The sequence below is a fragment of the Acinetobacter sp. BEC1-S18-ESBL-01 genome (assembly GCF_014169935.1).
Taxonomy (GTDB): domain Bacteria; phylum Pseudomonadota; class Gammaproteobacteria; order Pseudomonadales; family Moraxellaceae; genus Acinetobacter; species Acinetobacter pittii.
Map to the genome: position 1 here is coordinate 402,523 of NZ_AP022302.1, position 56,328 is coordinate 458,850.

Annotated in this window: 65 protein-coding genes and 3 pseudogenes (2 of these 68 cut by a window edge); 49 read left to right on the forward strand and 19 right to left on the reverse strand. The window is 40.5% G+C overall.

Features of this window, described 5'->3' with window-relative positions; translation table 11 throughout:
• The 3 genes from glyS to H7R46_RS01920 all read right to left on the reverse strand — a co-directional run.
• Nucleotides 1-1,913, reverse strand: partial view of a glycine--tRNA ligase subunit beta gene (gene glyS / locus H7R46_RS01910; protein ID WP_005067211.1) — the 5' portion only. The gene continues 157 nt to the left of window position 1, outside the view; 1,913 of the gene's 2,070 nt are visible here — the first part of the coding sequence; it begins with the start codon at nt 1,911-1,913; its stop codon lies off the left edge, out of view.
• The gene (gene glyQ, locus H7R46_RS01915) at nt 1,913-2,890 is read right to left on the reverse strand and encodes a glycine--tRNA ligase subunit alpha (protein ID WP_002044989.1); all 978 of its coding nucleotides are present in this window, start codon (nt 2,888-2,890) and stop codon (nt 1,913-1,915) included. Before glyQ ends, glyS begins: the two co-directional genes overlap by 1 nt.
• A gap of 89 nt (nt 2,891-2,979) precedes the next feature.
• Nucleotides 2,980-3,405 (reverse strand): hypothetical protein, encoded by a 426-nt coding sequence (locus H7R46_RS01920; protein ID WP_005067215.1) that lies wholly within the window; start codon nt 3,403-3,405, stop codon nt 2,980-2,982.
• 29 nt (nt 3,406-3,434) lie between these two features.
• Here H7R46_RS01920 and H7R46_RS01925 point away from each other — a divergent pair.
• From H7R46_RS01925 to H7R46_RS01940, 4 genes and pseudogenes are all read left to right on the forward strand, one after another.
• Nucleotides 3,435-3,850 (forward strand): annotated as a pseudogene (locus H7R46_RS01925) (lysozyme inhibitor LprI family protein).
• Nucleotides 3,851-3,959: 109 nt separating this feature from the next.
• Nucleotides 3,960-5,222: a putative DNA modification/repair radical SAM protein gene (locus tag H7R46_RS01930; RefSeq protein ID WP_005067218.1), complete on the forward strand. Its 1,263-nt coding sequence runs from the start codon at nt 3,960-3,962 to the stop codon at nt 5,220-5,222.
• A gap of 2 nt (nt 5,223-5,224) precedes the next feature.
• Nucleotides 5,225-6,022 carry a TIGR03915 family putative DNA repair protein gene (locus tag H7R46_RS01935; RefSeq protein ID WP_005067221.1) on the forward strand — a complete coding sequence of 266 codons (798 nt, stop codon included), beginning with the start codon at nt 5,225-5,227 and terminating at the stop codon, nt 6,020-6,022.
• Nucleotides 6,023-6,154: 132 nt separating this feature from the next.
• On the forward strand, nt 6,155-7,255 hold the full coding sequence (locus H7R46_RS01940) for an HPP family protein (RefSeq protein WP_005067223.1): 1,101 nt from the start codon (nt 6,155-6,157) through the stop codon (nt 7,253-7,255).
• Nucleotides 7,256-7,318: 63 nt separating this feature from the next.
• Here the strand turns inward: H7R46_RS01940 and H7R46_RS01945 are convergent, their stop codons facing one another.
• On the reverse strand, nt 7,319-7,573 hold the full coding sequence (locus tag H7R46_RS01945; RefSeq protein WP_002116779.1) for a PspC domain-containing protein: 255 nt from the start codon (nt 7,571-7,573) through the stop codon (nt 7,319-7,321).
• Between the two features lie 248 nt (nt 7,574-7,821).
• Between H7R46_RS01945 and H7R46_RS01950 the strand changes: the two genes are divergently transcribed.
• Nucleotides 7,822-8,469 carry a hypothetical protein gene (locus tag H7R46_RS01950; protein WP_025469784.1) on the forward strand — a complete coding sequence of 216 codons (648 nt, stop codon included), beginning with the start codon at nt 7,822-7,824 and terminating at the stop codon, nt 8,467-8,469.
• Nucleotides 8,470-8,537: 68 nt separating this feature from the next.
• Here H7R46_RS01950 and H7R46_RS01955 read toward each other — a convergent pair whose 3' ends face one another.
• A complete protein-coding gene (locus tag H7R46_RS01955) occupies nt 8,538-10,361 on the reverse strand; it encodes an acyl-CoA dehydrogenase C-terminal domain-containing protein (RefSeq protein ID WP_002116803.1) in 1,824 nt (607 codons plus the stop codon).
• Nucleotides 10,362-10,618: 257 nt separating this feature from the next.
• Here H7R46_RS01955 and H7R46_RS01960 point away from each other — a divergent pair, with 257 nt between their 5' ends.
• Nucleotides 10,619-12,961, forward strand: coding sequence for a hypothetical protein (locus H7R46_RS01960; protein ID WP_005067228.1), 2,343 nt, complete (start codon nt 10,619-10,621; stop codon nt 12,959-12,961).
• Nucleotides 12,962-13,008: 47 nt separating this feature from the next.
• Here the strand turns inward: H7R46_RS01960 and aroE are convergent, their stop codons facing one another.
• The 3 genes from aroE to ribA form a co-directional block, all read right to left on the reverse strand.
• Entirely contained in the window at nt 13,009-13,797 is a 789-nt protein-coding gene (aroE, locus tag H7R46_RS01965; RefSeq protein WP_005067230.1) for a shikimate dehydrogenase, read from the reverse strand.
• A 179-nt stretch (nt 13,798-13,976) separates the two neighbouring features.
• Nucleotides 13,977-14,927 (reverse strand): oxygen-dependent coproporphyrinogen oxidase, encoded by a 951-nt coding sequence (gene hemF, locus H7R46_RS01970; RefSeq protein ID WP_005067232.1) that lies wholly within the window; start codon nt 14,925-14,927, stop codon nt 13,977-13,979.
• Between the two features lie 128 nt (nt 14,928-15,055).
• Nucleotides 15,056-15,658, reverse strand: a complete 603-nt coding sequence (gene ribA / locus H7R46_RS01975; RefSeq protein WP_002116908.1) for a GTP cyclohydrolase II — start codon at nt 15,656-15,658, stop codon at nt 15,056-15,058.
• A gap of 303 nt (nt 15,659-15,961) precedes the next feature.
• On the opposite strand from ribA, the gene dxs reads away from it, so the two are divergent.
• The 9 genes from dxs to H7R46_RS02020 all read left to right on the forward strand — a co-directional run bounded on the left by dxs (nt 15,962) and on the right by H7R46_RS02020 (nt 24,731).
• Nucleotides 15,962-17,866 (forward strand): 1-deoxy-D-xylulose-5-phosphate synthase, encoded by a 1,905-nt coding sequence (gene dxs, locus H7R46_RS01980; protein WP_005067234.1) that lies wholly within the window; start codon nt 15,962-15,964, stop codon nt 17,864-17,866.
• A gap of 121 nt (nt 17,867-17,987) precedes the next feature.
• Nucleotides 17,988-18,818 (forward strand): inositol monophosphatase family protein, encoded by an 831-nt coding sequence (locus H7R46_RS01985; protein WP_002117045.1) that lies wholly within the window; start codon nt 17,988-17,990, stop codon nt 18,816-18,818.
• A 405-nt stretch (nt 18,819-19,223) separates the two neighbouring features.
• Nucleotides 19,224-21,086 carry a DEAD/DEAH box helicase gene (locus tag H7R46_RS01990; RefSeq protein WP_002116866.1) on the forward strand — a complete coding sequence of 621 codons (1,863 nt, stop codon included), beginning with the start codon at nt 19,224-19,226 and terminating at the stop codon, nt 21,084-21,086.
• Nucleotides 21,087-21,192: 106 nt separating this feature from the next.
• Nucleotides 21,193-21,402, forward strand: a complete 210-nt coding sequence (locus H7R46_RS01995; protein WP_005067237.1) for a hypothetical protein — start codon at nt 21,193-21,195, stop codon at nt 21,400-21,402.
• Nucleotides 21,403-21,492: 90 nt separating this feature from the next.
• Nucleotides 21,493-22,311, forward strand: a complete 819-nt coding sequence (locus H7R46_RS02000; RefSeq protein ID WP_002116999.1) for an ABC transporter ATP-binding protein — start codon at nt 21,493-21,495, stop codon at nt 22,309-22,311.
• Nucleotides 22,308-23,084, forward strand: a complete 777-nt coding sequence (gene mlaE, locus H7R46_RS02005) for a lipid asymmetry maintenance ABC transporter permease subunit MlaE (protein ID WP_002117010.1) — start codon at nt 22,308-22,310, stop codon at nt 23,082-23,084. The genes H7R46_RS02000 and mlaE overlap by 4 nt, the downstream gene beginning before the upstream one ends.
• Nucleotides 23,084-23,764, forward strand: a complete 681-nt coding sequence (locus tag H7R46_RS02010; RefSeq protein ID WP_005067241.1) for an outer membrane lipid asymmetry maintenance protein MlaD — start codon at nt 23,084-23,086, stop codon at nt 23,762-23,764. Before mlaE ends, H7R46_RS02010 begins: the two co-directional genes overlap by 1 nt.
• Before the next feature lie 26 nt (nt 23,765-23,790).
• A complete protein-coding gene (locus tag H7R46_RS02015) occupies nt 23,791-24,432 on the forward strand; it encodes a phospholipid-binding protein MlaC (protein ID WP_002116826.1) in 642 nt (213 codons plus the stop codon).
• An 11-nt stretch (nt 24,433-24,443) separates the two neighbouring features.
• Nucleotides 24,444-24,731, forward strand: coding sequence for a lipid asymmetry maintenance protein MlaB (locus H7R46_RS02020; protein ID WP_005067244.1), 288 nt, complete (start codon nt 24,444-24,446; stop codon nt 24,729-24,731).
• Nucleotides 24,732-24,803: 72 nt separating this feature from the next.
• On the opposite strand, the gene H7R46_RS02025 is transcribed toward H7R46_RS02020, so the two are convergent.
• Nucleotides 24,804-25,817, reverse strand: a complete 1,014-nt coding sequence (locus tag H7R46_RS02025) for a magnesium and cobalt transport protein CorA (RefSeq protein WP_002116978.1) — start codon at nt 25,815-25,817, stop codon at nt 24,804-24,806.
• 158 nt (nt 25,818-25,975) lie between these two features.
• Between H7R46_RS02025 and H7R46_RS02030 the strand changes: the two genes are divergently transcribed.
• Entirely contained in the window at nt 25,976-26,557 is a 582-nt protein-coding gene (locus H7R46_RS02030) for a TIGR00730 family Rossman fold protein (protein WP_005067248.1), read from the forward strand.
• 14 nt (nt 26,558-26,571) lie between these two features.
• Nucleotides 26,572-26,973 carry an NUDIX hydrolase gene (locus H7R46_RS02035; protein ID WP_002116701.1) on the forward strand — a complete coding sequence of 134 codons (402 nt, stop codon included), beginning with the start codon at nt 26,572-26,574 and terminating at the stop codon, nt 26,971-26,973.
• 1 nt (nt 26,974) lies between these two features.
• On the opposite strand, the gene H7R46_RS02040 is transcribed toward H7R46_RS02035, so the two are convergent.
• Both H7R46_RS02040 and recG read right to left on the reverse strand, forming a co-directional pair.
• Entirely contained in the window at nt 26,975-27,604 is a 630-nt protein-coding gene (locus H7R46_RS02040) for a ComF family protein (RefSeq protein ID WP_005067250.1), read from the reverse strand.
• Nucleotides 27,597-29,642 (reverse strand): ATP-dependent DNA helicase RecG, encoded by a 2,046-nt coding sequence (recG, locus tag H7R46_RS02045; RefSeq protein ID WP_005067253.1) that lies wholly within the window; start codon nt 29,640-29,642, stop codon nt 27,597-27,599. Before recG ends, H7R46_RS02040 begins: the two co-directional genes overlap by 8 nt.
• A 20-nt stretch (nt 29,643-29,662) precedes the next feature.
• Between recG and H7R46_RS02050 the strand changes: the two genes are divergently transcribed.
• A complete protein-coding gene (locus tag H7R46_RS02050) occupies nt 29,663-30,478 on the forward strand; it encodes an NAD(P)H-binding protein (protein WP_005067256.1) in 816 nt (271 codons plus the stop codon).
• Between the two features lie 79 nt (nt 30,479-30,557).
• Nucleotides 30,558-31,541 carry a putative solute-binding protein gene (locus H7R46_RS02055; protein ID WP_002117028.1) on the forward strand — a complete coding sequence of 328 codons (984 nt, stop codon included), beginning with the start codon at nt 30,558-30,560 and terminating at the stop codon, nt 31,539-31,541.
• 46 nt (nt 31,542-31,587) lie between these two features.
• On the opposite strand, the gene plsB is transcribed toward H7R46_RS02055, so the two are convergent.
• Nucleotides 31,588-34,161, reverse strand: coding sequence for a glycerol-3-phosphate 1-O-acyltransferase PlsB (gene plsB / locus H7R46_RS02060; RefSeq protein ID WP_005067259.1), 2,574 nt, complete (start codon nt 34,159-34,161; stop codon nt 31,588-31,590).
• A 276-nt stretch (nt 34,162-34,437) separates the two neighbouring features.
• On the opposite strand from plsB, the gene H7R46_RS02065 reads away from it, so the two are divergent.
• Nucleotides 34,438-35,310: an acyl-CoA thioesterase gene (locus tag H7R46_RS02065; RefSeq protein WP_002116924.1), complete on the forward strand. Its 873-nt coding sequence runs from the start codon at nt 34,438-34,440 to the stop codon at nt 35,308-35,310.
• Between the two features lie 109 nt (nt 35,311-35,419).
• Nucleotides 35,420-36,685, forward strand: coding sequence for a dicarboxylate/amino acid:cation symporter (locus tag H7R46_RS02070; RefSeq protein ID WP_031945274.1), 1,266 nt, complete (start codon nt 35,420-35,422; stop codon nt 36,683-36,685).
• A gap of 45 nt (nt 36,686-36,730) precedes the next feature.
• Here the strand turns inward: H7R46_RS02070 and H7R46_RS02075 are convergent, their stop codons facing one another.
• From H7R46_RS02075 to H7R46_RS02105, 7 genes and pseudogenes are all read right to left on the reverse strand, one after another.
• Entirely contained in the window at nt 36,731-37,681 is a 951-nt protein-coding gene (locus tag H7R46_RS02075) for a metal-dependent hydrolase (RefSeq protein WP_080631032.1), read from the reverse strand.
• A 124-nt stretch (nt 37,682-37,805) separates the two neighbouring features.
• Entirely contained in the window at nt 37,806-38,582 is a 777-nt protein-coding gene (gene yihA / locus H7R46_RS02080; RefSeq protein WP_005067265.1) for a ribosome biogenesis GTP-binding protein YihA/YsxC, read from the reverse strand.
• A 100-nt stretch (nt 38,583-38,682) separates the two neighbouring features.
• Nucleotides 38,683-39,120 (reverse strand): RrF2 family transcriptional regulator, encoded by a 438-nt coding sequence (locus H7R46_RS02085; RefSeq protein ID WP_002116968.1) that lies wholly within the window; start codon nt 39,118-39,120, stop codon nt 38,683-38,685.
• Nucleotides 39,121-39,207: 87 nt separating this feature from the next.
• Nucleotides 39,208-39,972 (reverse strand): globin domain-containing protein, encoded by a 765-nt coding sequence (locus tag H7R46_RS02090; protein WP_005067268.1) that lies wholly within the window; start codon nt 39,970-39,972, stop codon nt 39,208-39,210.
• Nucleotides 39,973-39,974: 2 nt separating this feature from the next.
• A pseudogene (locus H7R46_RS02095) lies at nt 39,975-40,126 on the reverse strand (hypothetical protein).
• Nucleotides 40,116-41,663 (reverse strand): helicase HerA-like domain-containing protein, encoded by a 1,548-nt coding sequence (locus tag H7R46_RS02100; RefSeq protein ID WP_005067272.1) that lies wholly within the window; start codon nt 41,661-41,663, stop codon nt 40,116-40,118. The pseudogene H7R46_RS02095 and the gene H7R46_RS02100 overlap by 11 nt, the downstream one beginning before the upstream one ends.
• A 42-nt stretch (nt 41,664-41,705) precedes the next feature.
• Nucleotides 41,706-42,896, reverse strand: a complete 1,191-nt coding sequence (locus H7R46_RS02105) for a PLP-dependent transferase (RefSeq protein WP_005067274.1) — start codon at nt 42,894-42,896, stop codon at nt 41,706-41,708.
• 168 nt (nt 42,897-43,064) lie between these two features.
• Between H7R46_RS02105 and H7R46_RS02110 the strand changes: the two genes are divergently transcribed.
• The 28 genes and pseudogenes from H7R46_RS02110 to H7R46_RS02245 all read left to right on the forward strand — a co-directional run.
• Entirely contained in the window at nt 43,065-43,793 is a 729-nt protein-coding gene (locus H7R46_RS02110) for a type 1 glutamine amidotransferase (RefSeq protein ID WP_002116949.1), read from the forward strand.
• Between the two features lie 253 nt (nt 43,794-44,046).
• Nucleotides 44,047-44,358, forward strand: coding sequence for a 30S ribosomal protein S10 (rpsJ, locus tag H7R46_RS02115; protein WP_000070912.1), 312 nt, complete (start codon nt 44,047-44,049; stop codon nt 44,356-44,358).
• 58 nt (nt 44,359-44,416) lie between these two features.
• Entirely contained in the window at nt 44,417-45,055 is a 639-nt protein-coding gene (rplC, locus tag H7R46_RS02120) for a 50S ribosomal protein L3 (protein WP_002117051.1), read from the forward strand.
• Between the two features lie 11 nt (nt 45,056-45,066).
• Nucleotides 45,067-45,669 (forward strand): 50S ribosomal protein L4, encoded by a 603-nt coding sequence (gene rplD, locus H7R46_RS02125; RefSeq protein WP_002049755.1) that lies wholly within the window; start codon nt 45,067-45,069, stop codon nt 45,667-45,669.
• Nucleotides 45,666-45,986: a 50S ribosomal protein L23 gene (gene rplW, locus H7R46_RS02130; protein ID WP_002049693.1), complete on the forward strand. Its 321-nt coding sequence runs from the start codon at nt 45,666-45,668 to the stop codon at nt 45,984-45,986. Before rplD ends, rplW begins: the two co-directional genes overlap by 4 nt.
• Nucleotides 45,987-45,997: 11 nt before the next feature.
• Nucleotides 45,998-46,822, forward strand: a complete 825-nt coding sequence (rplB, locus tag H7R46_RS02135) for a 50S ribosomal protein L2 (RefSeq protein ID WP_002049686.1) — start codon at nt 45,998-46,000, stop codon at nt 46,820-46,822.
• Nucleotides 46,823-46,835: 13 nt separating this feature from the next.
• On the forward strand, nt 46,836-47,111 hold the full coding sequence (gene rpsS, locus H7R46_RS02140; RefSeq protein ID WP_001138119.1) for a 30S ribosomal protein S19: 276 nt from the start codon (nt 46,836-46,838) through the stop codon (nt 47,109-47,111).
• A gap of 11 nt (nt 47,112-47,122) precedes the next feature.
• Complete coding sequence (gene rplV / locus H7R46_RS02145; RefSeq protein ID WP_001982638.1) at nt 47,123-47,452, forward strand: 50S ribosomal protein L22; 330 nt, start codon at nt 47,123-47,125, stop codon at nt 47,450-47,452.
• 1 nt (nt 47,453) lies between these two features.
• Nucleotides 47,454-48,270, forward strand: a pseudogene (gene rpsC, locus H7R46_RS02150) (30S ribosomal protein S3).
• Nucleotides 48,210-48,623, forward strand: coding sequence for a 50S ribosomal protein L16 (gene rplP, locus H7R46_RS02155; protein ID WP_002049688.1), 414 nt, complete (start codon nt 48,210-48,212; stop codon nt 48,621-48,623). Before rpsC ends, rplP begins: the two are co-directional and overlap by 61 nt.
• Complete coding sequence (gene rpmC / locus H7R46_RS02160; RefSeq protein ID WP_000849928.1) at nt 48,623-48,820, forward strand: 50S ribosomal protein L29; 198 nt, start codon at nt 48,623-48,625, stop codon at nt 48,818-48,820. Before rplP ends, rpmC begins: the two co-directional genes overlap by 1 nt.
• The gene (rpsQ, locus tag H7R46_RS02165; protein WP_002116661.1) at nt 48,817-49,074 is read left to right on the forward strand and encodes a 30S ribosomal protein S17; all 258 of its coding nucleotides are present in this window, start codon (nt 48,817-48,819) and stop codon (nt 49,072-49,074) included. The genes rpmC and rpsQ overlap by 4 nt, the downstream gene beginning before the upstream one ends.
• A 92-nt stretch (nt 49,075-49,166) precedes the next feature.
• Nucleotides 49,167-49,535 (forward strand): 50S ribosomal protein L14, encoded by a 369-nt coding sequence (gene rplN / locus H7R46_RS02170; protein ID WP_001982634.1) that lies wholly within the window; start codon nt 49,167-49,169, stop codon nt 49,533-49,535.
• Nucleotides 49,536-49,544: 9 nt separating this feature from the next.
• Nucleotides 49,545-49,862 carry a 50S ribosomal protein L24 gene (gene rplX, locus H7R46_RS02175; RefSeq protein WP_002116820.1) on the forward strand — a complete coding sequence of 106 codons (318 nt, stop codon included), beginning with the start codon at nt 49,545-49,547 and terminating at the stop codon, nt 49,860-49,862.
• Between the two features lie 15 nt (nt 49,863-49,877).
• Nucleotides 49,878-50,414 (forward strand): 50S ribosomal protein L5, encoded by a 537-nt coding sequence (gene rplE / locus H7R46_RS02180; RefSeq protein WP_002116961.1) that lies wholly within the window; start codon nt 49,878-49,880, stop codon nt 50,412-50,414.
• A 9-nt stretch (nt 50,415-50,423) separates the two neighbouring features.
• On the forward strand, nt 50,424-50,729 hold the full coding sequence (gene rpsN, locus H7R46_RS02185) for a 30S ribosomal protein S14 (protein WP_002049689.1): 306 nt from the start codon (nt 50,424-50,426) through the stop codon (nt 50,727-50,729).
• An 11-nt stretch (nt 50,730-50,740) separates the two neighbouring features.
• Nucleotides 50,741-51,136: a 30S ribosomal protein S8 gene (gene rpsH, locus H7R46_RS02190; RefSeq protein ID WP_002049732.1), complete on the forward strand. Its 396-nt coding sequence runs from the start codon at nt 50,741-50,743 to the stop codon at nt 51,134-51,136.
• A 13-nt stretch (nt 51,137-51,149) separates the two neighbouring features.
• Entirely contained in the window at nt 51,150-51,683 is a 534-nt protein-coding gene (gene rplF, locus H7R46_RS02195; protein WP_002116801.1) for a 50S ribosomal protein L6, read from the forward strand.
• Between the two features lie 14 nt (nt 51,684-51,697).
• Nucleotides 51,698-52,048, forward strand: a complete 351-nt coding sequence (rplR, locus tag H7R46_RS02200; RefSeq protein WP_002049741.1) for a 50S ribosomal protein L18 — start codon at nt 51,698-51,700, stop codon at nt 52,046-52,048.
• A 2-nt stretch (nt 52,049-52,050) separates the two neighbouring features.
• Nucleotides 52,051-52,548 carry a 30S ribosomal protein S5 gene (gene rpsE / locus H7R46_RS02205; RefSeq protein WP_001141025.1) on the forward strand — a complete coding sequence of 166 codons (498 nt, stop codon included), beginning with the start codon at nt 52,051-52,053 and terminating at the stop codon, nt 52,546-52,548.
• Between the two features lie 6 nt (nt 52,549-52,554).
• Complete coding sequence (rpmD, locus tag H7R46_RS02210) at nt 52,555-52,731, forward strand: 50S ribosomal protein L30 (RefSeq protein WP_000849088.1); 177 nt, start codon at nt 52,555-52,557, stop codon at nt 52,729-52,731.
• Between the two features lie 3 nt (nt 52,732-52,734).
• Entirely contained in the window at nt 52,735-53,175 is a 441-nt protein-coding gene (gene rplO, locus H7R46_RS02215; RefSeq protein WP_002116985.1) for a 50S ribosomal protein L15, read from the forward strand.
• A gap of 45 nt (nt 53,176-53,220) precedes the next feature.
• Nucleotides 53,221-54,540: a preprotein translocase subunit SecY gene (gene secY / locus H7R46_RS02220; RefSeq protein WP_170249219.1), complete on the forward strand. Its 1,320-nt coding sequence runs from the start codon at nt 53,221-53,223 to the stop codon at nt 54,538-54,540.
• Nucleotides 54,541-54,560: 20 nt separating this feature from the next.
• Entirely contained in the window at nt 54,561-54,677 is a 117-nt protein-coding gene (gene rpmJ, locus H7R46_RS02225; protein ID WP_000867907.1) for a 50S ribosomal protein L36, read from the forward strand.
• Nucleotides 54,678-54,783: 106 nt separating this feature from the next.
• The gene (gene rpsM / locus H7R46_RS02230; RefSeq protein WP_000090816.1) at nt 54,784-55,140 is read left to right on the forward strand and encodes a 30S ribosomal protein S13; all 357 of its coding nucleotides are present in this window, start codon (nt 54,784-54,786) and stop codon (nt 55,138-55,140) included.
• Nucleotides 55,141-55,159: 19 nt separating this feature from the next.
• Nucleotides 55,160-55,546 (forward strand): 30S ribosomal protein S11, encoded by a 387-nt coding sequence (gene rpsK / locus H7R46_RS02235; protein ID WP_001040166.1) that lies wholly within the window; start codon nt 55,160-55,162, stop codon nt 55,544-55,546.
• Nucleotides 55,547-55,558: 12 nt separating this feature from the next.
• Complete coding sequence (rpsD, locus tag H7R46_RS02240; RefSeq protein ID WP_000135204.1) at nt 55,559-56,185, forward strand: 30S ribosomal protein S4; 627 nt, start codon at nt 55,559-55,561, stop codon at nt 56,183-56,185.
• Between the two features lie 17 nt (nt 56,186-56,202).
• Nucleotides 56,203-56,328: the start of a DNA-directed RNA polymerase subunit alpha gene (locus H7R46_RS02245; RefSeq protein ID WP_002116730.1), read on the forward strand. The gene runs 882 nt beyond the window's last position; only the first 126 of its 1,008 coding nucleotides appear in the window; the start codon lies at nt 56,203-56,205; the stop codon falls past the right edge of the window.

Here is a 56,328-nt window from a genome sequence, read left to right on the forward strand (position 1 = left end):
GAAAGGGCAGCAGTGTAGTCTTTTGCTGCAAGTAATGGTTCAACCACAGGAGTCACTGCTTGAAGTTCAGCAAATAATGCTTTTTCAGCATCTTCAACCAAGCTTGCTTCAACTACAGAACCTTCAGGTGTTGCTTCTTTTGCAAGAATGTTAGCAACACGTTTGTTTGCAGCAGCAAGTGCAGCAGCTTCAGGTAGTGTACGGAAGTGGTTAACAGCATTTACACGCTTGTCAAAATCAAGTGGAGATTTTGGTGCAAGTGCTTGAACCGCTTGAAGTACGTCAACAGCAACACCTTGGTCTTCGTACTTAGCACGGTAACGACCTTCCAAGAATGTAACCGCGTCAGCACGAGTTTTGTCGTGGTCTTTAACGATATCGCCATAACCTTGAAGTGCAAGATTCACTAATTCTTCAATCGTTACATCTAATTCATTTTCAATGATTAAACGTAAGATACCAATTGCTGAACGGCGAAGAGCAAACGGGTCTTTAGAACCTGTAGGCGCTTGTCCAATACCGAAAATACCAACCAGCGTATCTAAACGGTCAGCAAGGGCAATCGTTGTACCTGTTTTGGTTTTTGGTAAAACATCACCAGCAAATTTTGGTAAATATTGCTCACCTAAAGCTTCTGAAACTTCAGTATTTTCGCCTTCAATACGCGCGTAATAAGTACCTGCAATACCTTGAAGTTCTGGGAATTCACCAACAAGCTCAGAGGTTAAGTCGCATTTAGCAAGTAATGCAGCTTTTTCAGCATCGGCTGGGTTTGCACCAGTGATTGAAGATAATGCAACTGCAAGTTTTGCAATACGTGTTGATTTGTCCCAAAGCGTACCAAGTTGTGCTTGGAATACCATGTTTGCTAGTTTTTCTTTACGAGATGCAAGCGGTTGCTTTTGATCTTGTAAGAAGAAGAATTCAGCATCAGACAAACGAGGACGGACAACTTTTTCGTTACCTTCAATAATTTGAGTCGGATCTTTAGACTCAATATTTGAAACAGTAATGAAGTAAGGCTGTAATTTACCTTCTGCATTGATCAAACAGAAATACTTCTGGTTGTCTTGCATTGTCGTAATAAGAGCTTCTTGAGGAACAGCTAAGTAGCGTTCTTCAAAAGTTGCACGTAAAGCTACAGGCCATTCAACTAGACTTGTTACTTCATCAAGTAAGTCAGCTGGAACAATCGCAGTTGCGTTCACTTCATCAGCTAACTTTTTCACTTGTTCTTGAATGGTTGCCTGACGCTTTTCAAAGTTCGCAACAACGTAAGCTTTTTCTAAAGCAGCTAAGTAGTCATTTGCATGTGCTAAAGTCACAGCTTCAGGTGCATGGAAACGGTGACCATAAGTCACATTGCCAGCTTTATGATCTTGAATAGTCGCGTCAATAATTTGGTCATCTTTAAGTAAGAGAACCCATTTCACTGGACGTACAAATTCGGTACGACTTGCAGCAGAACGCATACGTTTCGCAATTGGTAAATTGTCTAATGCAGTTTGTAAAATTTGTGGAAGTAAAGCGTCAAGACTTTGACCTTTCACATCTTTTAAATAGCAAACTTTTTCAACTTTACCTGCTTGGAAAGTAGAAAGTTGGTCTACAGTAATTCCTTGACCACGCATAAAGCCTTCGAGTGCTTTAGTCGGTTTGCCTTCTGCATCGTAAGCCGCTTGAACAGCAGGGCCGTCAAAACGTTTTTGTGTATCAGCTTGAGCAGCATCGATATCAACAATTTTAAGCGCTAAACGACGTGGAGCTGCATAAGCTTCAATTGATGCGAAGTTTAAGCCCGCATCTTTTAAGCCTTTTACCGTTTCTGCTTCTAAAGCATCACGTAAAGTTTTCAAGCTTTTTGGTGGAAGCTCTTCACAGCCAAGTTCGAATAAAACAGTATGTTTGCTCATTAGTTTTTCTCCGCCTTTGCTGCTTCACTTTCAGCTTGTGCTTTTAGCTGTGCCAATACTTCATCACGCAAGTGTGGTTCTGCCATTGGGAAGCCAAGCTCTGCACGTGCTTGTACATAACTTTGTGCAATAGCACGCGCTAAAGTACGTACACGTAAAATGTAACGTTGACGCTCAGTCACAGAAATTGCGCCACGTGCATCAAGTAAGTTAAAGGTATGAGACGCTTTAACAACTTGCTCATAAGCAGGAAGAGAAAGTTTTGCTTCAATTAAACGGTTTGCTTCTGATTCGTAAAAATCAAACAGTTCGAATAGTTTTTCAACTGGAGCGTATTCAAAGTTATAAGTCGATTGTTCAACTTCATTTTGATGGAATACGTCGCCGTAAGTTACCGTGCCGAATTGGCCTTTAGTCCAAACAAGGTCATAAACCGAGTCAACACCTTGAAGGTACATTGCGAGACGTTCTAAACCGTAAGTGATTTCGCCTGTTACTGGGTAACATTCAACACCACCGACTTGTTGGAAGTAAGTGAACTGAGTTACTTCCATACCGTTAAGCCAAACTTCCCAACCTAAGCCCCAAGCACCTAGCGTTGGAGATTCCCAGTTGTCTTCTACGAAACGAATGTCGTGAGTAAGCGTATCAATCCCGATTGCTTTTAAAGAATCGAGATAAAGCTGTTGGATATTGTCTGGATTTGGCTTAAGTACCACTTGGAACTGATAGTAGTGTTGCAAACGGTTCGGGTTTTCACCGTAGCGGCCATCTTTTGGACGACGTGAAGGTTGAACGTATGCCGCGTTCCAAGTCTCTGGCCCTAAAGCACGTAAGAATGTTGCGGTGTGGAATGTTCCAGCGCCCATTTCCATGTCGTAAGGTTGTAATACGACGCAGCCTTGTTCGGCCCAATAGTTTTGTAGGGCAAGAATTAAGCCCTGAAATGTATCAATGTGCGAGATGGCGCGACTCATGTAGCATCCACGAATTTATGAGAAAAATTGCCACTAAGTATAAGGATTTTGTGGGGGAGTGGCAAAGGCTTAATCACAGGAATATGTGTTTAGCCGATTTGTTTTCGCCTCAGCCATTCCAAGCCTAACCAGTAACAAAAGCTGGTAAATAAAATCATAAGATAAAAACTATAGATCTTATAAATATGCCACCAAGGAGAAGGGAATGAACCGACAAAAATTAAGCGCGTAATAGGGCTAATCAAAATCCAGATGACAGTTGCGCAGATAAAAATACTTATCAGATTTAAACGATTTTTACGCGCGAGAAAATATGAAGTGATATATGCAAAAGGAATAACCAGAAGACCATAAAAAAGTAAATAAAATAAGAAATGGGCTAAAAAAATAACTGCAACTGAATAAAGGCTAAATTCCGCATTGAAGATGATTATTCCTAAGGCGGACATACTCAACAAAGGGATGGGAGCTAGCGCAAGTGCGCGAATAATCGTTTTTTTGTTATATTGAAGCATATTAAAAATTATAGAATTGAGAATAAATTATGCTGAAATTTTGCTTCAAACTCATTGTTTTATCAAGCCTTTTTTGTAGTCCATGGCTTTATGCACAGACCGATGCTGATCAGCAAGATGAATACAACCAATGTGTAGAGCAGACTATTAAGGAAATGCAGCTTGAAAGTATTAATAACATGGTTGTGCATAGCTGTTCTGAACAAGCAAAAAGACTTATGAAGAAAAAATTGTTGCTCTCATTGATCAAATTCGTACACAAAGCGAAGAATACAAACAACCAGAACGTTATCAAGATATTTTAAAATCTCAGCGACTTTGGAAAGCTTATGTAGATCAGGAATGTAGTAATGCAGGCTCATACATTGGCTCACCGATGTATTCATATTGCCCAATGCAAGAGTATGCCGAGCGTGTAAAGCAACTAGAAGAATATGTTAATTAAGACGGATCATTTTAAACGTCACCTCATGACGCCGAGCGTACTTCACTGGATTAAATTTAAGAATGCAAAATGATATTTTTTAAACGATGCCATAAATGAGTCGTTTGATATGTCTGATCGCATTCGAGAAAAACTACAGATTCTTGCTGATGCTGCTAAATATGATGTGTCTTGTTCATCAAGTGGCAGTGACCGTAAAAATAAAGATAAAGGCCTAGGCGATGCCAGCCATTCGGGTATTTGTCATAGCTATACCGAAGATGGCCGCTGTGTATCTCTCTTAAAAATTCTATTTAGTAATGTTTGTATTTTTGACTGCGCTTATTGTGTTTCACGTCGTTCTAATGACGTCCAGCGTGCAGCATTTACGGTGCAAGAGGTTGTAGATTTAACCATTAATTTTTATCGCCGTAATTATATCGAAGGCTTATTTTTAAGCTCAGGCATTTTTAAATCGGCAGATCACACGATGGAGCGTATGCTTCAAGTCGTAAAGAAGTTGCGTCTTGAAGAAAACTTTAATGGTTATATTCATCTAAAAACCATTCCGGGGGCATCTCCTGAACTGATTCATGAAGCAGGTTTATATGCTGACCGCATGAGTATTAATTTGGAGATGCCGACCGAGGTTGGGCTAAAAACTTTTGCACCAGAAAAATCACATCAGGAAGTGCAAAAAGATTTAGGTTTGGTCCGTGACAGGCTCATTCAGCTTAAAGATGAACGCCAAATCATTAAGCATGTGCCGAAATATGTACCAGCGGGGCAGACCACACAAATGGTAGTGGGGGCCCATCAAGAGTCAGACCAAGATGTCTTGTTTATGGCAGACAAGCATTACAAAGAATTTAAACTCAAGCGCGTCTATTTTTCTGGCTATATCCCAATTAATAATGAAAATAATTACTTACCCGCAGTAGGTTCTGCACCGCCATTACTTCGTGAAAACCGACTCTATCAAAGCGATTGGTTGATGCGTTTTTATGGTTTTGAGGTTAATGAAATCGTCAATGAAAAACACCCAAACTTAGATCTTGATGTAGACCCGAAATTAAGCTGGGCTTTAAGGCATCCTGAACAGTTTCCAGTAGATTTAAATCGTGCCGATTATCAAATGATTTTACGTGTGCCGGGCATTGGGGTGAAATCGGCCAAGAAAATTGTGCAGGCTCGTCGTTTTGGGAAAATCCATATCGATTTATTAAAAAAACTCGGTGTAGCTTATCAGCGTGCAAAATTCTTTATTCGCTGTGAAGACAGTCCAAAGTTCCAAAAAGAACTATCATCCAGTTTTATTCGGCAGCAGATTTTAACGCAGGGTTCTTCGAAATATGTGCAGCAACTCTCGCCACAATTAAGCCTTGGGTTTTAGCCATGTTTAATGATGAAGTGGCTTACTATTTTGATGGTTCAATGGTTGGGCTGCTGAGCTGTGTTTTTCGTGCATTTCAATTTAAAGAATTGCAGGTCAGGCTATGTTTAAATGATGCAGCTCAACATGGCTTATTTGCCGATAAAATTGAGGTTGCAAATAACGAGCAGCATGCTGAGCGTGTGTGGTCTGCGCTACAAAAAAAGCTTTCATCTTCTTCGTTAAAACAATTTTATTTTGCTTATTTATCTGAATCTTTAGATGCCTATCAGCACTTATTTGATTATTGTATCTATGTGTTTACTAGCCATGTTTCCATTGAAAAAGATTATTCAAATCCTAGTGTTTTAGCGATTGCGCAGTGGACGAAAAAGGTCGGGCGAGAGAAGCATCGGATGGAAGCTTTTATTCGGTTTAAGAAAACCAAGGATGAACTTTTTTTAAGTTTAGTGCGTCCTGATTTTAATGTTTTACCGCTTATTCAGCCGCATTTTAAACGGCGTTACCAAGATCAGCGTTGGCTTATTTATGATGAGAAACGTAAATTCGGACTGTATTATGATTTACGTGAAATACATGAAGTTTCACTCGAAGCCTCTGAAGTTGACCGCAATTTAAAAAATGGAATGAGCCAAAGCTTTCAGCTTGAGCTTGATGAGCAGGAAGTTTTATATGATCAGCTTTGGAAGGATTATTTTAACAGTGTAAATATTACTGAAAGGCAAAATATAAAACTTCATGTGCAATATTTGCCAAAGCGTTACTGGCGTTATTTAAATGAAAAATTGATGGAATATTAAAGTTTTAAAATCATAAAAAATAGTTCAGCCAGTTTTCTTACTGTTGAAAGGTATAATTTAAATGCACTTTATGTGGCTTTGGGCGTATACTTTTGCCCGTTATAAATGACGGCATATCCCCAAAGGTGTACTGTGAGTGTTATACAGCCAGAATGGTTACAGATTTTAAAGCCAAATTTTAAGGTTTTACCTTTAAAGGAACGGTTACTTTGCGGTATTGGAGCGTTGTGTGGTTTAGCAATTTCCTCCTTAATTAGCTGGTATGTTCTGGGTGGAATTAATGCTTGGTACATCGCCCCAATGGGCGCCTCATCTGTTCTATTGTTTGCTGTGCCGACCAGTCCCTTGGCTCAACCATGGAATGTAATTGTTGGTAATACCTTAGCCGGAATTATTGGTGTTGCCTGTGCACAGTGGATTCCGGATTTAACCACAGCTTTTAGTGTCGCGGTAGGTTTTGCTATATTTTTAATGATGACCACCGACTCTTTGCACCCGCCGAGTGGGGCGGTTGCGATTACAGCCGTGCTGGGTGGGGCAGCAATTCATAAGTTGGGCTTTTACTTTATTTTTTATCCAGTTTTACTCAATTCGTTCCTTTTACTTGGGTTTGCTGTTTTCTTTAATCGATTGATTGGGCGACATTATCCGGTTACCGCGCATTTAAATGAACGTAGTAAAGACCCAACGCCAACTCAAAAAGTATCAATTCAGCCGAAAGATATTGAGTATGCATTAGAGCATCACACTGAACTTTTAGATATTAGCCAATATGACTTAGAAAAAATCATTTTAGAAGCTCAGGAACATGCCAATGAGCGTATGGTAAATCAATATATCTGTCAGGATATTATGAGTCGTGATGTGATTAAACTACATGAAGATGACGACATTCATCAGGCGCTTGATAAATTTAAACAAGTGAACTTGATGAGCTTACCTGTAGTAAATGCAGAAAACCATTTGGTGGGAACTTTAGCGTTATATGAAGTTGTAGAGTGGTTTAAGGGTGCAGCCGATCCAAGAAATTCTTGGCAGCATTACGTAAAACAAATTATGAGCCGTCGAGTGGTCACGGTACTACCAACTCAACCTATTCAAGATTTAGTGCCGTACTTTGTTGAAAAGTCTTTTAATTACATTCCTGTGGTTGAAGATCGTAAGCTTATAGGAATGATTAGCCGTGCAGATATGATTGCTGCATTACAGCAACAGTTAAATCGAAAGCTATAATTTTTAGAATAAAAAAAGCTACGGTTGATTAGGGGATGCAACCGTAGCGACCAAAGTTATGAATTAACGTACTTGTTCTTCATTTACTGTTCGGACGGATTGTCGATAGCCTTCAATATGTTCTGGCTGTTTTTTCGGAATCACTAACCATAAAACCAGATAAACTAAAATTCCTGGAAAGGCAGCACTCATAATTGAGATCAAAACAAAAATGACACGTAGTAAAGTTACGTTCCAACCAAAACGTTCAGCAATACCACCCATTACACCGGCGATCATGCTGTGTCGGTTCGAGCGATATAAACCAGAACTGGCCATCTAATTCTCCTTAAAGATAAAAGTTACAAGAAGCTATTGCTCTTGCTTAATAAAAATATGGAGACGAAATAACGGGTTTAAAGTCCTTTAAAAAGTAAAATAGTTAAAATATGTAAAGGATTGAAAGGAACGAAACCAACATCTACTAAAATGCACCCTTTCAGGGCTTAAGAGTTTAAAGCGGCAATCAGCTAATACTTGATTTGAAGTGTAAATATAGCTGTTGCTGTTATCTGTGAATAATGCATATGTCTTTGAAGTGGTCTCGTTTTTCAGTTAAGCATGTGGTTGTAGTGGCTGCGATGTGCATGACACTGAGTGCTTGCGATATAAATCATACCAATTCAAAAGATCATTCAAATACAAGTTCTAGTTCTAATCATGAAGAAAATTTAATAAAAAGTAGTACGTCTATAAAAACATTGGATTATGTCGCTGGACGAACTTTCTTACCTGAAGATACCTCAGATCAAACCCAAAAATTAAACGCAGCGTCATTACAATATGTAGGGCGATATCATACTCGTATTTCATGCGACGATGCTTTTGCTGATTGTGAATCAGGCGAAGCAGAGTACATTTTAAATTTATTACCAAATGGGTCGGCTTATTGGAATGTTGTTCATTTTGGTCGTGTGGGAAGTAAAGACGGGGCTAAAAGTGCCGCTGTAAATCAATTATGTCCTACTCTAAATTGGAAAGTGGATGAAAAAGGGCGTGAGTTAACGATTCAATGTCCATTATCTAAAGTTAATTTTTATTTTAATATTGATTCAAATAAAAGATTGGTCACAAATTTAGAAAAATTACTTTATAGCGACTATGGAAAAAATCGTGAATTTTTAGAGCAAAACTATTTTGTTCCAAATCAGGCTTATGTTTTAACTAAAGAATAGATATCCGATAAATATAAAAAGAGCGCAATATTAAATTGCGCTCTTTTTATATTATGACTTAAAAATCATTAGTAGTCGAAGCTAAAGTGTTCAACTGGTAATGATGTTAGGGTGCGAGATGTAGTCACCATTGATTCTGCATGACCTTGAGCGCGTGGCAATAAACGATCAAAGTAGAAATCAGCAACTTTGATTTTTGCTTTATAGAACTCAGCAGTTTCTTGGCCGTTACCTGCTTCTAATTTTTCAGAAGCAACCACAGCTTGTTGAGCCCAGAAATAAGCCATCATCACGTAGCCTGAGAACATCAAGAAATCTACAGAAGCAGAAGATACGATGTCGCGGTCTTTACGTGCAGCAAGCATGATACGAACTGTTAAAGTGTTCCACTGAGCACAAAGCTTAGTTAAGTCCCAAGCAAAACGACGTAAATATTTATTACGTGCATGTGCAGCACAGAATTTTAAGATTTCAGCAGTATATTCACGAACTACTTTACCTTTTGAACTTAACAATACTTTACGACCAATCAAGTCGAGTGCTTGAACGCCAGTTGTTCCTTCATATAGGGTCGCAATACGTGCATCACGTGCGATTTGCTCCATACCCCATTCTTTAATGTAGCCATGGCCACCGTAAACTTGCATACCGTGGTTAGCAGCTTCTAAACCAAGTTCAGTTAAGAAACCTTTTAAAATTGGTGTATAGAAACCAAGTTTATCATCGTAGTCTTCAAAAGCAGCTTGATCACCACGTGCTAAAGCATCTGTCATTTTGTCAGCGATTTGAGCAGCGTAGTAAATCATAGAACGACCGCCTTCAGCGATTGCTTTTTGAGTTAACAACATACGGCGTACGTCTGCATGGTGAATGATTGCATCAGCAACTTTATCCGGATCTTTTTTACCAGAAAGCGCACGCATTGACATACGATCTTTGGCATATGGTAATGCGCCTTGGAAAGATAACTCAGCGTGTGCAATACCTTGAACAGCAGTACCAATACGTGCTGTATTCATGAAGGTAAACATTGCATGTAGGCCTTTGTTCACTTCACCGATTAAATAACCAGTTGCATTATCAAAGTTGAGTACCGCAGTTGCAGATGCACGGATCCCCATTTTGTGTTCGATTGAACCACAAGCAACTGTATTACGTTCACCAACACCGCCATCAGCTGTAGGCATGAATTTTGGTACGATGAATAATGAGATACCGCGAGTACCAGCAGGTGCATCTGGAAGGCGTGCAAGTACGATGTGAATGATGTTTTCAGTTAAATCATGTTCACCAGCAGAAATGAAGATTTTTGTACCGGTGATTTTGTAACTACCGTCTGCTTGAGGTTCAGCTTTAGTTTTTACCTGCCCTAAGTCTGTACCACATTGAGGTTCGGTTAAGCACATTGTGCCGCTCCAAGTGCCTTCAACAAGCTTAGGCATATATGTTTGTTTTTGCTCATCAGTACCGAATTGCAAAATAGTGTTCATACAACCAGAACTTAAACCTGGGTACATGGTAAATGACCAGTTTGCAGTACCCATCATCTCTGATTTAATCAGGTTTAAAGACATTGGTAGGCCTTGACCACCAAATTCTTCTGGGTAAGAAAGACCTTGCCAACCGCCCATTACGAATTGGTCATAAGCTTCTTTAAAGCCTTTAGGAGTAGTTACTTCGCCGTTGTCAAAATGGCAACCTTCTTCATCACCAGATTGGTTAAGTGGCGACAATACGTTTTCACAATAATCTGCCGCACCTTCAAGAATCATATCAACAGTATCTGGATCAGCATTTTCACCATTTGATAAAGTTTTATAGTGAGCAGGGTAATCTAGTACTTCATTCATTAAGAAGCGGATATCGTGTAGCGGAGCTTTATATGCTGGCATGGCTTTAATCCTAATTTTGAATCATTGTGGGATTATCTGTATCGATGATTTGATTATTCACTCGCATGATAAAAATACAATGTTAATCGCACCCGAAAGAAATGTCAGAAAAGCGAATTTTGTCGAAAATAAATACACCTGAAATTATAATTTCTGCTACATTCAGGACTTATACTTTTATGTGAAAAAACAACTAATTTTCTTATTTTTAGCAAGTTTTGTTAAAAAGATAAAGCGATAAGGTTTTAAAAAAGGTTATGCATCTAAAATATCTCAGTTTATGTTTATTTAGTTTGGGTTTGACCGCTTGTGCGCAGCATAACCTACGTCCATCGGTAGCATCTACTCAGTTAGATCAAAAAGTCATTCAGGGTATGAATGCAATCTATGAATACCCAAGCTATGACTATCGTGGGCATTTTAAAGTTAGTGTTGATCCAAATCAGTCAAAAAAAATAAATAATGTAGAAAAAACAGTGCAGCTAGATGCTGCAGTGCAAAAAAAAGTAGATCAATATTTACGTGAACAAAAAATTAATTTAAATAAAAAACAGAAGCAGGCGCTGTATGCCGCAATTGCAAATGAGCAAGCGGATTCAGGCATTTCTGGTGAATCACGCTCAGAAAAAGTAAACGCCGTATTAATTAATTTATTAAATGATCTTCAATTTAGTTACGATGGTTCGGTTCATTATCGTCAAAAAATGGGGTCTTTAAACCTTACAGCAAGGTATGAAAAACCGACACTTTTGGTACAGGCAAAATTGCCAATGGTACTTGATCTGAAAGATTATAAATTTTACGTTAATTATTTTGGATTAATGCCTTATCTGGTCAATAAAGATAATCAAAATAATTTAGCGTATGTCGATTTTTCAAAGTATAAAAATCTGTTTACAAATGTCGATATGAAGAAATTCGTTGAATATGCGAAAGCTTCTGGTGCTGTATCTTATCGTTTGGCTGAACCACAAAATTTACAGCGTTTATCAGTTAGTGACGCTGAGCGTAAAGCGGGGATTGTAGAAAAAATTCGTTTAAAAGATACGGTTGAAGCATTATTGCTACAATCGGATCTCTATAGTCAGGTCAATGCTAAATATCTGCAAAAAAATGTTTTCGGTTTTGATGAAGAAAAGATTGCCGAATCTATAGCAACTGAATTAGCTGCTTCAGAAGCGAAGAGTAAAGAAGGTAATGCTGATGGGCAAAAAGTTTCTTCAGAAGATGCAGCAGCAGTTAGCCAGCAACTTTATTCACTTATTAATGCTCATTTCGGTAATGCTTTAGATTCTGAATATGGTGATGAAGACCAATCAAGTGCAGCTCAAGATGGGGCAGCCGAAGAGGAAGCTTCTGATACGGCTCAAGCCGAAGATGTTGCTGTAGCAGATGCTGAAGAAGTCACACAAGATGAAGAAGTGGCTTCACTCACAGAAGATCAGTGTGTCGAATTACAGTCTCAAAAAAGTTCCGTTGCCTTAGGTGATATTAATTACTGTCAAATTTACGGTATTGATGTGCTTGATCAGAGCGCTGGAAATACCGAAAAAACTCAGATTAAAGCTCGTCAAGCTGCGTTGAAACAAACTTTTGCTGATTATGATCAAAACCAGTTTGTTGATGATGAAGCATTCAAAGCTCTATGGAACAAGCATAAGGCTGAAATTGAACAAGCTTTACCAAAACAAAGAAATCCGGTTGCGATTGATGTCGGACTGGATGAAAAGGGCCGTTTAGTCAACGCGGATTATGATATTGCGTATACACCAGCTGAATTTAACCATCGCTTTAATATTAAAGCAGACATGCAAATTCTCAATTATGGTAAAGCGACCCCAATTAATCAGCAGCAGCTTAAACAAGCTAAATCAGTTGCAGAGGCAAGTAAGGGTTCGTTATTTGAAAACTTCGTAAAAGGCTTTAGTGAAAAACTTGGGCAGAGTGATGTTTCTGAGCATCCAGTTGGCGCTCATAGCGATGTACAAGATTTAGATTCGAGTCTGGCGCTGTTGGCTAACCAAACTTATGATGCAACACATGCTTATGACAAAACGTATAAGGCTGTGTTTATTGCAAAATTGACTGCCGAAAAACCGTCATATATTCATTATTATTCAGTTCAACAGTTGCAAGAAATTGCTGAGGTTTATGCTTATTGGTTCTCTGAAGAGGAAACTTATAACCCTCAAGGTAAAGCTTTAGAACGTATTGAGGCATTGCAGAAAAAGCATCATCTTGAGCAAGAAGACCAATTTGATAATGACTTAGGCCGAGCTGTGGACCATATTGTGATCACAACAATACAAGGTGAAGCTGGGCGTGAAGCATGGCAAAAACTACAGAAACAATATAAGCAACCTGAACAGCTTTTCTCAAAACAGTATCAATTAGAGTTTGAAAAACAAAATGGTAGTTCTGATGAAGAAAAACATTTGTTGTCAGAAACAGCTGATATTTTAGGTAAAGTTTATGTCGCTGCTCGCAAACAGCAACTTACGGAAAAAACAATTCAGAATTTAAAACCTGAACATAATGAATTTATTGATTATGAGATTTTCCGAGATGTTTATAAGCAGATGGTTACAGCTAAAAAATAATAGATGAAATAAAAAAGAACCTACTTCGTGTAGGTTCTTTTTTTGACTTATAGAAAATCTTTTAATTCTGGCTTTACGCCATTCCAGATATAGAAGGCTTCAATGGCTTGGCCAACTAGCATGCCAAAACCTTCTGCATAAGGCACATTGCGTTGTTTCGCTTGATCAAGAAAGCTAGATGGCTTGCCATAGGCCATCTCATAGGCATATTTGAACTCTAGACTTTCAGGTAGTTGTAATGCATCACCAGACAGGCTTGCAGAAGTTGCATTAATTACAATATCAAATTTCCCTTCTAACTCATTTAAAGAAATTGCTTGTAATTGAGCTTGAGGAACTGCCGCTTTTAGGTCATCTACAAGTTGTTCAGCACGAGCAAGAGTTCGGTTTGCAATCACAATCTTTTTAGCACCAGCCTGAACAAGCGGGTAAATAACACCACGAGTTGCACCACCAGCCCCTAAAATTAAAATAGCTGTATTTTCTAAGTTCCAATCTAAAGCTTGAATTGCGGCAACTAAGCCTTGGCCATCTGTATTGTCACCATGCAATTTGCCATCTTCCATCCAAAGTGTATTTACAGCTTTGGCAATTTGAGCACGTTCAGTCAGCACATCACACAAAGCAAATGCCTGTTCTTTAAACGGCACGGTAACGTTCATGCCACTCCCGCCATTTTCAAAGAAACTACGCATACTCGGCTCAAAACCATCAAGAGGGGCAAGACGTTTTTGGTAGTCTAGGCCAATACCTGTTTTTTGAGCGAAAGCATGATGCAATTCAGGAGAGCGTGATTGTTCGATGGGGTTGCCAATTACTGCAAACTGTTTGGTCATTCTTATATCCAAAATTTTAAAATGGCATGAGGCAGATAAAGTCTGTACTGAATTTTCAGCAGGCCTCACTATAAGCCAAATTTTAATAAGAAAAAATATTTGAATGAGATTCAGAAAATTGGAAATAAAAAAGGAGATTCTTTAGGGTGGAAGCCAAAGAATCTCCGAAAAGCAAAAAATTAAGCGACTTTTTCTTTTAGGTTTAACCAGTCACGAGGTTTTAAGTAATAGTCGGTTAAACGTTTTTCTGGTGAGTCTTCATCCCATTCTGGACGATATGACCAAGCTGCAAGATTAGGCAGGCTGACTAAAATAGACTCAATACGTCCACCTGTTTGTAAGCCAAACAATGTTCCGCGGTCATAGACTAAATTATATTCGACATAGCGACCACGACGGTAAAGCTGGAACTCTCGTTGAGCTTCGGTATAAGGCTGTTCACGATGTTTTTCAAAAATTGGCAGAATGGCATTTAAATAACCATTGCCTACAGCTTGGATATATTTAAAGCAGGTTTCGAAATCCCAGCAATTTAAATCATCAAAGAATAAACCACCGACACCACGCTGTTCATCTCGATGTTTTAGATAGAAGTAATCATCACACCATTTTTTATGTTCAGCATAGACATTGTCACCAAAAGGCTGGCATAGGTCATGTGCGGCTTGATGCCAATCGATAACATCCTGTTCATCTGGATAGAACGGTGTTAAGTCAAAACCACCACCAAACCACCAAATTGGATCTTGTCCTTCAGGCTCTGCAACGAATAAACGTACATTGGCATGTGAGGTTGGAATATTCGGGTTTTTAGGGTGAATCACTAATGACACACCAAGCGCTTGTGCTTTAGCACCAGCAATTTGAGGATGTCTTTCTGTAGCAGAAGCGGGCAGTTTACTAATATTGATGTGAGAAAACATCACACCACCTTTTTCAATCACGGTGCCATTTTGTAAAACTCGAGAACGACCGCCACCACCTTCTGGACGTTCCCAATCATCAATAATGAATTCACCCGTACCACCACCAGCTTTTTCTTGTTGTTCTAAACCAGCACAAATACGAGCTTGTAAATCGAGGAGAAATTCGCGGACACGTTGAATATCTGTTGAAGTCGGATGTTGCATAGTGACCCTCAAAGATGATTGAGATAGGAGATAGATACATCAAAACACAAAACCATAAAAAAAGTAAGGGATTTTTAAGAAATGTCTTAAAAATCCCTTCCAATTATTTTTAAATTTATAATTTTGTTCTAGAAATCATCTTTTTGATAAAGGTGATCCATGCGTTCACGTTTAGTTTTTAAATATTGTTCATTAAAAGGATTACGTCCAACCGTTAATGGAACACGACCAACCACATTAATACCTTGATCCTTGAGTGCCTGAATTTTCAAAGGATTGTTAGTAATTAACTTAACTTCTTTTACTTTTAAATGATCAAGCATAATGCTACACATGTCATAACGGCGTGCATCAGCTGGCAAATTTAAAAGTAAATTTGCATCTACGGTGTCATGACCTTGATCTTGTAAGGCATACGCACGAATTTTATTTGTAAGTCCAATACCACGGCCTTCTTGGCGTAAATATAAAATAACGCCTTGACCTGCTTCGTTAATAAGCTTTTGAGTTGCCTGTAATTGAGGGCCGCAGTCACATTTTAATGACGCAAAAGCATCACCTGTTAAGCATTCTGAGTGAACACGTACTAAAACAGGGCCTGTGGGTGGATTTTCTAACCCTTTAGAAAGTGCCACATGTTCTTCACCTGATACTGGATCTTGAAACACAGAAATATTGAATTCACCAAAAGCGGTCGGGAGTTTTGATGTTGCAATGAACTCTATAGGCACAGATTAACTCATCTTTTAACCGAAAACGGTTTAAAGTATAGCGTAATGCTGGGAGATTGGTCGAATTGTCATAATCATTTTGAGCACTAAGGTTTTCTTTTTTGTATAAAGAAGACGATAATAGTTGATAAATAGTCAGATTATTCAGGATAATCTGCCAACCATACCCATACTGTATGAGAGACTGCTTTGCATGACCTCGTTCGCAAATGTGGCTGATTGAAGGTGACTTCATTCGATTGTATGATCGACCCATTTTGACCCAGCTTAGGATTTGCCAGGCTTATAAAGGCTTTGCCACATATGTTGTATACCGAAATTCCAACTCAACGCCCTGTTACGCCATTGTTAGATGCAATTGATCATCCTCAACAATTACGTCAGCTCGAGCATAGCCAATTGGTTCAAGTGGCTGATGAGTTGCGTCAATATATTTTATATGCAGCAGGCCAGAGTGGTGGCCATTTCGGTGCTAACCTCGGCGTGGTTGAGCTGACGGTTGCGCTGCATTATTGCTTTAATACTCCAAATGACCGATTAGTTTGGGATGTAGGACATCAGGCGTATCCACACAAAGTCTTGACTGGTCGCCGTGAGCAAATGACAACAATCCGTGCTAAAAACGGTTTGGCAGCATTTCCCGCTAGAGAAGAATCAGTTTTTGATACATTCGGCGTAGGGCATTCATCAACTGCAATTTCGGCAGGTTTAGGAATGTCTTTAGCGCGTCGCTATCAAAATGACCCATGTGAAGTCGTTTGTATTGTGGGTGATGGCGCAATGACAGCAGGTATGGCATTTGAAGCCATGAACGATGCTGTGGCACACGATGCCGATTTAATTGTTGTACTTAATGACAATGACATGTCGATTTCTTGCAGTACAGGTGGTTTTGCTAAACATTTAGCTGCAATTTGGGAAAAAGGTCATTTAGTTAATGTCGATGAACATGGCGAGGCTTATGTACAGCCACATCCGAAATGGACGTACAACTCTCGTTTACATCAATCGGCAACAGATGCGGCCGATAATTTATTTAAAGCGATTGGTTTTGATTACTTCGGTCCTTTCGATGGACATGATGTAAATCAACTTGTTCAAGTATTTAATGCTTTGAAAAAACGTAAAGGTCCACGCTTAGTCCACGTCTATACTAAAAAGGGTAAAGGCTTTACTCCGGCAGAAGCAGACCCTATTACCTATCATGCAATTGGCAAAATTAATGCAACTTCAGCAGGTAAAACGCCACCAAAATATTCTGATGTATTTGGTCAATGGTTGTGTGACGAAGCTGCACAGGATGAACGTTTATTAGCAATTACCCCAGCTATGTGTGAAGGCTCGGGCATGGTTAAGTTTGCTAAAGAATTTCCAAAGCGCTTCTTCGATGTTGCAATTGCTGAACAGCATGCAGTAACACTTGCAGCAGGCATGGCTTGTGAAGGTTTAAAACCTGTTGTTGCGATTTATTCAACATTCTTGCAGCGTGGTTATGATCAACTTATTCATGATGTCGCATTACAAAATCTTGATGTGACTTTCGGAATTGATCGTGCAGGCTTGGTTGGTGAAGATGGTCCAACCCATGCTGGTGCATATGACTATGCATATATGCGGACAGTTCCGAACATGGTCATCATGGCACCAAAAGATGAAAATGAATGCCGTCAAATGCTACATACCGCTTATGCTTATAATGGGCCAGCAGCAGTACGTTATCCACGTGGTGCGGGAGTAGGCGTTGAAATTCAGCAAGAGCTAACGGCCATTGAATTAGGTAAAGCAGAAGTCGTTGCTGAAATTAAACCTGCTTGTGATGAGCAGATTACAATTTTAGCGTTTGGTAGCCGCGTTATGGTTGCCATAGAAGCTGCTGAGCAGTTTGCACAAAAACATGATGTTGGTGTGCGTGTTGTAAATATGCGTTTTGTGAAACCACTTGATGAAAAAATTATTCGTGATTTGGCTGAACATACACAATTATTTGTAACTGTTGAAGAACACGCAATTATGGGTGGTGCAGGCAGTGCAGTAAATGAGTTCATGGCACAAGAACAAATTGTTAAACCTATCATTAATTTAGGTCTGCCAGATTTGTTCTTGCAGCAAGCATCACATGGTCAAATGCTACAAGATTGTGGGCTAGATGCTAAAGGTATTTTGAGCTCAATTGAACGAGCTTGGCTTAAGCTAAATCAGGTGGTTTAAGCCTTTAATAAAATTTTTGAAACATTTTTTCCCATAAAGCGCATTCATTTGCTAAAATGTATGCGCTTTTATGCATTATTCTTTGTCAAAATCTTCAAATTTGTATTGTAGTGGGTGTTCAATGGAACCTATGGTGGTTATGGCTGCGCGTGCGGCTCAAACAGTTGGTCAAGAGCTTTTAAAAGCGCATCAAAATCGTCATAAACTCGATTTGCAAGTTGAAGAGAAAGGCATTGATGGCCCAGTAACACGTGTAGATCGTTATTTGGAACAATTGACGATTGATACATTACGTAAAAGTTATAAAAACCATAGCTTCTTAGGTGAAGAGTTCGGTTTGCAAGAGGGCAAAGGCCACGATGCAGACTGGTGCTGGGTAATCGACCCGCTTGATGGCACGCAAAACTTTATTAATGGTTTCCCTCATTTCTGTATTTCTATTGCAGTTCAGCATAAAGGCGTTACTCAGCACGGCGTAATCTACGACCCAGTACGTGACGAATTATTCTCTGCAAGTCGCGGTCGCGGTGCAGTTATGAATCAACGCCGTATTCGTGTAAATGTAAAAGATACTTTAGAAAATACATTCTTGGCAGTAGGCCATCCTTACCGTGCTAAACGTGCTGGTGAGATCGTATCTTATGCAGAACAACACTTTGCTTCATTATTAGCTGTTACTCAAGCTGGCGCACAAATTCGTCGTGGTGGTTCAGCTGCTCTAGATTTAGCATATGTTGCTGCTGGTCGTTTTGATGGTTTCTTTGAACTTGGTTTAAAACCATGGGATATCGCTGCTGGTGAGCTTATTATTAAAGAAGCGGGCGGTGTAGTGGTTGATGCACGTGGTGGTAATGAGTCTCTTGAAAATGGTCAAGTGCTTGCAAGTTCACTCAAAATGCTAAAACCTTTAATGCAAACTGTAGTTCCAGCTTGGGGTCAAGCTGCAAAATAATTTAATTATTTATAAATAAAACCCTCTATTATCAGAGGGTTTTATTTTTTAAGTAATTGGTAAATTTTAGTTAGTTCAATAAATATGAAGAAAGTTGATTAAAACACATGACTTTTAATTTCTTTCTGCTATAATCCGCCCACGCACTTAAATTTCCGTTCATTACCTGAACATTCTGTTCTATTCATTGTAAGCGCACGCTGTCCATAGAGAGGACCATTTCTTGCGCCCCGATCGCTCAGCGATTCTTCAGGTTCGGCCGTAATCAAGCGTGCGTTTAGTCCACATCGTCGTTACTCGGATTGCTGCTGAAAAAACGTTTCAGCTAACTTTGCTTTGCCGCTTTGTGCCGATGTCTATTTTGTATTTATTAAAAATGGAGCACCCACTAGGGTGAAACTCTCTATGAGCAAAACTTTTGCCGAATTTTCTTTGCATGAAACCTTACAACAAGCGCTTGAAGGTTTAGGTTTTACTACCCCGACTCCTGTGCAAGAACAATCTATTCCTGCAGCTTTAGAAGGAAAAGACCTTCTAGTATCTAGCCAGACTGGTTCTGGTAAAACTGCGGCATTTTTATTACCAACATTACATAATTTAGCTGGTCAAGAAACTTTTGTTCCGTTCAAAGAACGCATGAAAGCTGTGACCCAACCTAACATTTTAGTTTTATGCCCAACACGTGAATTGGCTCAACAAGTTAGCCAAGATGCGATTGCTTTCGTACGTCACATGAAAGGTGTTCGTATTGCTGCAATCATGGGTGGTATGCCTTTTGGTAAGCAAATCCAACAGCTTAAAGGCGCGCAAGTTATTGTTGCGACTCCTGGTCGTTTATTAGATTTAGTTAACCGTCGTCAATTAAAGTTAGACAAAGTTGAAGCTTTAATCGTTGACGAAGCTGACCGTATGTTAGACCTTGGCTTCTCTGAAGATTTAGAAGCGATCAGCGATTTAGCTGGTAACCGTCGTCAAACATTAATGTTCTCTGCAACTTTCGCTGACCGTATTATTCGTCTTGCTGAGCGCATGATGAATGAACCTGAGCGTATTGCAATTGAAACAGGTCACAGTACAAACACTGACATCACCCAGACTTTACACTGGACAGATGGTTTCGAACACAAGAAGAAACTTCTGACTCACTGGTTGGCTGATGAAACTCTTGATCAAGCAGTTGTATTCGCGAGCACTCAAGAAGATACAGATATGTTGGCTGAAGAACTTGCAGAAGCAGGTCACTCTGTAGTTGCACTTCACGGTGCAATGCCACAAACAGTTCGTAACCGTCGTTTACGTAGTATTCGTGAAGGTCGTGCAAAAATCTTGGTAGCGACAGACGTTGCTGCACGTGGTCTTGACGTACCGACAATTTCTCACGTAATTAACTTCGGTTTACCAATGAAACACGAAGACTATGTACACCGTATTGGTCGTACAGGTCGTGCTGGCCGTACAGGTCAAGCAATTACTTTAGCGACTTATCGTGAACGCGGTAAAATCCGTGCGCTTGAAGACTATTTAGATGCACGTTTAAGTGTTTCTGAAATTGAAGGCTTAGAGCCATCTCCACCTCCTGCTCGTTCAGGTCGTGATGGCGGTGGTCGTGGTCGTGGCGGCAACGGTGGTCGTGATGGTCGTCGTGGTGGCGGTTTTGGCGGTGGTCGTCGTTTTGAAGGCGAAAGCAACTTCAAACGCCGTGAAGGTGGTCGTGATGACCGTCCACGTCGTAGCTTTGATGACAAACCACGTGGTGAACGCCCATTCGGTGGGGAAGATCGTCCACGTCGCGAGTTCAATTCAGATCGCCCACGCCGTGAAGGTGGTTTTGAAGATCGTCCACGTCGTGAGTTCAACTCAGATCGTCCGCGTCGCGAAGGTGGTTTCAACGATAAACCGCGTTTTGACTCAAATGATGACAACCGTGGTAACCGTGTAGATTACAAACCACGTCGTGAAAATGGTTTTGGTGACCGTCCAAAACGTACTTTCGGTGGTGAAGATCGTCCACGTCGTAGCTTTGATGACAAACCACGTGGTGAACGTCCATCATTTGGTGGCGAAGATCGTCCACGTCGTGAGTTCAACTCAGATCGTCCACGTCGCGAAGGTGGTTTTAACGATAAACCGCGTCGTAGCTTTGATGATAAACCACGTGGTGAGCGTCCAGCGTTTGGTGGTGAAGATCGTCCAAAACGTAGCTTCGGTGGTGAAGATCGTCCACGTCGTAGTTTTGATGATAAACCGCGTCGTAAATTCGACCGTTAATCAAAAGTTCGTTTAAAGAAAGGCCAGTAGAAATACTGGCCTTTTTTATTTTTCAGTTTTGTTATAAAATAACAAAGTGTGAATTAGTTCAATTTTTTAATAAATAATGAGTAAAAGTAAGCGAAAAGAAACAATAATGGCACAGTTGAAGAACTTATTAGTTCAGCACGGCTTGCCTTATCTTTTTATTGCACTTGTTTTGTGTAATGGGGTTTATTTTGCCTATGCTTTTATAACTGGAAGTTCTATTGAGCAGTTTCAAATTTCTGAATTAACCTCTTTTTACGAACATACCTCTTCTATTTCTACCAACTAACTTAGCTTTGCTTTTGTCAAAATAACAACAAGTTTGCCAATTTTCAGTGTTATAGTATGCGTGCATAAAAGTGCAGGAACGATTGCCATTATGAATAATAAAACTCCTCTCTCGACTCAACCACTTATTGAAGTGAAAAATTTGAGTTTTAATCGAGGGGAACGCGTCATTTATGACAATATTAGTTTAAATATACGTCGTGGCCAGATTACGGCCATTATGGGACCTTCTGGTACAGGTAAAACAACATTATTACGTTTGATCGGTGGACAGTTAGTTCCTGATCAGGGCGAAGTTTTGCTCGACGGTAAAGATATTGCAAAAATGTCCCGTCAGGAACTTTTTTCAGCCCGTGCACGTATGGGAATGTTATTTCAGAGCGGTGCTTTATTTACGGATATGTCGGTCTATGAAAATGTGGCATTTCCGATTCGAGCACATACCAAGCTTCCTGAAAATCTAATTGCTGAACTGGTTGCATTAAAACTGGAATCAGTTGGTTTGCGTGGTTCTGAACAATTAATGCCTACAGAACTCTCAGGTGGTATGAACCGTCGTGTCGCTTTAGCACGTGCGATCGCGCTTGACCCTGATTTAATCATGTACGATGAACCGTTTGCAGGGCAAGATCCTATTGTAAAAGGCGTGTTGACACGTTTAATTCGTTCATTGCGAGAAGCTTTAGATTTAACCACAATTATTGTTTCGCATGATGTTCCCGAAACCCTTTCTATTGCTGACTACATTTATGTTGTAGCAGAAGGAAAGATTCAGGGGGAAGGAACACCAGAAGAATTACAGGCATATGCTTCTCCATTTGTGCGCCAATTCTTAACAGGTTCAGCAGAAGGACCGGTTGAATACCAATTTAGTCATCAAGCCTATTTAGATAACGAGGTTCGTCCATGAATACGATTGCCTGGTTAGGTAGACTCGTTATTGAGCGGATTCGAGGGATTGGTGTTGCGGCACTAATGCTCTTACAAATTGTTTTTTCTTTTCCTTCATCTGGTGGGTTTGGACGATTTATTTACCAAATGCATCGGGTAGGGGTGATGTCTTTGTTAATTATTACTGTATCGGGCCTATTTATTGGTTTGGTACTGGGTTTACAAGGATATTCAATTTTAGTGAACGTCGGCAGTGAATCAATGCTAGGCACCATGGTGTCTTTAACATTGCTGCGTGAATTGGCACCTGTGGTTGCTGCGTTATTATTTGCTGGTCGAGCAGGTTCTGCATTAACAGCAGAAATTGGTTCAATGAAGCAAAGTGAACAACTTGCCAGCATGGAAATGATCGGGGTTGACCCATTAAAACAAATCGTATCACCCCGTCTTTGGGCGGGAGTGGTCAGTTTACCGATGCTAACTGTCATTTTTGCTGCGATTGGTATTGTGGGCGGTAAAATGGTAGGTGTCGATTTTCTTGGCGTCGATGAAGGCTCATTCTGGAGCGGTATGCAAAACAACGTGCAATTTGGGCATGATGTCGTAAATGGCATTATCAAAAGTATTGTGTTTGCTTTGTTATGTACATGGATTGCGGTATATCAAGGATATGCATGTGATCCGACTCCAGAAGGAATCGCAACTGCAATGACGAGAACAGTTGTATATTCTTCATTATGTGTTTTAGGTTTTGATTTCGTGTTGACTGCGGTCATGTTCGGAGGGATTTAATGAAATCACGTAGTAGTGAGCTGGCCGTAGGTATCTTTGTTATTATCTTCGGTATTGCCTTGTTCTTTTTAGCCATGAAAGTTAGTGGCCTTGTTGGTACCAACTTAAATGATAGTTATACCATGAAGGCTCAGTTTGATAACGTCAATGGTTTAAAGCCTCGTGCTAAAGTAACGATGAGCGGTGTCACAATTGGTCGTGTTGATTCAATTACCCTTGATCCAGTTACGCGTTTGGCTACGGTAACCTTTGGTTTAGATGGAAAATTGACAAGTTTTAATGCTGAGCAGCTAAAAGAAGTTCAGAAAAATGCTTTAGATGAACTACGTTATAGTTCTGATTATACGCAGGCTTCTCCAGAGCAACAAAAAGCAATGGAACAGCAACTGATCAGTAACATGTCCTCCATCACCAGTATTGATGAAGATGCTTATATAATGGTTGCAACCAATGGTTTGTTGGGTGAGAAATATTTGAAAGTCGTTCCAGGTGGTGGTTTAAACTATCTTAAACGTGGCGATACAATTTCAAATACCCAAGGAACCATGGATTTAGAAGATTTAATTAGTAAATTTATTACTGGTGGTGGCGCAGGTAAAGTTGCCGCTGGTTCATCCTCAGCAGAAGAAAAAGCTCCTGCAAGTACCGACAGCAGTGCACAGCCGTCATTTGTTGAGTAAGAGTTTATTTGAAGGAGTGGTTCCAGGTGAATACGTTGTTTAAACAAACCCTGACAGCAAGTCTTTTGTCTACTATGATTGCAGGTACAGCTTTTGCTGCACCTTCAGAAGCACCACCTGATTTTATCAAGCGTGTTGCTGATGGCTTGATCGCTCGTTTAAAAGCAGATCATGCTAAGTTGCAGAACAATCCTGCTTTAGTAAAATCAATTGTACGTCAGAACTTAGACCCATATGTTGATTCACAAGCGTTCACTCGTATTGTGATGGGTACTTATGCGACGAATCAGTATAGTACAGCTGCACAGCGTGCTCAGTTTGAAACAAACTTCCGTAATACATTAATTGAAAATTACGGTAGCGCATTTGCTAAATATACAAATCAAAGCTATACCATGCGTCCTTACAAGGCAACTGCGGGGAAAAACCCTGTAGTGACATTGGACTTTAATCACAATGGTGAAAAAATTCCTGTTTCTTTCCAGTTGGCTGACAAAGGTACTCAATGGAAAATCCGTAATATCAATGTCTCTGGTATTGATCTAGGATTACAGTTCCGTAATCAGTTTGCTGCAACAGTGAAACGCAATGGCGGTGATTTAAATAAAGCAATTGCTACGTTCCAACCTGATGCAGACGCAGCTGTTAATCAAAACAAAAAGAAATAAGTAGGTGACGTGTGGTTCAGTATCTCAACCAACAATTGGTTGTTTCGGGAAAAATTGATTTTGAAAATGCGGAACAACAGTATCAAGCAGGTTTGGCCATCATAAAGAAGCAGCAAAGCTTCCCACTTGTGGTGGATTTAACTGAGCTTGAGCATGGTAGTACCTTGGCCTTGGCTGTTTTAGTTCAATGGTTACGAGAGACTCCAAAAAATACTGGTTTGCATTTTAAAAATGTCCCTGAAAAAATGCTGAAGATCATTCAAGCCTGTCATTTGCAGGAAGACCTGCAAATGATCTGATGTTTTTGATGTAAAAAAGCACCTATATTTAGGTGCTTTTTTATGCTCGAAATTAGCATTTTATTACAAAACTTAGATCCATTTTTTCCAGCGGAAATAAATGATCGGCCCAATAAAGAAACCCATAATAATCAGCAAAACAACGAAGAAACTGGTCGTACCATGTGCAAAAGGTAATACGTCTGTGTTCATGCCATAAATACTGGCAATAAGCATCGGAGGAGCTAACATACTTGGTAAGATCGAGAATCGACGAATCGTATCATTCTGTTCTGTGTTAATGAATCCAGACGTCGTATCAAGTAAGAATCGTACTTTTTGGAATAAGAACGCATCATGTTCTACCAGTGAGCGTACATCTTCACTGAGCTCTCGAATGTCTGCATCATAAATATGACTGCCTAATGCACGTGGACGCGATAAGAAAGTAAGTACACGTCTTAAATCAATGAGACAAAGCTGCGCTTTCCCTAGCATGTCTTCTTGTTGAGCTAGGCGTGTAATCATGTCATCGAGATCTAGAATTTTTTCACGTTGGTGGTTATTAAGAACCTCGGTGGAATATTTTTCTAAATCTTTGTGGATATCTTCTAAGATATCCGCAAGCTCATCGAGTTTTGCTTCAAGAAGACCTAATAAAATCCACGTTGGATCTTTATAGTCCATGTCATAGTCATTTCGGCGAGCACGGGCACGAAAGGCACGAAACGCAACTAGTTTTTCTCCGCGCATCGTAAAGAGGCGGTCTTTATGTAAAATAAAAGCTACGGTTTGCACCATGGCCAGCATATGTGATGACTCTTCAGCGTCGCCATCCACCTGATAATTTTTATTTTTCGTTAAAAAATAAGTACTGATGTGCAAAATACCGTCATCATCACGGTAAAATCGTGCAGAAGATGAAATGTCTTCAAGCGACTTTAGTGTTGGTAAATTTTGGTCATAGGCATCTAATACCCATTGTTGCTCTTCTTGCGAGGGTGCAATAAGATCAAGCCAGACTAATTCGGGATGTAGATCAAATCCACCATTGATGGTGGCATCTTCCAGACTTCCGCGTTCTGTGGCATAAAAGGCTTCAAGCATGTGTCTTTTTTCCTCACGCAGTCTGATGGAAATGGATGGGTGTATTTTAGACAAGGATTTGCCGAAAAACACTTGCCAATACGCTATTTTGCAAAAAAAAACTCTATCGATAGTTTAGTTTGTCAGCATGACAGTTCAATAAAACGGTTTTTTACACTATGAAATCAATTTGTATTTTCTGTGGTTCATCTCTTGGTTCAAACCCAATTTTTCAAAAAATTGCCCAAGCTACAGGCGAGGCTATTGCAAAACAAGGTAAGACCTTGGTTTATGGTGGTGGCCGCTCAGGCCTAATGGGTGTGGTGGCCGATAGCGCCTTGCAAGCAGGTGGACAAGTCATTGGCGTGATCCCTCGTGCTTTAGTTGATCGTGAGTTAGCTCATCCGGGCTTAACCAGATTATATGTGGTTGAGAATATGCATGAGCGTAAAACCAAGATGGCGGATCTTTCAGATGGCTTTATTGCTTTGCCGGGTGGCGCTGGTACATTGGAAGAAATCTTTGAACAATGGACGTGGGCGCAATTAGGGATTCATCAAAAGCCATGTGCTTTCTTAAATGTAGCGGGCTTTTATGAAGATTTACTTAAAATGATTCAAGGAACGGTGGATAATGGATTCAGCCAAGCACGGTTCGTTGATAAATTGATCGCATCAGACAAAATTGAAGATATTCTTCAACAATTCGAGCAATATCAGGCTCCTGCTCCAAAATGGACAAACGCAGATGTCCAACCATAAACGAGGTTAAATAGGTGAAAACAATTACGGTCGCTGCCGCAGTGATTTTAAATGAGCAAAATCAGTTGTTGCTTGTAAGAAAGCGTAATACACACGCTTTTATGCAAGTGGGTGGCAAGCTGGAACCTAATGAGGCACCAGAGATCACCATGCAGCGAGAAATTTTAGAAGAAGTCGGAAGCTCTTGTGTGATTGAGCAATTTATTGGTCATTTCGAAACAGCAGCTGCCAATGAGCCAGATCATATTTTGGTGAGTCATTTATATCTAGTTCAGCTCGACCAAGCACCTAAAATTGCAGCCGAAATTGCAGAAATGAAGTGGATAGATTTAAATGATTCGGAAACTCAACTTGCACCATTGACCCGAGAAATTGTCATTCCTTGGTGTGAAGAGTATTTATCTACAGTGCAATAGCTTAACTCTTCGGCGTCGCTGCTAGGCACGCCGTATGAATGGATGTGCAGCCTAATTGTTTAAGTGCCTGACTGAGCGCATGAACAGAGCTTCCTGTGGTTATCACGTCATCAATAATGAGAACGCGGCGATAACGTCGTTTCTCTTGATGATGAGGTAAAAATTGTTGTTCGATATTTTCAAAGCGTTCTAGCCGAGAAAGTCCTTTTTGAGAGTGTTCATTTAAGCGTTGAATTGGTTGCCAAACAGGTATTTTTAAGTGTTTGCTTAATATATTGGCGAGTACTAAGGATTGATTGAAACCACGCTCGATTAAACGTTGATTGGAAATGGGCATAGGTACGATCGCTTGTACCTTGGGAAATTTTAATTGTTTTAAAATTTCACCTAATAAGATCTGATAATGTAACTTTTGTTCATATTTAAACTGCTGAATAATCCGGTTAACCGGATAAGCATAATTACAGGCCACAAGAACAGATTGATTATTACGTTGAATCGTTTGTTTAAGCCAAGGTAGCTGTTCCCAACAGTCTTTACAGAGCGAGTATTTTTCTCGTATGCCTAACTCGCACAATGAGCAAGGTGAAAATAACTGAATAAGAGGTTGAAAGTTTAAAAAATTAAACATACGCGTAGCGAGGCGCCTCAGGAAGCCAACGTTTTAATAGAGCATCTGCCTGTTCTGGATAATCTTTTAAAACTTGCTGTGCCACATAGTGGGCTTGACTCAGTAGGTGATCATCTCGCTCTAAACGAGCCACTCTAAATCCCATATCTCCGGTTTGTTTAGTCCCTAGTAATTCACCCGGTCCGCGTAATTCCAGATCTTTTTCCGCAATAACAAAGCCATCATTACTTTCTCTTAAAATAGAAAGTCTCTCTTGTCCATTTTGAGAGAGAGGCGTTTTATATAAAAGTACGCAAAAACTAGCTTGAGCACCTCGACCTACGCGACCACGTAATTGGTGTAACTGAGAAAGGCCCAAGCGCTCAGCATTTTCAATGACCATAATGGAGGAATTAGGAACGTCTACTCCAACTTCAATCACTGTGGTTGCGATAAGAAGTTGTAATTCATTATTTTTAAATGCTTGCATGACGGCTTGCTTTTCATCGGCTTTCATTTTGCCATGCACCAAGCCAATGTTGAGCTCAGGAAAGCGCTCTTTCATCTCTTGGTAAGTTGCTTCCGCTGCTTGTGCATCTAAAGTCTCAGACTGTTCAACCAATGTGCATACCCAATACGCCTGTTTCCCATCTCTACAATTCGAAGCAATACGTTGCAGTACTTCCTCACGACGATCAAGCGGAATCGTAACGGTTTGAATTGGAGTACGGCCTGGAGGTAATTCATCAATAATTGACGTGTCTAAGTCCCCATATGCGCTCATTGCTAGAGTTCTTGGAATGGGGGTTGCCGTCATTACGAGTTGATGTGGGGTGAACTGCTCAGCACCTTTATTACGTAAAGCTAAGCGTTGATCGACACCAAAGCGATGTTGTTCATCAATAATCACTAGCCCTAATTTAGCGAAGCCAACATTATCTTGAAATAAGGCATGTGTACCGACAATAAGTTCCGCGTGGCCTTCTTTAATCTGTTGTTCTGCTTGGGCACGGGCTTTACCTTTTTGTTTACCAGATAACCATGCCACGGTAATACCTAATGGTTCAAACCAACGTTTAAAGTTTAAATAATGCTGTTCTGCAAGAATTTCAGTTGGAGCCATTAATGCAACCTGCCAATCTGCTTCTAAAGCATGACAAGCGGCTACAGCTGCAACAAGGGTCTTTCCAGCACCAACGTCACCTTGTACTAGGCGTAGCATAGGTTGGTGCTGTTTTAAGTCATTTAAAATTTCTTTAGATACACGTTTTTGTGCATTGGTCATTTGAAATGGTAAAGCTTCTAAAAGCTTTTTAGCTAATATTTTACTGCTTGAAAAAGCAGGTGACGCAATTTGACGAATATAAGCACGGCGATTAAGTAAACTAATTTGGTGCGCAACCAACTCTTCAAAAATAAGCCGTTGCTGTGCAGGGTGCGAGCCTTGAGCCAATTGCAGCATGTTGGCATCAACTGGAGGCTCATGAATGTAATACAAAGCCTCTTTAAGCGCATAGCCATTGGTATATTGCTTTGGGAGTAGCTCTGGTAAGGCGTCGCTATGATGCTTTAAAGCTTGTTTAACATATTCGCGTAATTTGGGTTGAGTTAATCCATCCGTACTTGGATAAATTGCTGTCAGCTGAGTTTTTGGTAGAGGTGTATGTTCATGAATGAGTTGAATTTCAGGATGATACATCTCAAGGCCGCGGGCACCCACACGGACTTCACCAAAAATACGTAAGCGATGACCGGGTTTTATTTTATCAGTCAGGTTTTTATAAATATGATAAAAGCGTAAGGTGACTTTACCGAATTCATCTTGCACCAAGGCTGCCATAGATTTTCGCTTTCCCGGAGGGAAATCAATTGATTTGACTTCTCCTTCAAGTAAATAGCTCCGCCCAACCACAAGTTGATTCATTGGAATAATCGTACTGCGGTCTTCATAATCACGTGGCAGATGAAACAGTAAATCATCTGTGGTAAAAATATTTAGTTTTTCGAGCAGGGCTGCTGAAGCCGATCCAACGCCTTGTAACTGATGGACTGAAGTCATGTCCCCTCAACGAGTTTTCTATGCATATATTATTTATCGGTTATGGTAAAACATCTCAGCGTGTTGCTAAACAACTATTTGAGAAAGAACATCAAATTACCACAATCAGCCGTAGTGTAAAAACGGATAGTTACGCAACACATCTTGTCCAAGATATTTTTTCGCTCGATTTAAGTAAAATTGAACCTGTGAATGTCGTATATATTTTACTTTCTCCAAACGAGAGTACGGTTGAGGGCTATCAACATACTTATGTAGATAGTATTGAACCGATTCGAGAAGCATTAAAAATACATCCAGTAAAAAAAATAATTGTTGTCTCTTCTACGCGGGTATATGGTGAAAATGCAGGGGAGATCATTGATGATTTTAGTGAAATTCATCCAAATGATGCTCAAGGCCACATATTGCGTAATATGGAGTTACTCTGGCAAAAATATTATCCAACTCAATCTGTAATTGTTCGCCCTACAGGTATTTATGGAACTTCCATTGCCCGTTTAAAAAAAATGGCTGAAAATCATCAAAGTTATCCAAATATACATTATAGCAATCGAATACATATTGATGATTTAGCAAGATTTTTAGCTTTTATGGCTGATTACGAAAGTCATCAAGCAAGCTATATTGTGACTAATAATCAACCATTGCCTTTGCATGAAATTATTGTGTGGTTTCAAAAACAATTGGGATTGCCAGAATTAACTTTAGAATCAAACCAAATTTCAGGTAAAAGAATTTATGCAAAACATTTGCCAGCAACGGGTTTTCAATTAGAGCATCCGATTTGCTTTAATGACTATTTATTATGTTTAAATGTTCATAGCACTAAATGAAATTTTGATTAAACTTTAAATAAGAACATAAATACCTGATGAGGCAGTCAAATTGCCGATAAAGATAAAAAGGTTAAAAGTGAAAAAAATTTGTTTAGCTCTTATCTTGAGCGTAACAGCTGTTGCGAGTTGGGCTGAGGATCAGGTGTGGTGTGCCTATGATCCTATCGGGTCCCAAGGGGATATTACTCGCCGTTTAAATGACATTCGGCTATATGCCCAGCAATATCAAGTCAAATTTAAAGTGGTGACCTATCAAAAAGAACAGCAGGCCATACAAGCCTTTGATGATGGGAAGTGTTCAGGTTTAGCTGCATCCAATTTCAATACTTATCGTTATAACCAGTTTATGGGAAGTACCGCGGGTATAGGGCTTATTCCTAATAACCGCACGGCCAAAAGTTTTTTGCAGCTTTTAAATCATCCTACAATCGAGAAAAGGTTAGTTTCTAAGAATTATGAAGCTATAGGAATGATTCCAATTGGAACGGCTTACATGGTTCTAAAAAATAAGAACCTCTCTAGAGTCGCTCAATTAAGAAATCAGCGTATTGGGGTGCTACCTAACAATCCACCACAACAAGCATTGGTACGAAGTGTAGGTGCTCAGCCAGTTTATGTCGATTTATCTAACGCGATTGCGCAGTTTAAGCAAAATAAAATCGATATTATTGCTGCCCCAGTATATGGATTATTGCCGTATAACTTACAAAAAGAATTTGGACCAAATACTCAAGTTATTAATTTTCCTTTGGCATATTTCGGTGTCAATTTAATTATTAAGCCGCAAGCTTATCCTGCTAATTTTGGCCGGAAAATTCGAGGATGGTTTGTTCAAAATAGCCAATTGCTGACGAATCGTGCGACACAATGGGAAAATCATTTACCTGCTTATTATTGGGTAGATGTCTCTTTTTATGAGAAGCAAAGTTATGACGTAATGGTTGCCAAAATACGTAATCAGTACGTTCTTTCAGGTTATTACGATGCTTATTTCGTTCAGCTTATGAAGCGCTTACGTTGTATGGACGATCCACGTTATTTTGAATGTCCAATTCGCTAATAAAATAAAAGGCAACCGAAGTTGCCTTTTATTTTGACTGAAGACTTTAAGCTTTTTTGCGTTTTAAACGGCGTTTAGCTTGTTGAGATGCCATTGCTTCAAGAGCATCTTTTAATTCTTCGTCAGTAAAGGTGGTGATGTGCTGTAACATTTGTAAGGTTACTTCATCAAGCACCAACTGTGCGCCAGCAGCCATTTGACGGAAGTTGTCATCAAACTCAATTTGGCCTTGGTCATTGGTACGAATGTAATTTTGCTGCGTAAGTACTTTTAAGAAGCTTTGGAATAAAGCTTTATCGAAGAACTCTGGCGAATTAAATTCATAGAGAACTGATAAACGTTGCCCTAATAAATGACTTAATTCTTCAACTTGTTTAGCAGAAATATTACCTGAACCACGTTGAGTAATGAGCGCAAGTGTCATGTAGTAGCGCTCAAGACTTTGCTTAACTGGCGTTGCTAAAACAACAAGCTGATTATGCTCTTCTGTATTTGGCGCAGAGCTAATCAAGTTACCTTCATCGTCTTGTTGAATAAGGTTAGATTGAACTAGAGCATCTGCATATTGCTCAACTTGTGCCTTAAGCTCGCTGCTCTTCCATTTAAGGAATAACTCAGCTTTCAGGAACGGATAGAGCGTATAGATGACATTAGTTAAATCTGAACGACTGATTTTTCCATTGTGTTCAACAAGTGATGCTACTAGAGAAGGTAAAACAAAGGCGTGCAAGATGTTATTACGGAAGTAAGTCAGAAGAACAGCTTGGTTATCTTCAATCGCAATAATATCGCCCAGTGCATGCTGAACGCGTTTAATGAGTTTAAGCTTTAAACCATACGCAATAATTTCTTTACCAGAAAGTGGCGTTACTTCCATACGTTGGTCATATGGGAAGTTTGATGCCAAGTTACGATAAGCTTCTAGCTGCTTAATACAAATTTCTTCATCAAGCGTATGCTTTGGAGTTGCAAGCAAAATAATAGAAAGTAAAGAAACAGGGTTTATCACCACAGCTCGGTTAATATTTTCTAAAATTGCATGTGCAGAGCTATTTACTGCATCTGAAACAGCTTGAGGAATTGGGTCGTCATTTTTCTCGATGTAAACGTTTTCTGCATTATGTTGCTTAAGCAGATCATCAAGGAAAACAGGTTCACCAAAGTTCACGTGGACTTTACCAAAAATACGTTCAATTTTTCGTAAAGTTTTCACAATACCAAAAATAGATTCGGCTTCTTTTGGCTTACCTTGCATTTCGCCTACGTAAGTTGAGCCTTCCATGAGTCGTTCATAACCAATATAAGTTGGTAAGAAAACGATTGGTTTAGCACGGCCACGTAAATGGCTGTGAACTGTCATGGCAAGCATACCGGTTTTAGGCGGTAATAAACGTCCAGTACGTGAACGTCCACCTTCAATAAAGTATTCAAGAGGCGTGTTGCGTGACAAAATACTATATAGATATTCTTTAAATACAGTAGTGTAGAGTCCATTTCCACGGAAAGAGCGGCGAATGAAGAATGCACCGCCACCACGTAGAAGCTGTCCAACAAAAGGTAAGTTTAAGTTATCGCCCGCAGCAATATACGGAACCATTAAGCCACGTTTATAGATGACATATGACAATAGTAAATAGTCAATGTGACTGCGATGGCACGGTGTATAGACAACTTCATAGTCTTTCGCTAGTTCACGAACGGTACTAAAGTTATGTACTTCTACGCCGTCATAAAGCTGGGTCCATAGGCGTGTTAAGGCAAGATCGGCAAAGCGCACTGCTGAGTGTGAATAATCCGATACGATTTCATTCACATAGCCGATCGCACGGCGTTCAGCTTCAAGCATGCTCACTTTTCCGCGAATACTTTCACGGCGGATTGCTTCTTGCACATCACGAGATTTAACAACCGATTGCATGACATTGCGGCGATCCGACAAATCGGGGCCTAACACGACTTCACGCTGACGGTCTAAATAATCATTTAACGTACTTACAATATAAGTTGCTGGTGAAAGATTTGGATAATGCTGCTGTGCATATTCAACCAATTCACGTAGCGATTGTGGTTCATGAAATTCTAAATAAGACTGACGGCCATGCAAACCAATATTAACCAGCTGCTTAACTGTGCTTGGTGTTGCCCATGTGTCTGAAAATAATAATTTAAACCAAGAATCTTCTTTATCTGGCGAACGGCCCCATAAAACTGTAACCGGAACAAGCTCTATATCAAGTTCAGGGTTTTCTTGTAAAACTTCAATCAGTTTTATTAAACGCGGTGGAAAAGCATGAGGAGGCGGATTCAGTAAATTATTTTCATCATTGTGCTGTAAAAATAAAACTGATGCTTTTTCCTGATGAGTACCCACAATGAGTGGGTCTAACGCAGGTTTTAAATTTAAACGACGCGTTTCTCCATCAACCACTAAAGCATTGCTTCGAGAGTGGTTTTGTAAGACGTAACAAACCACTTTTTGGCGGTCAGTTTTTGCTTCTGTTTCTGTTGTTTCTGATACTGGTTCAGTAGGAACTTCCCCAAGAACATGTGGTGTTACCACGAGGTCAAGTAGTTTACTCGAAAGCCGACGATACATTTGACCAAACCCACTCTTGGACATAAGAACTCCTACTTCTTAAAGACAAATCCCAGCACCAAATGCAGAGGGTAATTATTTTGCGGCATTTATTAAAAAAAACAATATGCTACTTTCTTATAAATTATAATGCTTTTGGCATATTTTATCGTTAAAAATCGTATTTTTAGCTGTTATATGAGCAATCTTCGTCAGAAGTTGACTGATTGTTCCATGTTCAAATAGTTTTTTATGGCACAATAGATTCTACACATCTGTACTTTAATACGATTTTTTACCTGAAATATGAAGGTATCTCTCATGAATGCGTTAACCCAAGAACTTGTCGATCTTCTTACTTTAGAAAAGCTAGAAGAAAATATTTACCGTGGCATAAGCCGTAATCTTGTCGGTAAACGTGTCTTTGGTGGGCAGGTTTTGGGTCAGGCTTTACGTGCAGCATCTTATACAACCGATCGCCCAGCGCATTCTTTGCATGCATATTTTTTATATGGTGGCGATATTAATGCCCCAATTATCTATGAAGTAGACCGTTTACGTGATGGGAAGAGTTTCGTAAGCCGTCAGGTTCGTGCCATTCAACACGGACGAGTTATCTTTTCGGCGATGGTTTCTTTTGCTAACCCCGAAGAAGGCTTGAACTATCAACATCAAGAGCCAGAGTATCCCGCACCAGAGACTCTTAAATCTGAAAATGAGCTCAAAGAAGGTATTTTAAATTTCGTACCTGAAAATGTTCGTGCTAGTTTCATGCGTGAGCGCCATGTGGAAATTCGCCCAATTGATCCGGTAAATCCGTTTCAGCCTCAACCTGAAGCTCCTTATAATGCGCACTATATCCGCACACATGACCGTATTCCAAAACAATTAGATGATATTGCTTTGCATCAAGCAATTGTTGCGTTTTATTCAGACTTTACCTTAATGACAACTGCTTTGAGACCGCATGGGCTTAGCTATATTTCTCCAAGTTTGCAGTGTGCGAGTATTGATCATGCCATCTATTTCCATCGCCCGCTGCGTGCTGATGAATGGATGCTTTACGATATGGAAGCAACCGTTAGCGCAGCTTCTCGCGGCTTGAACTTTGGCCGTATGTGGCAAAATGGCCAACTTGTATGCAGTACCGTGCAAGAGGGTTTAATTCGTTTGCGGGAAATTGAAACGCAATAAGCTTATTTATAAAGCCATCTGATTAGATGGCTTTTTTATTTTTAATTGAAACGATGTGACAAAAAATTGCTCGTATGAAAAGCAAGCTCATGTCATATTTGCAAAAGGATTGCCAACTGAAAAAAATAATGCTGATATGAACTTAAATACACAAATTCTTATTGCGGCCATTTTAGGCTTAGCCTTTGGTTTTATATTAACGTTGTATCCCGATACTGCGTTTGTAAAACATAGTTTATATGGGTTAGGCATATTAAGTAGTGTCTTTATTGGGCTGCTTAAAATGTTGTTGGTGCCTTTGATTTTTAGCTCGATTGTTGTGGGTGTCTCTAATTTGCAGGCGGGAGGGCAGTTAGGCCCAGTCTGGAAAATTACCTTTTTATGTTGTTTGACCACAACAACACTAGCTTTAATTCTAGGTATAAGTTGTGCTCATCTATTTGAAGTAGGACGTGGTATAGATATCTCTATTTTCCAGACGTCTATGCAAAACTATCAGGCACCAGATAGTTTAAATCCTGCAAGTTTTTTCACTAATTTTATTCAAAATACATTAATCAACCCATTTAAAGCATTTAGCGATGGTAACGTTTTAGCTGTTGTGGTGTTTGCACTATTTGTTGGTGTTGCTTTAGTCCATGGCGGTGAGCGTTTTAAAAGTATTCGCGTATTAAGTCATCAATTTTTTGAAATGATGATGATGCTAGTCGGCTGGGTAATGAAGCTAGCACCTTTGGGTATTTTTGCTTTATTAGCAAAATTAATGGCAACCGAAGATATTTCAGTATTAAGTCGTTTGGCTGAGTTTGCTGTTGTAGTGACAGGGACTACCATTTTTCATGGTGCTGTTGTTTTACCATTACTACTTTGGATTTTTGGCCGCATGAGTCCTTGGACTTTTTTCAAAGGAACACGTACAGCACTGATCACTGCATTTGCCACCAGTTCTAGCTCTGCCACAATGCCCCTTAGTATGAAATGCGCACAGGAAAACTTAGGGGTTCGTCCGCAAACAGCTGGTTTTGTAATTCCTTTAGGTACACAGCTTAATATGGATGGCACAGCACTATATGAAGCAGCCGCTGCATTGTTTGTCGCAAATTTGGTGGGGCTAGACTTAAACCTGACACAACAAATTATTGTGTGTTTAACAGCAATGATTGCATCACTAGGGGCCCCTGGCATTCCAAGTGCAGGTATGGTTACCATGATTATGGTTCTACAGTCTGTAGGTTTACCGGCTGAAGCAATTGCAATTTTACTTCCGATTGATCGCCTATTGGATACGGTAAGAACAGTGGTAAATGTGCAGGGTGATATGATGATTAGCGTGGTTGTTGATCGTTATACAAAAGATAAAGATATCAGTGTCTAATCTCCTAAATAAAAAAGCAGGATTTTAAATCCTGCTTTTTTATTTTTAAGCCGCTTGTAACTCGGCTCTTTTTGCTGCTGGAGATTGCGATAAATAACTTACCGCATCTTCAGTGCTGCCTTCTTTAACTGGATCATACCAAGGCATGAGGTAATCAATTTGTTGGGCAATCAGCCAGATTGGGTTTGGTAAAACCTGATTATCTTTTCTGCTAATTTTATACCACTCTACAGCAACCCATACTGGGAAAAATCTAGATTTAGCAGCATCAGCAAAACGTGGATCTTGTTTCATAATATGTGCAGCGCCATCTACCCATAATCCAAGCACCAGTACAATCACTGCAAGGCTTAAATAGTAGCGTGGAATATATCCACCACCCAAATGGCGATATAAATCAAAAGCAACGGTACGGTGTTCAATTTCTTCTGAACCATGCCATTTAACCAGATCGACCATTTCAGGGTCAGCGCCTAATTCTTCCCAACGCTTGTTATAAAGTGCATATTTCCCTAATACACAGGTCATATGCTCAACAGTTGCAATAACGCCTAAACGGAAAAGGTCCCATTGCCCTTGTAGAAATTGAGGAACTTCTTTGTCAAAAGGCTTATCTGCTAAGGCAGTGGTAAATAGATAATTCATAATGTCCAGATTTCGCTGGATATCAATATTACGTGCGCTTAAATATTCTTTATTGGCAGAAGTATGCGCATTGGCATGCATAGCTTCTTGGCGGATAAATGCTTGCACATCTTGTTTAAGTTTTTCATCTTTAATTTGCGGTAAAACTTTATTGTACAAACGGCAAAACCAGAATTCTCCAGCAGGCAAGATATTATTAATTTCATTAATAAAATAACTTGCGAAAGGCTGATTTGGAATCCAGTCAACAGGGGTATCTTTCCAGTCAAATTTTACTTTACGTGGAAGAATTTTATAGTCAATAGAAGAACCTAAAGCCTTGTTCTTCAAAAAAGATAACAATTTCATCATTTAGTCCTGATTTTTAACTCGATGAAGTTATAACGAGTATAAAAAAAGCCCCTACATTTGTGTTTAGCAATAGGGGCCAATTTGAAAATAAATTTAATAAAGAAATTGTATCTGTTTTGACGATTTACTCTTCAGCATCCTCATCTGATGCTTCAGGGATCGCGTCAACGTCAAATTCCGGCTCTTGATCAAGCGTAAAATGCAGGCGTCCAGCCATAACACTTGCTAGCTCTTCTAAACCTAATTTATTAAGTGATGAGAAAAGTTGAATCGAGAAATCAAGCTTCATTTTTTTCAGTTGTTGCTTAACTTCTAATAGCACTTTGTTTGCAGGGCCACGATTAAGTTTGTCAGCTTTCGTTAAGAGAATATGAACAAAGAGATGACGTGAATAAGCCCACTCTAGCATCATCATGTCGAAATGCTGTAGAGGATGGCGAATATCCATCAGTAATACTAACCCTTGTAAGCTTTTACGATGGATTAAATAGTTCTCTAATTCTTTTTGCCATACTCGTTTCATATCTTCAGGTACGGCTGCATAGCCATAGCCAGGAAGATCGACTAAACGTTGATCAGGATTACCTAAACTAAAGAAGTTAATCATCTGAGTACGGCCAGGTTTTTTAGAGGCGCGCGCTAGCTGTTTTTTGTTAGTTAAGGCATTGATAGCACTGGACTTACCGGCATTTGAGCGTCCTGCAAAAGCGATCTCGTAGCCACTATCTTCAACACAAAGTGCCAATTTAGGTGCACTCATTAGAAACTCAGCTTGGCGTAACCAGTTGAGTGATTGCACAGCATATGCCGTGATCGCTGGATCTGGTTTCTTTTCATAGCTGATCTTTTGCTTGGGTGCGAGTCTGGCTTTGGTGTCTTTCGATTTTTCACTACGACGCATAAAAAATAACTTTTTAAATGAGAGGGCTCGCGCCTAGTATAAAGGAGCTTGGGTATTCTTGCTAATTTTCAATAAGTCGACTTATCAAAATCAGTAGAGCTTAGATTTGTAAAAATGCAATAGGGGAGTTGGCAGGAGCAGATTTTGATTGCTGCAAAACTTCTCCGAGTGTGTATTGGTCTAGGCTTTGATAAAAACTCTCTAAAGCCTGATCTAAAATACCTTTTAAACCACAGTGACTGCGTAATACGCAAGGTGGCGTATTACATTCAACGATTTGATTGTCGCCCTGTAATATTCGAACGATTGAACCTAAATTTGAGTTAAGTGCATCTGGATTTAAGCGAATTCCTCCGCCTTTTCCACGAATGGTAATAATCCATTCCTGCTTGCCCATGAAGTGAACAACTTTAACTAGATGGTTTTGTGAAACATGCAAATCTTTCGCGATTTCTGCAATCGTGTAGGGTGCATCACTTGGGCGTGCAACATACATTAAGAGTCGTAATGCATAATCGGTAAATTTATTAAGCTGCATGATCACCAAAAATGGAAGAGATTAAAAGGATGATCATCTTAGCCTGAAAGTCTAAATAAGAAAACTTTCAGGCAAGAGGTTTTTACATTACAGCGTTAAAGGGGCTGAAACCTGTAATTGATCACCCACTCTATAATGCTCAAGTAAAATATTAGCAACCGAAAACTCTGTATGATTTTCTTCAGGCTGCACTTCAAAATGATATGAGTTATCTTCTTGAGCTTCAGTAAATTTAAAAGCTTTCGGTTGTTCAAGTTGTTGCTCGGGAACTTGTACTTTAACTGAAATAAAGGCATTTGCTGGGCTAGTCAGTACGTCTTCATGGTCAGTTGCTTTTAAAGTGAAGCGTTTGCCAGATTCCAAAGGATCAATTTGAGTAATTTCAAATGAACGCCAGCCAGCCCATCCACCTTTTAAGCTTTCAAGTTGTTCGTATTTTTGTTTTTCAACACCAATCAAGATATCAGCCAACTGTAAGTATGCTTGTTTCCACGCTTCAATAAGCTCTGATTCGAATGGCACATTGAGTACTTCACTAATTGAATGAAGCAAGTTGTCCCCAACAATTGCATATTGGTCTGGTTGAATATCTAAGCTCACGTGTTTAGTGGTGATGCGTTCTACCGCTTTAGCGAGCACGGTAGGGTTCTCAATATTTTCTGCATAAGCAAGCACAGCAGCTGCAAGAGCACGTGGCTGACGTAAGCTGGTTTGGTCATCTAAATTAAAAACATTTTTTAACTCGGGATTGTTATTAAGCATGCGCTTATAGAAGTATGTAGTCAGCGTAACGCCGTGTTCACGTAAAACCGGTACAGTAGATTTAACAAGTTCAATTTGTTGTGGAGTCATGGCTAGACCTTATTTATCTGGCTATATAAGATGTATTTAAAATACATCTTTAAAAAATTAATGGCAATAACTTTTTCCTAAAAACCATAAAAAAATTAGGGGATATGAAATCCCCTAAAATTAACGCAATTTTTTTAATATTTTTATTTACCAAATAAAGAGCCGAGCAAGCCTCTTACGAGTTTTTGTCCCGTACTTCCTCCTAAGCTGCGTGCAGCACTCTTGGCAAAAGTTCCCACAATGTCTTGTGTGAGTTTAGCTCGTTCACGGGCTGCTCTTTCTTCCTCTTTTAATTGCTCACGTGCCAAACGTTCCTGCTCTTTAGCTTGCTGTTTTGCTAAAGTTTCTTGTTCTTTAGCTTGTTGTTTTGCAAGTTCGGCGTCTTGCTGCTGTTGTTCGCGTTCAGCAACTTTATTCTGTAGCATTTCATAGGCACTATCACGATCTACAGCTTGTTCATAAACCCCAGCAATAATACTTTGCGAGATTAAAGTCTGACGCTCTTCTGGAGTGATCGGTGTAAATGCAGAGTACGGAGGCATAACCCAACCACGTTCTACAATCTGTGGTGTACCTTGCTCATCTAGACAGCTAATGAGTGCCTCACCAACACCAAGTTGGGTAATAGCTTCATCAACTTGAAACTCGGGATTAGCACGGAAAGTGTCTGCTGCGGTTTTTACAGCTTTTTGATCTTTAGGGGTGAATGCACGTAATGCATGTTGAACGCGATTACCAAGTTGACCAAGAACGCTTTCGGGTAAATCGAGTGGGTTTTGAGTAATAAAGTAGATACCCACCCCTTTGGAGCGGATTAAACGTACCACTTGTTCAATTTTGTCTTGTAGAGCTTGGCTGGCATTATCAAATAACAAGTGAGCTTCATCAAAGAAAAACACGAGTTTAGGCTTATCCATATCACCCACTTCTGGTAGCTGTTCAAATAACTCTGAAAGCATCCATAAGAGGAAAGTGGCGTATAGCTTAGGCGTATTCATGAGCTTGTCGGCAGCAAGAATATTGATATAGCCATGCCCATTTGCATCGGTTTGGATAAAATCCAGAATATTTAAAGCTGGTTCCCCAAAGAACTGTTCTCCACCTTGGTCGGCAAGAGCGAGTAAGTTGCGCTGAATGGCACCTAGGCTGGCTGGTGATAAATTGCCATACTCGGCTTTAAACTCAGCTGCATGTTCACTCACAAAAGTAATCATGGCTTTTAAATCTTTAAAGTCGACTAAAAGTAACCCTTGGTCATCTGCAATACGAAATACAGCAGATAAAACACCTTCTTGGGTATCATTTAAGTTTAGTATGCGTGCTAATAAAATTGGCCCAATTTCAGAAATGGTGGTTCGGATAGGATGACCTTGCTGACCAAATAAATCCCAAAAAACAACTGGGTTTGCTGCGAATGGAACACTATCAATTTGTAAAAGTTTTAAGCGTTCATTAAATTTATCCGAAGCTTCACCAGCTTTTGCGAGACTTGAAACATCGCCTTTAGCATCGGCAAGAAATACCGGCACACCGATTCGGGAGAAACTCTCTGCTAGAACTTTTAACGTAACTGTTTTACCTGTACCTGTGGCGCCTGCAATAAGTCCATGACGGTTAGCAAACTGGGGAAGTAAAACAATTTCTTTTGATGTGTCCTTAATATTTTTAGCAATAACAATCGGTGTACCCATATATTTTTATCCTATGGTTTGAGTCACTATAATCTTGTCGTTTTACAGTTGTTTCAGTGCATTTTCGATATCTTGTATCAAATCTTGCGGATCTTCTAGTCCTATACAGAATCGAACCAATAATCCTTGTTGTAAATGTGTATTCTCAAGTTTTCTCATCATTTTTAAATCATAAAGCATAATCAGGCTAACGGGTCCACCCCAGCTAAAACCGAGCTTAAATAACTCTAATGCATCGCAGAAACGACGTACTGCTGTAATGTCATATTCAGGTTTAAAAATAACACTCACTAAACCTGCACTTTGATCAGTTGTGCATATTTCTTGCCAGTATTGATGGCCTGGTGAGGATTCATCACTTGGGTGTAGAACTTGTGCAAATTGGCGTTGGTCCTTTAGCCACTTAAGTAAAGTTTGAGCATTGGCTGACTGTTGTTCATAGCGTAAAGACATATGAGCAAGGCTGCGTTGAACTTGAGCCGCATCATCTCCAGAGATTGCGATGCCTAAAATGGCGTGTGTGCGGAATAGGCGGTGATGAAGTTTCTCATCACGAGTTACAATGCTGCCCATTAGGATGTCACCACCACCACTTGGATATTTTGTTAATGCGTGAACGGTTAAATCGACTGATAGATGTTCATCAGAAAAATTAAAAGCATTAAACGCAAGCCCAACTCCCCAAGTGTTATCTAGAGCTGTCAATACACCATGCTTTTTAGCTTTCTTGACTAGATTTTTAAGATCAGGGAATTCTAAAGTAACTGAACCTGCAGCTTCTAACCATAATAGTTTACTTCTTTCGGTAGGTTGAAAACTTGCAGCGTCAATGGGGTTATATACTTTAACAATAATGCCATATTGACTTTGTAGATAAGTTAAATGTTCTAGATTTGGCCCGTAAATATTGTCTGGAACCCATACTTCATCATTAGTACTTAAAAATGCTGAGTTCACAATATTAATTGCGGATAGGCCACTCGGTGCAAGCAAACAATGCAAACCACCTTCAATTTGCGCAATATTGTCGCCTAAGGTGAATGTAGTAGGGGTGCCATGTGTTCCATAGCTATAGTCATACTTATCAGTCCAGTGACGATCAAAAAGGTGCGAAGTTGATTTGAAAATGATAGTCGATGCGCGAAATAAGGGAGGTTGCACCGTTTCAATGAATTGCGGAGCCTTTCTTGGGGCATGAATGAGACGAGTCTGGAAATCGTTATGCTTTTTCATAGTGCATTATGTTTTAAATGATAAAGTTAGATTAAGAGAAATTTAAATTCTTCGCTAGATTTATAAAGTTTTGTAAGACGTTTCGTTACAGTAGACCTATAAAACAAAAACTTGGCTTTATTTTTGCAAAGACCACTACAACATTCTAACAACAATAGGTTTAAGCGCATGAAGTCGCATTTAAGAGTTCATTATTTTCAACATATCGCGGGTGAGGGTTTTGGGAGTTGTTATTCATTTTTAAAAGCTCACCACGCGACTATTAGTTCTACGGAGTTTTTTGCACTTCCGGTTGATCGGTCACTTGAAATAGAAGCTTTACCACAAATTGATGAGGTTGACTTATTATTAGTCATGGGTGGCACCATGAGTGTAAATGATGAGGCGAATTATCCATGGCTTAAGATAGAGAAAAGATGGTTGCGTCGTTATTTAGCAGCAGGAAAGCCTGCTATAGGTCTCTGTTTGGGTGGGCAGCTAATTGCTAATGCACTAGGCGCTGCAGTCAGTCGAAACCGCTATCAGGAACTTGGCTGGTCGACAGTTCAAAGGGTAGCAAATTTACCTCAAGACAGCTTTCCATTGCCTGAAAAGATAAAGGTGATGCAGTGGCATAGCGAGACATTTGAAATACCCAAAGGTGCTATACACTTAGCCGAGAATATAGCTTGTCGTAATCAGATGTATCAAATTGGAAAAAATGTGCTTGGTTTTCAATTTCATCCAGAAATGACGCCAGCAACGTTAGAACTCTTGCTTGAAAATGAAGAAGAGCTATCTATTTTTAATGGGGAATATGTTCAGCCTGTGAGTGAACTGCAATATTCAGAAGCACAAAAATTTGAACAAGGTAATCAACTCTTAAATAAAGCGATTGAATTTGTCATAAATGCCTAGAGTAAGTTGAGAATACTAGGTTAAAGTGCGTTTTGAACAAAAAATAGAAAAAGAGAATTGCATAAGACTTAAACAATCGTTATAATGGGCGACCCTCAAAAGGAGGGGCATTTACTGCGAAGAAAGTAGTAAATGTGCATTACAGTCGTGGCATCGATCATGACCTTAGTGATTTTCACTGCCTTTGACACTTACCAATAGGTGAGATGCGTCAAGGGTGATTCTTTATATGTTTGGCTTGGAGTTTACTGGTATGTCTAACCAGAGAATTCGTATCCGTTTGAAGTCTTTTGATCATCGTCTGATTGATCAATCTGCTCAAGAGATCGTAGAAACCGCTAAGCGTACTGGCGCACAAGTTTGTGGTCCAATTCCGATGCCTACTCGCATCGAACGCTTCAACGTTCTTACTTCACCGCACGTTAACAAAGATGCGCGTGACCAGTACGAAATCCGCACCTACAAACGTTTGATCGATATCGTTCAACCTACAGATAAAACTGTTGATGCATTGATGAAATTAGATCTTGCGGCTGGTGTTGATGTTCAGATCGCTTTGGGTTAAGGCTTTCGGTTGATTAACTTCTAAGTTAATTAGGCCGCTTTTTTAGAGGTTTATGCACATGGCTATTGGTTTAGTCGGTCGCAAATGTGGTATGACTCGCATCTTTACAGATGCAGGTGTTTCTGTACCTGTTACAGTCATCGAAGTCGATCCAAACCGCATTACGCAAATCAAAACACTTGAAACTGATGGTTATCAAGCTGTTCAAGTAACTACTGGTGAACGTCGCGAATCTCGCGTAACTAACGCTCAGAAAGGTCACTTCGCGAAAGCTGGTGTTGCTGCTGGTCGTTTAGTTAAAGAGTTCCGTGTTACTGAAGCTGAGCTTGAAGGCCGTGAAGTTGGCGGTACTATTGGCGTTGATTTGTTCACAGTTGGTCAAGTAGTTGACGTAACTGGTCAATCAAAAGGTAAAGGTTTCCAAGGTGGTGTTAAACGTTGGAACTTCCGTACCCAAGACGCTACTCACGGTAACTCAGTTTCTCACCGTGTATTAGGTTCTACAGGTCAAAACCAGACTCCTGGGCGCGTGTTCAAAGGCAAGAAAATGGCTGGTCACTTAGGTGATGAACGCGTAACAGTACAAGGTCTTGAAATCGTATCTATTGACGCTGAACGTTCTGTTTTAGTTGTTAAAGGTGCAATTCCTGGTGCAACTGGCGGTGACGTGATTGTACGTCCTACCATCAAGGCCTGAGGGGAAATACCGTGAATTTGAAAACTGTTTCCGGCTCTGCTGTTGAATTGTCTGAAGTTGCTTTCGGACGTGAATTTAACGAAGCTCTTGTACACCAAGTTGTTACTGCTTACTTAGCAGGTGGTCGTCAAGGTACTCGTGCTCAAAAATCACGTGCAGACGTTTCTGGCGGTGGTAAAAAGCCATTCCGTCAAAAAGGTACTGGTCGTGCTCGTGCGGGTTCTATTCGTAGCCCTATCTGGGTTGGCGGTGGTAAAACTTTTGCTGCTCGTCCACAAGATTGGTCTCAAAAAGTAAACCGTAAGATGTACCGCGGTGCAATGCAATGTATCTTAGCTGAACTTGTTCGCCAAGATCGTCTTGTATTAGTTGAAGAGTTTGCAGTTGCAGCTCCAAAAACTAAAGAATTGCTTGCAAAGCTTAACGACTTAAATGCTGCTCGTGCATTAATCGTTACTGACGCTGTAGATGAGAACTTATATCTTGCAGCACGCAACCTTCCGCATGTAGATGTGGTAGATGCAACTGCAATCGATCCTGTAAGCTTGATCGCGTTTGATAAAGTTGTGATGTCTGTAGCTGCTGCTAAGAAAATTGAGGTAGAACTCGGATGAACAACGAACGTATCTATCAAGTCCTAAAAGGACCAGTCTTCTCAGAAAAGGCACAAGTATTAGGTGATACTGTTGGTGTTCAAGTATTTAAAGTAGACATCAATGCTACTAAACTTGAAATCAAAAAAGCAGTTGAAAAACTTTTTGGTGTAGAAGTTGTTAAAGTTAACACAACTATTACTAAAGGTAAGACTAAGCGCTTTGGTCGTACATTGGGACGCCGTTCTGATGTTAAAAAAGCATACGTCACCCTGAAAGCTGGCCAAGATGTTGAAATGGCTGACTTGGGCGATACCGCTGAAAGCGCAGCGGAATAAGGACGAAAATTATGCCGATTCAAAAATGTAAGCCAACGTCTCCAGGACGTCGCTTTGTAGAGAAAGTGGTTCATGACCATCTTCACAAAGGCGCTCCTTACGCACCGTTGGTTGAAGCTAAAAAACGTACTGGTGGTCGTAATAACAACGGTCACATTACTACTCGTCACGTTGGTGGTGGTCATAAACAACACTACCGTATCGTTGACTTCAAACGTAACAAAGACAGCATCCCAGCTGTTGTAGAGCGTATTGAATACGATCCAAACCGTACAGCACATATTGCTTTGTTGAAATATGCTGATGGTGAGCGTCGTTATATCATCGCACCTAAAGGCTTACGTGCTGGCGATAAAGTACAATCTGGTAACGATGCTCCAATTCGTCCAGGTAACTGCTTGCCACTTCGTAATATGCCGATCGGTTCTACACTTCATAACGTTGAACTTAAAATTGGTAAGGGTGCGCAATTAGCGCGTTCTGCTGGTGCTTCTGTTCAGTTGTTGGGTCGTGATGGTTCTTACGCAATTATTCGTCTTCGTTCAGGCGAAATGCGTAAAGTACATGTTGAATGCCGCGCTGTAATTGGTGAAGTTTCTAACCAAGAAAACAACCTTCGTTCATTGGGTAAAGCTGGTGCTTCGCGCTGGCGTGGTGTTCGTCCTACCGTACGTGGTATGGCGATGAACCCGATTGATCACCCGCACGGTGGTGGTGAAGGGCGTAACAAAGGTATTCAACCTGTAAGCCCATGGGGTCAAAAAGCTAAAGGGTACAAGACACGTACCAATAAGCGTACGACTAAGATGATTATTCGCGACCGTCGCGTCAAGTAAAGGAATCTGACTAATGCCTCGTTCTCTGAAAAAAGGCCCATTCGTCGATGCGCACTTGTTCGCTAAGGTTGAAGCGGCTGTTGCTAGTAACTCTCGCAAGCCGATTAAAACTTGGTCTCGTCGTTCGATGATCCTTCCAGATTTTGTTGGTTTAACAATTTCTGTTCATAATGGTCGTAACCACGTTCCAGTAATTGTTACTGAGCATATGGTTGGTCATAAACTCGGTGAATTCGCGCCAACTCGTACCTATCGTGGTCACGGTGTTGACAAGAAATCTAAACGTTAATAGGTGTCATGATGGAAGTAACTGCTAAATTACGCGGTGCCGCTATCTCGGCACAGAAAGCACGTTTGGTTGCAGATCTTATTCGCGGCAAATCTGTTGCGCATGCTTTAAATATCTTAAACTTCAGCAATAAAAAAGCTGCTGTTTTAGTAAAAAAAGCATTGGAATCTGCGATTGCAAACGCTGAACACAATAACAGTTTAGATGTTGACGATCTTAAAGTATCTACGATTTACGTTGACGAAGGCATGAGCCTTAAACGTATTATGCCACGTGCTAAAGGCCGTGCAGATCGTATTACTAAGCGTACTTGTCACATCACCGTTAAGGTAGGGGTTTGATATGGGTCAGAAGGTTCATCCAATCGGTATCCGCCTAGGTGTTGTGAAACGTCATAACGCTAACTGGTATGCGAATCCGAAACAATACGCTGAATACTTGCTTAAAGATCTTCAAGTTCGTGAGTTTTTAACTAAAAAACTTAAGAATGCGATGGTAAGCAACATTCTTATCGAACGTCCATCAGGCGCTGCTAAAGTAACTATTAGCACAGCTCGTCCTGGTATCGTAATCGGTAAAAAAGGCGAAGATATTGAGAAATTACAGCGCGAACTTACCAGCATTATGGGTGTTCCAGCGCAAGTAAGTATCAACGAAATTGATCGCCCAGACTTAGATGCGCGTTTAGTTGCTGAAGCAATCGCTTCTCAATTAGAAAAGCGTGTAATGTTCCGTCGTGCTATGAAGCGTGCGGTTCAAAACACTATGCGTGCTGGTGCTAAAGGTATCAAAGTTGAAGTGTCTGGCCGTTTAGGTGGTGCAGAGATTGCTCGTACAGAATGGTATCGTGAAGGTCGTGTACCTTTACATACGCTACGTGCAGACATTGACTATGCAACTATGCGTGCAGAAACAACTTACGGTACGATTGGTGTTAAAGTTTGGATTTTCCGTGGCGAGATTTTAGGTGGCATGAAACAAGTCATGAACCCTGCTCCTGCTGAAGATCGTCCAGCTAAACGTGGTCGTGGTCGTGGTGAAGGTCAAGAGCGTCGTGGTCGTCGCGGTGACCGTGCTGCTGACAAGGGAGAATAATCCATGTTGCAACCTAAACGTACCAAATTCCGTAAGGTGCACAAAGGCCGTAATACTGGTCTAGCGCATCGTGGTAGTACAGTATCATTTGGTTCGATTGCAATCAAAGCAACTGAACGTGGTCGTATGACTGCTCGTCAGATTGAAGCTGCACGTCGTACTATTAGCCGCCGTATTAAGCGTGGTGGTAAAATCTTTATTCGCGTATTCCCGGATAAACCAATTACTCAAAAGCCTCTTGAAGTGCGTATGGGTAAAGGTAAGGGTAGCGTGGAGTACTGGGTTTGCCAGATCCAACCAGGTAAGATCCTGTACGAAATTGAAGGTGTGAACGAAGAATTAGCGCGTGAAGCATTTGCTTTAGCTGCTGCTAAACTTCCGTTTAAAACCACTATCGTGACTCGGACGGTAATGTAATGAAAACTAAAGATCTACGTGAAAAATCGGTAGAAGAGTTGAAAGCTTTGCTTGATGAGCAACAGCTTAATCAATTCCGTCTTCGTATGGCGAAAGCAACTGGTCAGTTGGGTAAATCGCATGAAGTGCAAGTTGCTCGTAAGACAATTGCTCGTATTAAGACACTCCTTACCGAAAAACAGGGGAACGGACAATGAGTGAAAAAACAGTCCGCACGTTAACCGGCAAAGTAGTAAGCGACAAAATGGACAAGTCTATTGTTGTTCTTATCGAACGCCGCGTTCAACACCCGTTGTATGGCAAATCAATTCGCCGTTCAACTAAGTTACACGCTCATGATGAGAACAATGTTGCTAAACTTGGCGATGTTGTGACCATTAAAGAAAGCCGCCCAATTTCTAAAACTAAAGCTTGGACTTTAGTGGAAGTAGTTGAAGCAGCTGCTGAGTAATTCGACGTTCTTGTTGCATCATCGGTCAATTTCGAGTACTCTTTGAGCCTTTCGAAATTGTGACCGGTGATGCTCGGTTTTGGAGTAGGGCAATGATTCAAACCGAAACTATGCTCGACGTAGCAGACAACAGTGGTGCTCGCCGCGTACAATGTATTAAAGTACTTGGTGGTTCACATCGTCGTTATGCTTCTGTTGGCGACATTATTAAAGTTACTGTAAAAGAAGCAATCCCACGCGCACGTGTTAAAAAAGGTGACGTGATGAATGCGGTTGTAGTTCGTACTAAATTCGGCATTCGTCGTCCAGATGGTTCTGTGATCCGTTTTGATGATAATGCTGCAGTTATCCTGAACAACAACAAAGCTCCGATTGCTACTCGTATCTTCGGACCAGTGACTCGTGAACTTCGTACTGAACAGTTCATGAAAATCATTTCATTGGCTCCTGAAGTTCTATAAGAGGCAATCATGGCTAAGATTAAAAAAGGCGATCAAGTTATCGTGATCGCAGGTAAAGAAAAAGGCAAACAGGGTACTGTATTGTCTGTTTCTGAAGACCGCGTTAAGGTTGAAGGCCTTAACTTAGTGAAGAAGCATCAAAAGCCGAATCGTGTAACTGGCGCTGAAGGCGGTATCGTTACTCAAGAAGCTTCGCTTCATATTTCAAACGTGGCAATTTTAAATGCTACAACCCAGAAGGCTGACCGTGTTGGTTACCAAGTGATTGATGGCGTGAAAACTCGCGTTTATAAATCAAATGGTGAATCAGTGGCGGTAGCGAAGTAATAGGTTGAAAAGGCAATGGCCAGACTTAAAGCACGTTACAACGAAGAACTTAAAGCGAAGTTACAAGAAGAACTTAGCATTAAGAACGTGATGGAAATTCCACGCATCACAAAAATTACCCTAAACATGGGTGTAGGCGCAGCTGCAACTGATAAGAAATTATTAGATGGCGCTGTTGTCGATATGCAATTAATTGCTGGTCAAAAACCAGTAATTACACTTGCTCGTAAATCTATCGCTGGTTTCAAAATCCGTGATGGTTGGCCGATTGGTTGTAAAGTTACTTTACGTGGCGACCAAATGTACGAATTCTTGGACCGTTTGATCTCAATCGCAATCCCTCGTATCCGTGACTTCCGTGGTTTCTCTTCGAAATCATTTGATGGTCGTGGTAACTACTCAATGGGTTTGAAAGAGCAAATCGTTTTCCCTGAAATCGATTTCGATAAGATTGATCGTATTCGTGGTATGGATATTACTATTACTACGACTGCTCGCACCGATGACGAAGGCCGTGCGCTTATGCGTGCATTCGGCTTCCCGTTCAAATAAGAGGTCGATATGGCTAAGAAAGGTATGATTAATCGCGAATTGAAACGCGAAAAAACAGTTGCTAAATACGCTGCAAAACGTGCTGAATTAAAAGCTACGATTGCAAACGTAAATGCAAGTGAAGAAGAGCGTTTCGAAGCGATGTTAAAGTTACAAGCATTGCCACGTAATGCATCTCCGGTACGTCTTCGTAACCGTTGTGGTTTAACTGGTCGTCCTCATGGTTACTTCCGTAAGTTCGGTTTAAGCCGTAACAAATTACGTGACACAGTAATGCAGGGTGATGTACCAGGCGTTGTTAAGGCAAGCTGGTAAGGAGCGACTAAATGAGTATGCAAGATACCGTTGCCGACATGCTAACACGTGTTCGTAACGCACAAATGGCTAAGAAACAAACTGTTTCTATGCCTTCTTCTAAGTTGAAAGTTGCAATTGCAAACGTACTTCAACAAGAAGGTTATATTTCAAATGTAGAAGTTGCTCAAGAAGAGACAAAATCTACTTTGACAATTACTTTAAAATATTTCGAAGGCAAACCAGTTATCGAAATGGTTAAACGCGTAAGCCGTCCAGGTCTTCGCCAATACCGTGGTAAAGATAAACTTCCAAGCGTTAAGCAAGGTTTAGGTATTGCAATTGTTTCTACAAGCAAAGGCATCATGACTGATCGCGCTGCACGTGCTGCGGGCGTTGGTGGTGAAGTTATTGCTTTTGTTTCTTAATAGGTGATTCCTCATGTCTCGTGTGGCTAAAGCCCCAGTAACTGTACCTAATGGTGTAGCAGTTACTCAGAACGGCCGGCAGGTCGAAGTGAAAGGCAGCAAAGGTACATTGTCTTTCAACCTGCATGCGCTGGTCGAGCTAAAACAGGAAGAAGGTAAACTTCAACTTGCTCCAGTTAAAGAATCGAAAGATGCTTGGATGCAAGCTGGTACTGCTCGCGCTGTATTGAATAACCTTGTAAAAGGGGTTAGTGAAGGCTTCGAACGTAAGTTGCAGCTAGTTGGTGTTGGTTATAAAGCTGCGGTTAAAGGTACTGTTGTAAACCTTAACCTTGGTTTTTCACACCCAATTGACTACGCTTTACCTGAAGGTGTAACAGCGGAAACTCCAACTGCTACTGAAATCATTTTGAAATCAGCAAACAAGCAGTTGTTAGGTCAAGTAGCGGCAGAAATCCGTGCATATCGTTCTCCTGAACCATATAAAGGTAAAGGTGTTCGTTATTCGGATGAAGTCATTCTTCGTAAAGAAGCTAAGAAGAAATAAGGCGCGAGGTTCTTATGAACGAAAAGAAACAATCCCGTTTGCGTCGTGCGAAAAGCACACGCTTGCACATTCGTGCATTGGGTGCGACTCGTTTGTGTGTAAACCGCACTCCGCGTCACATCTATGCTCAAGTTATTTCAGCAGATGGTGGCAAAGTTTTAGCACAAGCTTCAACTTTGGATGCATCTTTACGTAGCGGTACTACAGGTAATGTAGACGCGGCTACTAAAGTAGGCGCTTTAATCGCAGAGCGTGCGAAAGCAGCTGGTGTAACTAAAGTTGCATTTGACCGTTCTGGTTTTAAATATCATGGTCGTATCAAAGCCTTGGCTGATGCTGCTCGTGAAAACGGCTTGGAGTTCTAATCATGGCTAAAGTTGAACAAAACGAAGGTCTTGTTGAAAAGCTGGTTGCCGTTGATCGTGTAGCCAAAGTTGTTAAGGGTGGTCGTATCTTCTCTTTCACAGCATTAACTGTGGTGGGTGATGGTAATGGTCGTGTTGGTTTTGGTCGTGGTAAAGCTCGTGAAGTTCCAGCTGCTATTTCTAAAGCACTTGAAGCTGCACGTCGCAACATGATTACTGTAGACCTTGCAGGTACTACTTTACAACACCCTGTGAATGCTCGTCATGGTGCAAGCCGTGTATATATGCAACCTGCTTCTGAAGGTACTGGCGTAATCGCTGGTGGCGCTATGCGTGCCGTTCTAGAAGCTGCAGGTGTACATAACGTACTTGCTAAATGTTATGGTTCTACTAATGCTGCAAACGTAGTAAACGCAACTTTCAAAGGTTTGCGTGATATGACTTCTCCTGAGAAAGTCGCTGCGAAACGTGGTAAATCAGTAGAAGAAATTCAAGGGTAATCAATCATGAAAACGATTAAAGTTACCCAGACTAAATCTTCTTCACATCGCTTGAAAAATCACAAGCTTTGCTTACAAGGTTTAGGTCTGCGTCGTATTGGTCATACTGTAGAAGTGCAAGATACGCCTTCTAACCGCGGTATGATCAACAAAGTCTACTATATGGTTAGTGTAGAGGAATAAGCCATGACTCTGCGTTTAAATGAACTTGCGCCTGCAGAAGGTGCAAAACGTGAACACCGTCGTTTAGGCCGTGGTATCGGTTCTGGCGTTGGTAAGACTGGTGGCCGTGGTGTCAAAGGTCAAAAATCACGTAAAAGTGGTGGCGTTCGTCCAGGCTTTGAAGGCGGTCAAACTGCGATTTATCGTCGTTTACCTAAATTCGGTTTCACTAGCCAAATCGCTTTAAAAACTGCTGAAGTACGTTTATCTGAGTTAAGCAAAGTTGAAGGCGACATCGTTAGCCTAGAAACTTTGAAAGCTGCGAATGTTGTTCGTCGTGACCAAATTCGTGCTCGTATCGTACTTTCTGGTGAAATCACTCGTGCATTCACTGTTCAAGGTGTTGCATTGACTAAAGGCGCTAAAGCTGCGATTGAAGCAGCTGGCGGTAAAGTCGAGGAGTAATCTCGAGTGTCTATGTCTCCTAGTTCTTCAGGTCATGTCAACATGATGAAAGGTCAGCCATTTCATGTGAAATACCGTGAAATTATTCGCCGGATGAGTTTTCTAATCGGTGCATTGCTGGTCTTTCGACTAGGAGCGCATATTCCAGTACCAGGCATTAATAATGCTGCGTTAGAAAATTTATTTCATGCGAACCAAGGAACTATTCTTGGGCTATTCAATATGTTTTCTGGCGGTGCTTTAGAGCGAATGTCTATTCTTGCTTTAGGGATTATGCCGTACATTTCTGCGTCAATTATTGTGCAGTTAATGTCTACTGTAATTCCATCACTTGAAGCCTTGAAAAAGGAAGGTGAGCAAGGTAAGCGTAAAATTAATCAATATACGCGTCAGGGTACATTACTACTTGCTGTGGTTCAGGCTGTTGGTATGTGTGCTGGCTTAATTGGTCAAGGTATTACTTTGACAAATGGCCTTGCATTTTACGTACCTGCTGTTACTTCTTTAGTTGCGGGAACAATGTTCCTAATGTGGCTAGGTGAACAGATCACAGAAAGAGGTATCGGTAATGGTATCTCAATGATTATTTTTGCAGGTATTGTTGCTGGTTTGCCTAATTTAATTATGCAATCTATCTCTTCTGTAGATAATGGTCAGACAAGTTTAATTGGTCTTGTAATCTTTGGTCTTTTGTCTTTAGGTGTATTGGCAGCTATTGTGTTTATTGAAAAAGCACAACGTCGCATTCCAGTAAACTATGCGCAAAAGCAACAAGGGCGTCGTATATTTACAGCACAGCAGACGCATTTGCCATTAAAAATTAATATGGCGGGTGTTATTCCTGCGATTTTTGCAAGTTCTTTACTCTTGTTCCCGGCAAGTCTTGGTCAATGGGTGGGAAGTGCAGATCCAAATGCTGGTTTTATTAAAAGCAGCTTACAAGATTTAGCTTTAGTATTGTCGCCTGGACAGCCTTTGTATTTGGTGCTCTTTGGTGCGTTAATTATCTTTTTCTGTTACTTTTATACGGCTTTAGTATTTAGCCCTAAGGAAGTATCAGAAAATCTAAAACGCAGCGGAGCTTATGTGCCTGGTATTCGCCCAGGTGAGCAAACTGCTCGTTACTTAGATCATATTCTTAATCGTTTGACGTTTATTGGTGCGATTTATATTACGGTCATTTGTTTAATGCCAATGATTCTACAAAGCTCTTTTGGGATTCCATTCTATTTGGGTGGTACCTCATTATTGATCGTAGTTGTCGTGGTTATGGACTTTATGGCTCAGCTACAAGCGCATTTAACATCTCATCAATATGACAATCAAACATTAATGAGAAAAACGACTGCTCATCCTAAGGGATAAGCGCACTTAGAGGTTTCATCATGAAAGTACAAGCTTCTGTAAAGAAAATTTGTGGTAGCTGTAAAGTTATCCGTCGTAATGGGGTTATTCGCGTAATTTGTAGCGCAGAACCTCGTCATAAGCAGCGTCAAGGTTAATCTAATCAAGACCTGTTGATTTCAGTAGGCGAATTGGGTTAATATCCGCCCCTCAAGATTTTTGTGGGGCGGTTGATTATCTCTACTGCCTTTTTGGAGAAAGTGAATGGCTCGTATTGCCGGTGTAAACATTCCGGATAACAAGCATGCTGTTATCTCCCTCACTTACATCTTTGGTATCGGTCGCCACACTGCTAAGAATATCTTAGCTACAGTTGGTATTACTGAAACTACTAAGATCCGTGAGTTGGACGATGCTCAGCTTGATGCGATTCGTGCAGAAGTTGCTAAGGTTCCTACCGAAGGTGACTTACGTCGCGAAATTTCCATGAACATTAAACGTTTAATGGATTTGGGTTGCTACCGCGGCCTTCGCCATCGTCGCAGCTTGCCTGTCCGTGGTCAACGCACCAAAACTAACGCACGTACCCGTAAAGGTCCGCGCAAACCGATTAAAAAGTAAGATTTCTGGAAGCTAAAAGATGGCTAAAGATACTCGCACACGCAAGAAGGTCACTCGTACCGTCTCTGAAGGTGTTGCACACATTCACGCGTCTTTTAATAACACCATTGTTACGATTACTGATCGTCAAGGTAATGCATTGGCTTGGGCCACCTCAGGTGGACAAGGCTTCCGTGGTTCACGTAAATCAACTCCGTTTGCTGCTCAGGTAGCTGCTGAAGTTGCTGGTAAAGCAGCTTTAGATTACGGTTTGAAAAATCTGGACGTCCTTGTAAAAGGTCCTGGTCCAGGTCGTGAGTCTGCGGTTCGTGCATTAGGCGCAGTGGGTTATAAGATTAACAGCATTACCGATGTGACTCCAATTCCTCACAACGGTTGCCGTCCACCTAAAAAACGTCGCGTGTAAGGAGAAACATTCATGGCTCGTTATATTGGTCCAAAATGCAAACTCTCTCGCCGCGAAGGGACAGACCTGCAACTTAAATCTGGCGTTAAACCATTTGACGTCAAAACTAAAAAAGCTAACAAAGCACCTGGTCAACATGGTCAGGCACGCGGTGGTAAGCAATCTGAGTATTCACTACAATTACGTGAAAAACAAAAAGTCCGTCGTATTTACGGTGTGTTAGAACGTCAATTTAGTAACTACTATAAAGAAGCAGCTCGTGTTAAAGGCGCAACAGGTGAGAACTTGTTGAAATTGCTTGAAAGCCGTCTTGATAACGTTGTTTATCGCATGGGTTTTGGTTCTACACGTGCAGAAGCTCGTCAGTTAGTAAGTCACCGTAGCATTACTTTGAATGGTCGTCGTGTAAACATCGCATCTATTCAAGTTAAAGCTGGTGATGTAATTGCGGTTCACGAAGGTGCTAAACAACAATTGCGTATTAAAAACGCGATTGAGTTAGCTGCACAACGTGGTATTCCAGCTTGGATCGAAGTTGATCATTCTAAGCTTGAAGGTACGTTTAAAGCTGCACCAGATCGTTCTGATTTACCTGCTGAAATCAACGAAAGCTTGATTGTAGAATTGTATTCTAAATAATCCTTGAGGTAGCAATAATGACGCGTACTGCAAACGAGTTTCTAACTCCGCAAGCGATCAAGGTCGAAGCGGTAAGCGGGACCTCGGCAAAAGTGATTCTAGAACCTTTAGAGCGTGGTTTTGGCCACACTCTAGGTAATGCT

Coding starts and splice junctions, on each gene's coding strand:
- plsB (WP_005067259.1), bottom strand. CDS start 34,161: ATGTCCAAGAGTGGGTTTGGTCAAATGTATCGTCGGCTTTCGAGTAAA.
- H7R46_RS01990 (WP_002116866.1), top strand. CDS start 19,224: ATGAGCAAAACTTTTGCCGAATTTTCTTTGCATGAAACCTTACAACAA.
- H7R46_RS02085 (WP_002116968.1), bottom strand. CDS start 39,120: ATGCAGCTTAATAAATTTACCGATTATGCATTACGACTCTTAATGTAT.
- H7R46_RS02050 (WP_005067256.1), top strand. CDS start 29,663: ATGCATATATTATTTATCGGTTATGGTAAAACATCTCAGCGTGTTGCT.
- H7R46_RS02090 (WP_005067268.1), bottom strand. CDS start 39,972: ATGACTCCACAACAAATTGAACTTGTTAAATCTACTGTACCGGTTTTA.
- rpsH (WP_002049732.1), top strand. CDS start 50,741: ATGAGTATGCAAGATACCGTTGCCGACATGCTAACACGTGTTCGTAAC.
- rpsE (WP_001141025.1), top strand. CDS start 52,051: ATGGCTAAAGTTGAACAAAACGAAGGTCTTGTTGAAAAGCTGGTTGCC.
- H7R46_RS02040 (WP_005067250.1), bottom strand. CDS start 27,604: ATGTTTAATTTTTTAAACTTTCAACCTCTTATTCAGTTATTTTCACCT.
- H7R46_RS01920 (WP_005067215.1), bottom strand. CDS start 3,405: ATGCTTCAATATAACAAAAAAACGATTATTCGCGCACTTGCGCTAGCT.
- H7R46_RS02010 (WP_005067241.1), top strand. CDS start 23,084: ATGAAATCACGTAGTAGTGAGCTGGCCGTAGGTATCTTTGTTATTATC.
- H7R46_RS01935 (WP_005067221.1), top strand. CDS start 5,225: ATGTTTAATGATGAAGTGGCTTACTATTTTGATGGTTCAATGGTTGGG.
- rpsQ (WP_002116661.1), top strand. CDS start 48,817: ATGAGTGAAAAAACAGTCCGCACGTTAACCGGCAAAGTAGTAAGCGAC.
- rpsN (WP_002049689.1), top strand. CDS start 50,424: ATGGCTAAGAAAGGTATGATTAATCGCGAATTGAAACGCGAAAAAACA.
- rpsJ (WP_000070912.1), top strand. CDS start 44,047: ATGTCTAACCAGAGAATTCGTATCCGTTTGAAGTCTTTTGATCATCGT.
- H7R46_RS01930 (WP_005067218.1), top strand. CDS start 3,960: ATGTCTGATCGCATTCGAGAAAAACTACAGATTCTTGCTGATGCTGCT.
- H7R46_RS01995 (WP_005067237.1), top strand. CDS start 21,193: ATGAGTAAAAGTAAGCGAAAAGAAACAATAATGGCACAGTTGAAGAAC.
- rplW (WP_002049693.1), top strand. CDS start 45,666: ATGAACAACGAACGTATCTATCAAGTCCTAAAAGGACCAGTCTTCTCA.
- recG (WP_005067253.1), bottom strand. CDS start 29,642: ATGACTTCAGTCCATCAGTTACAAGGCGTTGGATCGGCTTCAGCAGCC.
- aroE (WP_005067230.1), bottom strand. CDS start 13,797: ATGACCAAACAGTTTGCAGTAATTGGCAACCCCATCGAACAATCACGC.
- H7R46_RS02100 (WP_005067272.1), bottom strand. CDS start 41,663: ATGGGTACACCGATTGTTATTGCTAAAAATATTAAGGACACATCAAAA.
- H7R46_RS02065 (WP_002116924.1), top strand. CDS start 34,438: ATGAATGCGTTAACCCAAGAACTTGTCGATCTTCTTACTTTAGAAAAG.
- H7R46_RS01945 (WP_002116779.1), bottom strand. CDS start 7,573: ATGGCCAGTTCTGGTTTATATCGCTCGAACCGACACAGCATGATCGCC.
- rpmD (WP_000849088.1), top strand. CDS start 52,555: ATGAAAACGATTAAAGTTACCCAGACTAAATCTTCTTCACATCGCTTG.
- H7R46_RS02025 (WP_002116978.1), bottom strand. CDS start 25,817: ATGCTTGAAGCCTTTTATGCCACAGAACGCGGAAGTCTGGAAGATGCC.
- rplF (WP_002116801.1), top strand. CDS start 51,150: ATGTCTCGTGTGGCTAAAGCCCCAGTAACTGTACCTAATGGTGTAGCA.
- H7R46_RS01960 (WP_005067228.1), top strand. CDS start 10,619: ATGCATCTAAAATATCTCAGTTTATGTTTATTTAGTTTGGGTTTGACC.
- H7R46_RS02105 (WP_005067274.1), bottom strand. CDS start 42,896: ATGAAAAAGCATAACGATTTCCAGACTCGTCTCATTCATGCCCCAAGA.
- rpmC (WP_000849928.1), top strand. CDS start 48,623: ATGAAAACTAAAGATCTACGTGAAAAATCGGTAGAAGAGTTGAAAGCT.
- rpsK (WP_001040166.1), top strand. CDS start 55,160: ATGGCTAAAGATACTCGCACACGCAAGAAGGTCACTCGTACCGTCTCT.
- rpsM (WP_000090816.1), top strand. CDS start 54,784: ATGGCTCGTATTGCCGGTGTAAACATTCCGGATAACAAGCATGCTGTT.
- secY (WP_170249219.1), top strand. CDS start 53,221: ATGAAAGGTCAGCCATTTCATGTGAAATACCGTGAAATTATTCGCCGG.
- rplR (WP_002049741.1), top strand. CDS start 51,698: ATGAACGAAAAGAAACAATCCCGTTTGCGTCGTGCGAAAAGCACACGC.
- hemF (WP_005067232.1), bottom strand. CDS start 14,927: ATGCAACATCCGACTTCAACAGATATTCAACGTGTCCGCGAATTTCTC.
- H7R46_RS02030 (WP_005067248.1), top strand. CDS start 25,976: ATGAAATCAATTTGTATTTTCTGTGGTTCATCTCTTGGTTCAAACCCA.
- H7R46_RS02110 (WP_002116949.1), top strand. CDS start 43,065: ATGAAGTCGCATTTAAGAGTTCATTATTTTCAACATATCGCGGGTGAG.
- rplP (WP_002049688.1), top strand. CDS start 48,210: ATGTTGCAACCTAAACGTACCAAATTCCGTAAGGTGCACAAAGGCCGT.
- H7R46_RS02000 (WP_002116999.1), top strand. CDS start 21,493: ATGAATAATAAAACTCCTCTCTCGACTCAACCACTTATTGAAGTGAAA.
- mlaE (WP_002117010.1), top strand. CDS start 22,308: ATGAATACGATTGCCTGGTTAGGTAGACTCGTTATTGAGCGGATTCGA.
- rplC (WP_002117051.1), top strand. CDS start 44,417: ATGGCTATTGGTTTAGTCGGTCGCAAATGTGGTATGACTCGCATCTTT.
- rpsD (WP_000135204.1), top strand. CDS start 55,559: ATGGCTCGTTATATTGGTCCAAAATGCAAACTCTCTCGCCGCGAAGGG.
- rplN (WP_001982634.1), top strand. CDS start 49,167: ATGATTCAAACCGAAACTATGCTCGACGTAGCAGACAACAGTGGTGCT.
- rplV (WP_001982638.1), top strand. CDS start 47,123: ATGGAAGTAACTGCTAAATTACGCGGTGCCGCTATCTCGGCACAGAAA.
- H7R46_RS02075 (WP_080631032.1), bottom strand. CDS start 37,681: ATGATGAAATTGTTATCTTTTTTGAAGAACAAGGCTTTAGGTTCTTCT.
- H7R46_RS01985 (WP_002117045.1), top strand. CDS start 17,988: ATGGAACCTATGGTGGTTATGGCTGCGCGTGCGGCTCAAACAGTTGGT.
- rplE (WP_002116961.1), top strand. CDS start 49,878: ATGGCCAGACTTAAAGCACGTTACAACGAAGAACTTAAAGCGAAGTTA.
- glyQ (WP_002044989.1), bottom strand. CDS start 2,890: ATGAGTCGCGCCATCTCGCACATTGATACATTTCAGGGCTTAATTCTT.
- dxs (WP_005067234.1), top strand. CDS start 15,962: ATGTTGTATACCGAAATTCCAACTCAACGCCCTGTTACGCCATTGTTA.
- rplX (WP_002116820.1), top strand. CDS start 49,545: ATGGCTAAGATTAAAAAAGGCGATCAAGTTATCGTGATCGCAGGTAAA.
- H7R46_RS01950 (WP_025469784.1), top strand. CDS start 7,822: ATGTCTTTGAAGTGGTCTCGTTTTTCAGTTAAGCATGTGGTTGTAGTG.
- rplO (WP_002116985.1), top strand. CDS start 52,735: ATGACTCTGCGTTTAAATGAACTTGCGCCTGCAGAAGGTGCAAAACGT.
- H7R46_RS01955 (WP_002116803.1), bottom strand. CDS start 10,361: ATGCCAGCATATAAAGCTCCGCTACACGATATCCGCTTCTTAATGAAT.
- yihA (WP_005067265.1), bottom strand. CDS start 38,582: ATGCGTCGTAGTGAAAAATCGAAAGACACCAAAGCCAGACTCGCACCC.
- rpmJ (WP_000867907.1), top strand. CDS start 54,561: ATGAAAGTACAAGCTTCTGTAAAGAAAATTTGTGGTAGCTGTAAAGTT.
- rplB (WP_002049686.1), top strand. CDS start 45,998: ATGCCGATTCAAAAATGTAAGCCAACGTCTCCAGGACGTCGCTTTGTA.
- rpsS (WP_001138119.1), top strand. CDS start 46,836: ATGCCTCGTTCTCTGAAAAAAGGCCCATTCGTCGATGCGCACTTGTTC.